This is a genomic window from Burkholderia sp. Bp8998 (assembly GCF_003854235.1).
In the GTDB taxonomy this organism is placed as follows: domain Bacteria; phylum Pseudomonadota; class Gammaproteobacteria; order Burkholderiales; family Burkholderiaceae; genus Burkholderia.
This window is the reverse complement of record NZ_QTQF01000014.1, coordinates 1-57,671: the sequence shown is the minus strand read 5'-3', so window position 1 is coordinate 57,671 and position 57,671 is coordinate 1. Positions and strand designations below refer to the sequence as shown.

The following is a 57,671-nucleotide window of genomic DNA, read 5'->3' as shown; positions in this document are numbered from 1 at the left end:
CGCACGCAGGCGGCGATTCCCGGCGCGCAGCTCGTCGAGTTCCCGGCGCTCGGGCACGCGCCGCAGATCCAGGACCCGGACGCGTTCCACAAGGCGCTGCTCGACGGGATGGAGGCGGTACACCCGCAGTGACGCGCAGGCTGACGCACCCGCCTGCGCGGGCGCGCACGTCGGGTCAGCGGGTTTCGTTCGCGAGTTCGTCGCGGATCCGTGCCGCCAGTTCGAACGAACGCACCCGCGCGGCGTGATCGTAGATCTGCGCGGTGATGATCACTTCGTCCGCGCCCGTTTGCGCGATCCGGTCGCGCAGCTTGTCGCGCACCGTATCGCGTGAGCCGACGGCCGCGAACGACAGCGCATGCGCGACGTTCGCGAGTTCGAATTCGCTCGCCTCGAGCGCGTCGACGGGCGGCGGCAGCTTGCCCGGCGTGCCGCGGCGCAGGTTGATGAACTGCTGCTGCAGCGACGTGAAGAGGCGCCGCGCCTCGTCGTCGGTTTCGGCCGCGAACACGTTGACCCCGACCATCGCATGCGGCTTCGGCCACGCGGCCGACGGCCGGTACTGGGCGCGATAGAGCTCGAGCGCACGCATCAGGTAGTCCGGCGCGAAGTGCGACGCGAACGCGAACGGCAGCCCGAGCATCGCGGCCAGCTGCGCGCTGAAGAGGCTCGAACCCAGCAGCCACACGGGCACGTCCAGCCCCGCGCCGGGCACCGCGCGCACGCGCTGGCCGGGCACCGGTTCCGCGAAGTAGCGCTGCAGTTCGGCGACGTCGTCCGGAAACGCGTCGGCGCTGCCGATCAGGTCGCGGCGCAGCGCGCGCGACGTGGTCTGGTCGGTGCCGGGCGCGCGGCCGAGCCCGAGGTCGATGCGCCCCGGGTACAGCGATGCGAGCGTGCCGAACTGCTCGGCGATGACGAGCGGCGCATGGTTCGGCAGCATGATCCCGCCCGAGCCGACGCGGATCGTCTTCGTCGCGCCCGCCACATGACCGATCACGACGGCGGTTGCCGCGCTCGCGATGCCGGGCATGTTGTGATGTTCGGCGAGCCAGTAGCGCCGGTAACCGAGGCGCTCCGCGTGCTGCGCGAGATCGACGGTGTTGCGGAATGCCTGCGCGGCGTCGGCACCGGTGGGAATGGGGGCAAGATCGAGAACGGAAAACGGGATCATCGGGTGGCCTTCGAAAGGGAGGGGCGCGGTGATGCGCATGCGCAACAGATGCCGACGATTTTGCCAAAGGGTTCCGCAACGCGCTGGCGACGCGCGGATACCCATGCGCCTTTCAGGGGCGTAAGGGTGGGCCTGGTGATCGTTGCAAAAATCGATCTAATCACCGAATAATTACCGAACTTTACGGCGATTGGGCGTGTCTCCGCATCGACGTACAAATTTCCACGAAACGTTTGATTTTTCAGACTGCAATACGCCTGCAAAGCGCTTACGCTAACGTGAACGTGGCGGCACCAGAATGGTTCCCCGGTCGCACAGCTTTGCCGAAATCGCATCAGTCCGTTTCGCGAGGTGCCCAAGCGCGGGCTGGCGCAGGCTGCTAAAATCCGGCGCCTGTCCATGTTGTGCCGATGGTTGCCATTGGAATCTTCCCGCATCCCGCCCGGGCATCGCGCGGGGATGTGCCACGCGAAGCCGGGCATGGCCGCTTTCGGGGAATGGGCCGTGCCTCCCCATTACACAGACACTGCTGGAACAAGGAGTCGGGTCGTGCCCGCGTTCGTTGCTGTCGGAATACCCAATCACGTTCAATCCGGTTCGATCGGCTGGCAGGGCGCCCGCGTCGCCGGAGGGCGTCGCGCATGACGCCGACCGTCACGCTGCTCGACTGGCTCCTGACCGTGTTCACGCTGGCCGCGGCCGGCTATGCGCTCGTCGCGGCGTTCGCGCCGCGCCCGCGCACGCCGCGCACCGCCGCGCGCGACGGCTTCGAGCCCGTCAGCGTGCTCAAGCCGCTGTGCGGCGCGGAGCCGCACCTGTACGAGAACCTCGCGACGTTCTGCGAGCAGCGCCACCCGTGCCATGAAGTGCTGTTCGGGGTTGCGTCGGCGGCCGATCCGGCCATCGCCGTCGTCGAGCGGCTGCGCGCCGACTATCCGGAATGCGACATCACGCTCGTGATCGACGCGCGTGTGCACGGCAAGAACCTGAAGGTCAGCAACCTGATCAATCTCGCCGAACGCGCGAAGTACGGCCGCATCGTGATCGCGGACAGCGACATCGCGGTGAAGCCGGACTATCTGGAGCGTGTGACGGCGCCGCTCGCCGACACGTCGGTCGGGGTCGTCACGTGCCTGTATCATGCGCGCAGCGTCGGCGGGTTCTGGACGCGGATCGGCGCGCAGTTCGTCGATGCCTGGTTCGCGCCGTCGGTACGGATCACGCACCTCGGCCGCTCGAGCCGCTTCGGCTTCGGCGCGACGCTGGCGCTGACGCGCGACTCGCTCGACCGGATCGGCGGGTTTCCCGCGTTGAAGGACGAACTGGCCGACGACTTCTGGCTGGCCGAGCTGCCGCGCCGCCTCGGGCGGCGCACCGTGCTGTCCGAGGTCGAGGTCGCGACCGACGTGATCGAACCGTCGTTCGGGCCGCTCTGGCACCGCGAGACGCGCTGGCTGCGCACGATCCGCTCGCTGAACCCGAGCGGCTTCGCGTTCCTGTTCATCACGTTTACCGCGCCGTGGCTCGCGATCGGCGCGGCGCTCGCGCTGCGTCTCGACGGCACCGTCGCCGGCACGCTGGCGGGTGGCGCGGCCGTCGTGGGTGCGTTCGGGCGGCTCGTGCTGCACGCGCGCGGCGAGGACGGCTGGCGCGCGTTCTGGCGTGACCTGCCGCTCGTCGCGGTGCGCGACACGCTGCTCGCGCTCGAATGGCTCGCGGCCGCATTCGGCACGCACGTCGTGTGGCGCGGCGCGAGGATGACGGTCGTCGGCGGCGAACGCGCGGCGGCAATGGTGGAAGGCGGCGACGGCCGCTGACGTACTCGAGGTACGTTCTCCGGGGAACCGGCCTCGAGCCCGTCCCCGATCGAATCCGGCCAGAGGGCCGAGACGCGCCGCGCGGCAACGCCGCGCGACGCGACATGACAGAGACGCGGGCGCCGGCAGGGCGGCCCGCGGTTGATTGACTGAATCGTTGAAACGAATCGAACTATGCAGGCTACCGGAGCATTCATGAAAACGCTGTTCTTGCAGGCCCCTTCGTATGACGGCTTCGACGGCGGAGCCGGCTCGCGCTATCAGGCGAAGCGCGAAATCCGTTCCTTCTGGTATCCGACGTGGCTCGCGCAGCCGGCCGCGCTCGTGCCGGGCAGCCGCGTGGTCGACGCGCCGGCCGACGGCCTGTCGGTCGAAGAGACGCTGAAGATCGCCAACGACTACGACCTCGTGATCATCCACACGAGCACGCCGTCGTTCCCGACCGACGCGATGTTCGCGCAGGACCTGAAGAAGATGAAGCCGTCGATGCTGGTGGGCATGGTGGGCGCGAAGGTGATGGTCGATCCGCACAACTCGCTCACGGCGAGCGAGGCAATCGACTTCGTGTGCCGCGAGGAATTCGACTACACCTGCAAGGAAATCGCCGAAGGCAAGCCGTTCCCCGAGATCAAGGGCTTGAGCTGGCGCGCGAAGGATGGCTCGATCGAGCACAACGAAGCGCGTCCGATCCTCGAGAACATGGACGAACTGCCGTTCGTCGCGCCCGTCTACAAGCGCGACCTGAAGATCGACAACTACTTCATCGGCTACCTGAACTATCCGTACGTATCGATCTACACGGGCCGCGGCTGCAAGTCGCGCTGCACGTTCTGCCTGTGGCCGCAGACGGTCAGCGGCCATCGGTATCGCACGCGCTCGGTCGAGAACGTGCTCGCGGAAGCGAAGTGGATCCGCGACAACATGCCGGAAGTGAAGGAACTGATGTTCGACGACGACACCTTCACCGACGACCTGCCGCGCGCCGAAGCGATCGCCATCGGCCTGGGCAAGCTCGGCATGACGTGGTCGTGCAACGCGAAGGCGAACGTGCCGTACAAGACGCTGAAGGTCATGAAGGAAAACGGCCTGCGCCTGCTGCTGGTCGGCTTCGAATCCGGCGACGACCAGATCCTCGTGAACATCAAGAAGGGTGTGCGCACCGATTTCGCGCGCCGCTTCAGCGCGGACTGCAAGAAGCTCGGCATCAAGATCCATGGCACCTTCATCCTCGGCCTGCCGGGCGAGACGCAGGAAACCATCAAGAAGACGATCGAGTACGCGAAGGAAATCAATCCGCACACGATCCAGGTGTCGCTCGCCGCGCCGTACCCGGGCACGACGCTCTACAAGCAGGCCGTCGAGAACGGCTGGATGGAAGAGAACAAGACCATCAACCTGGTGAGCAAGGAAGGCGTGCAGCTCGCGGCGATCGGCTATGCGCACCTGTCGCGCGACGAGATCTATCACCATCTCGAGCAGTTCTATCGCCAGTTCTACTTCCGTCCGTCGAAGATCTGGGAGATCGTTCGCGAAATGCTGACGAGCTGGGACATGATGAAGCGCCGGCTGCGCGAAGGCGTCGAGTTCTTCCGCTTCCTGCGCGCGCACGAGGCCTGATTCGTGACGACGCAGCGGGCGGCGCGGGCGCTGATCTTCACCGCGGACGACTTCGGGCTGCACCCGCGCGTCAACGCGGCGGTCGAGCGCGCGCACCGCGACGGCGTGCTGAACGCCGCGAGCCTGATGGTCGGTGCGCCCGCGGCGCAGGACGCGATCGAACGCGCACGGCGCCTGCCGTCGCTCGCGGTCGGCCTGCATCTGGTCCTCGCGGACGGGCCGGCCACGCTGCCCGCGCATGAGATCCCGGCGCTCGTCGGCCCCGACGGGCGGTTCGGCGATGCGATGGCGAAGGACGGCTGTCGCTTCTTCTTCCTGCCGCACGTACGTGCGCAGCTGCGCCGCGAGATTCGCGCGCAGTTCGACGCGTTCGCGGCGAGCGGTCTGCCGCTCGACCACGTGAACGCGCACAAGCATTTCCATCTGCATCCGACCGTGCTGTCGATGATCATCGAGATCGGCCGCGACTACGGGCTGCGCGCGGTGCGGCTGCCATACGAAACGAGCGCGCCCGCGCTGCTCAAGCCGTGGATCGCGCTGGTCCGCGCCCGGCTCGACCGCGCGGGGCTCGCGCATAACGACTACGTGGTCGGGATCGAGCATACGGGCGCGATGGACGAGGCGGTGCTGCTCGACGCGCTCGCGGCGCTGCCGCCCGGTGTCGGCGAGATCTACTGCCATCCTGCGGAAGCCGGCGACGGCCCGATCACGCCGACGATGGCCGCTTACCGGCCGGTCGACGAACTGGATGCGCTGCTGTCGCCGCGCGTCGCGGCCGCGCTGAAGGCGGCCGGCGTCACGACCGGCGGTTTTGCCGACGTGTTCGGCCAGCCCGCGGGACGGCACGGCACGCGCCCGTCGCGCGAGGCGGGGGCGCAGCCGTCATGACCAAGTGGATCAAATGGCTCGGCTGGCCGGTCGGCATCGGGATCCTGCTTGCGCTCGGGTTGCACGAAGGCATCGGCGACGTGTCGCGGATGCTCGAGCGCGCCGGCTTCGCGTTGCTGTGGCTCGTGCCGTTCCACGCGCTGCCGCTGCTGCTCGACGCGTATGCGTGGCACCAACTGCTCGACCGGCGCGCGTCGCTGTCGTTCCTGTGGTGGGTGGCGACCGTGCGCGAAGCGGTGAACCGGCTGCTGCCGGTGGTCGGGATCGGCGGCGAGCTGGTCGGGATCCGGATGGCGCGCTGGCAGGTGCCCGACGCGAGCCGCGTGACCGCGTCGGTGATCGTCGAGGTGCTGGTGACGATCGTCGTCCAGTATGCGTTCGCGGCGCTCGGCCTCGTGCTGCTGCTCGCGACGACACACGACATGGGCGGCGGCACGATCGGCCTCGCGCTGCTGCTGACGCTGCCGTTGCCGGTGCTCGGCGTCGTGCTGATGCGGCGCGGCGGGATCTTTCATGCGATCGAGCGGTTCGCGGGGCGTCTGCTCGGCGATTCGCACCGGTTGCTGCAGGGTGTCGACGGCCGCCGCCTCGATGGCGACATCGACGCGCTGATGTCGCGCACGGCGCTGTTGTTCAGCGCGTTCTTCTGGCAGCTGTCCGGCTATGTGCTCGGCGCGCTCGAAATTTACTGGGCGCTCGCGCTGCTCGGCCATCCGGTATCGATCGGCGGCGCGATCGCGATCGAGGCGATGACGCAGGCCGTGCGGCATGCGGCGTTCATGGTGCCGGGCGGTCTCGGCGTGCAGGAGGCGACCGTCGTGCTGCTCGCGCAGATGTTCGGCGTCGATCGCGAGACGGCGCTGTCGCTCGCGCTGGTCAAGCGCGGCCGCGAGGTGCTGTTCGGCTGCCTGGCGCTCGGTTCGTGGCAGCTTGCCGAACTGGTGCGCACGCGCCGCCGGATCAAGGCCGTGCCGGCCGGGGCGCGCGCCCCGCAGGCGAGCCGCGAGGCCGAGGTGCAAACCGAAACGATGCATTGAACATGAGACGGGCCGCGCGCCCGTCTCGCGCTTTTGGCGTTGCGCGGGTATCCTTGCCGCGTGTTTTCTCGACGCGCATTTCTTCCGATGATTTTCCGTTTCCGGCACCTTCCCGTGACGATGCTGGCCGCCGCGCTGGCGCTGACCGGCTGCGACGACAAGCAAGGCAATCTCGACGTGCAACGCATCAGGGACTTTTTCAACGCGATCAAGCCGGCGCCGCTGCTGCTCAAGGGGCTGAAGGCCGGCGTATCGACCGAAGCCGACGTACGCGCCACGATGGGCAAGCCCGAGACCGAGCGCGCCTTCACCGACGGCTCGAAGCGCCTCGAATATCCGCGCGGCCCGATGGGCAACCAGACCTGGTTCGTCGACCTCGACCCGAACGGGTACTACATGGGCGCGACGCAGGTGCTGACCGCGGAGAACTTCGCGAAGGTGCGTCCCGGGATGACCGAGGACGAGGTGCGGCGCCTGCTCGGCAAGCCGGGCGACATCGCGCAGTACCCGCTGAAGCCCGAGACGGTGTGGAGCTGGCGCTGGCTCGAGGACGGCGTGAACACCGACGCGTTCTTCAACGTCCATTTCGGCCCGGACGGGCTTGTCTATACGACTTCGCGTTCCGACATCCTGAAAGGGCGGTGAGACCGCCTGCGGCGCTATATCGAAAAAGCGACCGGAAAATTGCAAAAAACCCGCTTCCCTGCCTGTTATCCGACTGTCAGGGAGCGGGTTTTTTCCTTTTGAAACAGCGGTATAGGCCGTGCCGGCAAATGGTGGGATGAATTGCTGCGACGCAGCAATCGCGCCTGCGGGGATTTGAGGCAATCAATTTCGCTTGCGACTATCCGCGTCAGTTCGGCGCGGGACAGCGTTTCGCGCCGGTGTTCATGTCAACACTGGAGACGCGCGTGTTCCTTTACGGCTTTGGTCCTGTCCTCTGGGCCGGCACCATGCAGACCATCGAGCTGTCGGTGCTGTCGCTCGCCGCTGCGGTGGCGCTGGGGCTGATCGGCGCGGTGGCGAAGCTGTCGCATAACCGGGTGGTGCGAGCGATCGCGACCGGTTATACGACGCTGATTCGCTCGGTGCCCGATCTCGTCCTGATGCTGCTGTTGTTCTACAGCATCCAGATCTGGCTGAACCAGTTCACCGACCTCGTCGGCTGGGACCAGATCGACATCGACCCGTTCGTCGCCGGCGTGCTGACGCTCGGCTTCATCTACGGCGCGTACTTCACCGAGACGTTCCGCGGTGCGTTCCTGTCGGTGCCGCGCGGTCAGCTCGAGGCCGGCGCGGCGTACGGGATGAGCGGGATGCGCGTGTTCGTGCGGATCATGTTTCCGCAGATGATGCGCTTCGCGCTGCCGGGCATCGGCAACAACTGGCAGGTGCTCGTGAAGGCGACCGCGCTGGTGTCGATCATCGGCCTCGCGGACGTCGTGAAGGCCGCGCAGGACGCCGGCAAGAGCACGTTCAACATGTTCTTCTTCATCCTCATTGCGGCGCTGATCTACCTCGCGATCACGACCGTTTCCAACCTCGTGCTGATCCAGCTCGAGAAGCGTTATTCCATGGGCGTGCGGCACGCAGAACTATGATCGAGATCCTCCAGGAATTCGGCCAGGCGTTCCTTTACTGGGACGGCCAGCGCCTCTCCGGCCTTGCGGTGACGCTGTGGCTGCTCGTCGCGTCGATATCGCTCGGTTTCGTGTGCGCGGTGCCGCTCGCGGTCGCGCGCGTGTCGAAGAAGAAGTGGCTGTCGATGCCGGTGCGGTTCTACACGTACGTGTTCCGCGGCACGCCGCTCTACGTGCAGCTGCTGTTGCTGTACACGGGCATGTACAGCCTCGAGTTCGTGCGATCGCACTCGCTGCTCGACGCGTTCTTCAGGAGCGGCTTCAACTGCGCGATTCTCGCGTTCGCGCTGAACACCTGCGCGTACACGACCGAGATCTTCGCGGGCGCGATTCGCGCGATCCCGCACGGCGAGGTCGAGGCGGCGCGTGCCTACGGGATGTCGCCGTTCACGATGTACCGCCGGGTGATCCTGCCGTCGGCGCTGCGCCGTGCGCTGCCGCTGTACAGCAACGAGGTGATCCTGATGCTGCACGCGACCACCGTTGCGTTCACCGCGACCGTGCCCGACATCCTGAAGGTCGCGCGCGACGCCAATTCCGCGACCTACATGGCGTTCCAGTCGTTCGGAATCGCCGCGCTGATCTATCTTGCGGTATCTTTCGCACTCGTCGCGGCATTTCGCCGGGCGGAGCGCCACTGGCTCGCGTATCTCGCGGCCGGCCGTCATTGATTTCACTTCGAGGAGAGCCAGTTGGCCGAGATCACTCAAACGAGCGCGTCCGCTTCCGTCAAGCTTGCCGCGGTCGACATTCACAAGCGCTATGGCGATAACGAGGTGCTCAAGGGCGTATCGCTGAACGCGAAGGCCGGCGACGTCATCAGCATCATCGGCGCCAGCGGTTCGGGCAAGAGCACGTTCCTGCGCTGCATCAATTTTCTCGAGCGGCCGAATGCGGGGCAGATCGTCGTCGACGGCGAGGCCGTGCGCACGAAGACCGACCGCGCCGGTGCGCTCGAGGTCGCCGATCACAAGCAGTTGCAGCGCATCCGCACCAAGCTCGCGATGGTGTTCCAGCACTTCAATCTGTGGTCGCACATGAACGTGCTCGAGAACGTGATGGAAGCGCCGGTGCACGTGCTCGGCATTTCGAAGAAGGAGGCCGAGGAGCGCGCGCGCGAATATCTCGAGAAGGTCGGCCTCGCGCCGCGCGTCGAGAAGCAGTATCCGTCGCATCTGTCGGGCGGCCAGCAGCAGCGTGTCGCGATCGCGCGGGCGCTGGCGATGCATCCGGACGTGATGCTGTTCGACGAGCCGACGTCGGCGCTCGACCCGGAACTGGTCGGCGAAGTGCTGAAGGTGATGCAGAAGCTGGCCGAGGAAGGCCGCACGATGATCGTCGTCACGCACGAGATGGGTTTTGCGCGCAACGTGTCGAACCACGTGATGTTCCTGCATCAGGGGCGGACCGAGGAAGAGGGCGATCCGAAGGAGGTGCTGGTGCGTCCGCAGAGCGAGCGTCTGAAGCAGTTCCTGTCTGGCAGTCTCAAGTAACGCGAAGGGCGGGTTTCATACGTGGTACCGGTGTCTCGTCCCGCAGGCGCCACCCGCACGACGCAGGTGGTGATCGTTGCATTGCCGCCCGTGTCGATGTCGGGCGTGGGTCCGATCGTCGATGCGTTGCATCTCGCGAACGAGATCGACGGGCGCTTGCTCTATCGCTGGCAGGTGTGTTCGTGGGACGGGCGGCCGGTGCCGCTCGTCGGCGGGGCGCAGTGGCATGCCGATGCGGCGTTCAACGATGCGATCGCGTGCGACTGGCTGATCGTCGTGTCGGAGCGGTTTCAGCAGTTTGCCGACTATCGGTTGTTTCTCGCGAGTCTCGCGCGGGTCGGGCAGCGGACGCCGGTCGTGACCGGCATTCATCACGGCGTGTGGTGGCTCGCGATGGCCGGGCAGCTTTCCGGATATCGCGTGAGCGTGAACTGGGAGACGTATCAGCAGTTCGCCGAGCAGTTCGAGCGGTCGATCGTCACGCAGCAGATCTTCGAGATCGATCGCGATCGGGCGACCTGTGCCGGTGGGCAGGCCACCGTGGACTTCATGCTGGCCATGATTGGCCGGGAACATGGGGCGGATCTCTCGGAGCGGATTGCCGATGCGCTCGGGGCAGGGACGCTGCGGAGTGGTGAGGAACGCCAACGGATTCCTTTTGTTACCGCGCCCGGTGAGCGACATCCTCGGTTGAATGATGCCTTGCTTTTGATGGAAGCCAATATCGAGGATCCGCTTACTACCGATGAGATCGCCGGGCTGGTCGGCGTGTCGCGGCGGCAGTTGGAGCGGCTCTTTCGGCAGTATCTCGGGGCGATGCCCTCCAAGTATTACCTCAATCTTCGGTTGCTCAAGGCACGGACGCAGTTGCAGCGGACCAGCAAGTCGGTGGTTCAGGTCAGTCTTGCTTGCGGGTTTTCTTCTGCTGCGCATTTTTCCAATGCCTACCGCGAGCGGTTTGGCGTTACGCCTCGGGAAGATCGACGGGCATGGCTCGAGAAACAGACAGGCGGCGGGAGCGAGCCTCGCGGGGGCGCGCTTGTCGAGCGCGGGAAGGATTAAGTGGTTTGTTGCGGGGCGCCTGCGTTTGACGTGAAGCACCTGTGATCGTGTCGGTCTATTAGCGTCGCCCCTGCGCGGGGCGGCGGTTACTTTTCTTTGTCTTGCCAAAGAAAAGTAACCAAAAGAAAGGCGCCCGGATAACGCATGACTTCCCGGTGCCATGGTCCACGGAGTGGCCCTCGCCTAAGTGTCGGCGCCAGGAAAGAACACGGAGTGGTTCGAGCAATGGTTCTGACACCTCTCACCACCCCACGGAGCGGTATACCGCTTGCCAGCTCCGTCCTCGCTTCGCTCGGCCGACAGGTGCTTCAGCTCGCGAGGTGAGTTTGCGGCTTCTTGCCCGAAGGCGAGGGATAAATGAACGATGATGACGCCCCCTCGATACGCACGAGTAGGGGCTGCAGTTAGCCAGCAAGACCTATGTACGGTACGACGTACGGCTTGCTATAGAAGAGCGCGGCGAGCAACGTTACACCGAAAAATACGCTTCCCCAGCGACGGCACGCCCAGCGTTTATACGCCACGGCGTTTAATACCGCACATGCGACAGCCGGCCATAGCAGCGTGATGAACATGCCCGCCAGGAACTTCGCGTGAGATGTGCAGTGCTCCATGTCGTTGCAGCCCGCCGCATGCGATTTCGCTTCGGGCCAATCGATGTGATCGAGGATGCAGATGGTCGCCCATGTGACGAGCAGGCCCCAGCCGAACCCTAGTACTGCGAGCGCCATACGTTTCATTTCACTTCCCAGAAGAGGGTTTCTTTGGAATTGGCAGGTCGGAGAACCAGTTGGATGCTGACCACGCCAGTGAAAATCCGGGTAACGTTGTTGTATTGCCCATGAATGTCGCTTGGTTAGAACCCGGCCTTGCGCCGGGTTTCTTTTTCTATCCAAGTGGCTATCTGGCAAGCCATCGGTCGACGAGCCATAGGTAGGGAGCGACGTGAAGCAGTAAATAGATCAGCATGACGAACAATGTAGACGCTGCAAACTTGATGCTCCATCTGCGCAGCGACCAACGCTTATAAGCAAAGACGTTGAGCGTGGCAAAAACGACCGATGGCCATATGACCGTAATGAGCAATGTCGCGATATAAACTGCGTGAGGCGCGCAGTGCTCCATGTCACTACAGCCGGCCGATCGTGATTGCAGAGCGTCAGGCCAAGGAATATGGCCGAATACATAGAGGCACGCTGCTGCAACAAGCAAGCCCCACACGACGCCTAGCATAGCGAATGCTATACGTCTCAATTCACCTCCCAGAATAGGATTTCTTTAGATTTCGCGAGGTCCGAAATCACATTCCCGTTTCCCCCGCGAAGCCGCGACGATAGGTCTGGGAACGTTCGCTGACCAAGGCGAAATCGCCAGAACGACGCAAAGGATGGTGTCAGTGTGTCTTGGTTCCACAGGTCGATGTGGCCGCCACTCAGTGCATCGGCTGAGTCGCCATCCTGACGCCAGTAGCCGAAAAAGTAGATGATACCGGTTCGGTTTTTTACCTTGTCCTGCCAATCTGGACCGGTGATGTTTTCAGGTTTGCCAAGCCCAAGGAATGGGCGAAGCTTCAACCATTCTGCCAGCTCGTAAGCGCGCGTCGCCGTCGCTTTGCAGCCGAGTATCAGGCGGCCTAGTGTTTTCTTGCCAGGCATCGGCTTCAACACGTTTTGAGAAAACGACTTCATGTCGCTGCCGATGCCGTGAAACGTAACGCTCATGCGTATCGCGCATTGATTCTCATACTCGCCAGTGGGGTCATCGTAGGGGTCCTTGTTCGGATATGCGTTCCAAAGTTCTTGAAAGGACAGCGCCTGGAGTTGTACGGATTTCTTCGATTTTGGCGTGTCGTTCGTGCGGACCTTCGTGGAGGGATTAGGCATGGCTTACCCCGCTGTGTTTTTTTGCAATGGCTTCATCGCCCCAATAGACGGTGTAGTTTCCTGATCCGTCGCCGGTGTGGACGCGGGGTAGCTCGCCGCTTGCATCGAGGACTCCAGAATGGATGCGGCCGTCTGTCGTCTCGATGTAATAGGGATAGCCGTTTGGGCCGCCGGAATGACTGCCGCCGCCAGTCTTCACCTCGACCTGTTCATCGAATGCGCCTTTCTTGACCGACGCGACACCGCCCGTGGTCGTGCGGCTCGAAATGACTTCCCCGAGACCCTTTAGCCGATCCTCACATCAAGCTTCGCCTGCCAGTAACGCGACGATGCTCGGTGGAGTCGAGCAGCCGCACAGAACAATATCGCGGTCGAGCGCGACCTCTCCCTGGAACTTGAGTCGATATGGCCCGCCAGCCTTTGCGATGATGCCGGTGCTTTGACATGCAGCACAGAATGCACGACCGCCGATCAAGGCTGCTTGATGGCCGCGGATCAGGAACGGCGGTCCACTGTACGAGTTGATTTTCCCGCCGCTTGAGAGACTATCGCCGACGACCGCAATTCTTCTATTCATTGTTTTGACCCTCTCGGAAAGTCACAATCGTAGTCGCGCCGGGAAAAAGGCCATCTCGATATTGTTTGCGGTGCTCGAGACGGCGCGCGCGGGGTACGTTGTTTGCACATGGGGTGTCGCGCCATTGCGTGCGGTGACTTCCAGAACTGATCGATTGATTCCGTCGTACCAGGGGGCATCCTGGTCGGCCGAGCGAAGCGAGGACGGAGCTAGCGGGCGGTATACCGCTCCGCGGGGTGGTGTGGCGGGTCAGAACCATTGCTCGAACCACTCCGGGTTCCCGACTGGCGCCGACACTTAGGCGAGGGCCACTCCGATGGCTATGGCACCGGGAGGTCATGCGTTATCCGGGCGCCTTTCTTTTGGTTACTTTTCTTTGGCAAGACAAAGAAAAGTAACCGCCGCCCCGCGCAGGGGCGACGCTCATGGACCGACACGATCACAGGTGCTTCACGTCAAACGAAAGCGCACCACCAAAACGCCCCCAAATAAACCACACCGGCAGAACCACACCGGCAGAACCACACCCCCCCGCCGGGAGGGCAAAATAAAGCGAACTATCCGCTTCCGATAGAACCCGTCGCAATTCCGCAAGACGCTTGCGTCACCCTTACCTAAACTTGATCCTGTTGAACCCTCTTACGAAACCGAAAGGAACGACCATGACGACCTCGACCGTGACCCGCCAGACATTCGACGAAGTGATGGTGCCGGTATTCTCCCCGGCGCCGTTCGTGCCGGACCGTGCAGAGGGCTCACGCGTGTGGGACACGGCCGGCCGCGAATACGTGGATTTCGCCTGCGGCATCGCCGTGACGTCGCTGGGCCACGGCCACCCGGAACTGTTGAAGGTCCTGGACGAACAAGGCCGCAAGCTCTGGCACATCGGCAACGGCTACACGAACGAGCCGGTGCTGCGCCTCGCCAAGCGCCTCGAATCGCTGACCTTCGCCGACCGCGCATTCTTCGCGAACTCCGGCGCGGAAGCGAACGAAGCCGCACTGAAACTCGCACGCCGCGTCGCATTCGACCGCCACGGCGCCGACAAATATGAAATCGTGTCGTTCGTCCAGTCGTTCCACGGCCGCACGTTCTTCACGGTCAGCGTCGGCGGCCAGCCGAAATACTCGGAAGGCTTCGGCCCGGTGCCGGCCGGCATCAAGCACCTGCCGTTCAACGATGTCGAAGCCGCGAAGGCCGCGATCGGCCCGCAAACCTGCGCGGTGATCGTCGAGCCGGTGCAGGGCGAAGGCGGCGTGATCCCGGCCGATCCGGCCTTCCTGAAGGCACTGCGCGAAGCATGCGACGCGAACGACGCACTGCTGATCTTCGACGAAGTGCAAACGGGCGTCGGCCGCACGGGCCAGTTTTATGCATACATGGACACGGGCGTCACGCCGGACATCCTCACGACCGCGAAGGCGCTCGGCAACGGCTTCCCGATCGGCGCGATGCTGACGACGAACGAACTGGCCGCACACTTCAAGGTCGGCGTGCACGGCACGACGTACGGCGGCAACCCGCTCGCGTCGGCGATCGCGGACAAGGTCGTCGAACTGATCGGCGACCCGGCACTGCTCGAAGGCGTGCGCGAACGCAGCGTGCGGCTGAAGGGCGCGCTGGAACGCATCAACGCACGCTTCGGCATCTTCAAGGACATCCGCGGCAAGGGCCTGCTGGTCGGCGCGGAACTCACCGCCGCATTCGACGGCCGCGCGAAGGACTTCGTCACCGCCGCCGCCGAGAACGGCCTGATCATGCTGATCGCGGGCCCGAACGTGCTGCGCTTCGTCCCGTCGCTCGTGATCCCGTTCGACCTGCTCGACGAAGGCGTGAAGCGCTTCGAGAAGGCAGTCGAGCAGGTGCTCGCGGCCCAGGAAGCCACCGCGCGCTGATCGGCGCACCCATCGCAGACAGGAACGACGATGCTATTTGTTCGCCCCGGCAAACTCACGGATCTCGATGCGCTCGCGCACATGGCGCGCACCGCGCAGCCGGTCCTGCACTCGCTGCCGCACGACCGCGCGGCGCTCGAAGCGCGCGTGGCGCTCTCCGAGGATTCGTTTCGCGCGGACGTCGATTTCGCCGGCGAAGAGTTCTATCTCTTCGTGCTCGAGGATTCGTCGACGGGCAAGCTGCTCGGCACGGCGAGCATCGTGGCCGCGGCCGGCTACTCGGAGCCGTTCTACGCGTTCCGCAACGACGCACTGATCCACGCGTCGCGCGAGCTGCACGTGAACCGCAAGATCCACGCGCTCACGATGTCGCACGAGCTGACCGGCAAGAGCCGGCTCGCGGGCTTCTACGTCGATCCGTCGCTGCGCGGCGACGCGGCCGCGCACCTGATCTCGCGTGCGCGGATGATGTACATCGCCGCGAATCGCCGCCGCTTCACGCCGGAAGTGTTCACGCTGCTGCTCGGCGTGAGCGACAACACGGGCGCATCGCCGTTCTGGGAAGCGGTGGGCCGCAAGTTCTTCGGCCGCAATTTCACCGACGTCGACATCGCGTCGGGCGGCCGCAGCCGCACGTTCATCGCGGAAGTGATGCCGGCGTATCCGCTCTACGTGCCGCTGCTGCCGGAAGCGGCGCAGCGCGTGCTCGGCGAGCCGAACGAAACGGCGCTGCTCGCGTACGACATCCATCTCGAGGAAGGTTTCGAGCCGGACCGCTTCGTCGACATCTTCGACGCGGGCCCCGTGCTGACCGCGCAGGTCGACCGCACCGCATGCGTGAAGCACGGCGCGGAGCGCACCGTGCGCGAAGCCGCGCGTCAGCAGGGCGATGTCGCGTACATGGTGTCGACGGGCAGCGGCGAATCGTTCCGCTGCGTGTTGGCCGACCTGCCGGCCGAAACGGCCGACGCGCCGCTGGCCGGCGACGTGCGCGCGGCGCTCGATGTGAAGGATGGCGATGTTGTGCGCTGCGTGCCGCTGCATCGCCGCGACGATGAAGAGATGAAGGGAGACGCAGCATGATCGTCGTTCGGGTCGTACAAACGGGCGACGTCGACGCGCTCGTGTCGCTCGCGAAGGAAACCGGGCCGGGCCTGACCACGTTCAAGCCCGACCGCGACGCGCTCGCCGCGCGCATCGAACGCACGCGCCGCACGCTCGAGGGCGAGGCCGCACCGGGCGAGGCCGGCTACTTCTTCGTGATGGAAGAATCGAAGACGGGCGACATCGCGGGCGTGTGCGGGATCGAGACGCAGGTCGGCCTCGAGCAGCCGTTCTACAACTATCGCGTGAGCACGGTCGTGCACGCGAGCCAGGAGCTCGGCGTGTGGACGCGGATGTCCGCGCTGAACATCTCGCATGACCTGACGGGCTACGCGGAAGTGTGCTCGCTGTTCCTGAGCCCGCGCTATCGCACCGGCGGCGTCGGCGGCCTGCTGTCGCGCTCGCGCTTCATGTTCATCGCGCAGTTCCGCGACCGTTTCCCGGAGCGCATCTGCGCGGAGCTGCGCGGCCACTTCGACGAGGACGGCACGTCGCCGTTCTGGCGCGCGGTCGGTTCGCACTTCTACCAGATCGATTTCAATGCAGCCGATTACCTCAGCTCGCACGGCCGCAAGTCGTTCCTCGCGGAACTGATGCCGCGCTATCCGGTGTACGTCGACCTGCTGCCGCAGGACGCGCAGGACGCGGTCGGCCTCACGCACCGCGACACGCTGCCGGCGCGCAAGATGCTCGAAGCGGAAGGGCTGCGCTACCAGAACCACGTCGACATCTTCGACGCGGGCCCGGTGCTCGAATGCCACATCAACGACCTGCGCACGGTGCGCGAGAGCGTCGTCGTGCCGGTCGCGATCGGCGTGCCGGACGCAAGTGACGATGCGCGGGACGGCCATCCGTCGAGGTCGCTCGTGTCGAACACGTCGCTGAACGATTTCCGCGTCGGCGTCGCGCCGGGCGTGGTCGCGAACGGTTCGTTCGTGCTGTCGGCCGACGATGCCGCCGCGCTCGACGTGAAGGCCGGCGATCCGGTCCGCGTGCTGCCGCTCAAAGTCAAACAGGGATAAACGAATCATGACGGAACTCTTCATCGACGGCGCCTGGGTCGCAGGCTCGGGCCCCGTCTTCGCTTCGCGCAACCCGGGCACCGACGCGATCGCATGGCAGGGCGACAGCGCATCGGCGGCCGACGTCGACCGTGCGGTCGCGAGTGCGCGCCGTGCGTTCGCCGGCTGGTCGGCGCTCGACTTCGATGCGCGCTGCGCGATCGCCAAGCGCTTCGCGGTGCTGCTCACCGAGCGCAAGGAAGCGATCGCGACCGCAATCGGCCGCGAGACGGGCAAGCCGCTGTGGGAAGCGCGCACCGAAGTCGCGGCGATGGCCGCGAAGGTCGGCATCTCGATCCAGGCGTACCAGGAACGCACCGGCGAGAAGCGCCAGGACATGGCCGACGGCGTCGCGGTGCTGCGCCATCGCCCGCACGGCGTCGTCGCGGTGTTCGGCCCGTACAACTTCCCCGGCCACTTGCCGAACGGCCATATCGTGCCGGCGCTGATCGCGGGCAACACGGTCGTGTTCAAGCCGTCGGAGCTCGCACCGGGCGTCGCGCGTGCGACGGTCGAGGTGTGGCAGGAGGCCGGGCTGCCGGCCGGCGTGCTGAACCTCGTGCAGGGCGAGAAGGACACGGGCATCGCGCTCGCGAATCACCGCCAGATCGACGGGCTGTTCTTCACCGGCAGCTCGGATACCGGCACGCTGCTGCACAAGCAGTTCGGCGGCCGTCCGGAAATCGTGCTCGCGCTCGAGATGGGCGGCAACAACCCGCTCGTGATCGGCGAAGTCGAGGACATCGACGCGGCCGTGCATCACACGATCCAGTCGGCGTTCCTGTCGGCCGGCCAGCGCTGCACGTGCGCACGCCGCATCTTCGTGCCGCAGGGCGCGTTCGGCGACCGCTTCCTCGCACGCTTCGCCGACGTCACGTCGAAGATCACGGCCGACGTGTTCGACGCCGATCCGCAGCCGTTCATGGGTGCGGTGATCTCGGCGCGCGCGGCCGCGAAGCTCGTCGACGCGCAGTCGCGCCTGGTCGAGCAGGGCGCGAAGCCGATCATCGCGATGACGCAGCGCGATCCGCGCCTGGGCTTCGTGAATGCGTCGATCATCGACGTGACCGGCGTGGCGAGCCTGCCCGACGAGGAGCACTTCGGCCCGCTCGCGCAGATCGTGCGCTACGCGACCTTCGACGAAGCGATCGAGCGCGCGAACGACACGGCGTTCGGCCTGTCCGCCGGCCTGCTGGCCGACGACGCGCACGCATGGGACCACTTCCGCCGCACGATCCGTGCGGGGATCGTCAACTGGAACCGTCCGACCAACGGCGCATCGTCCGCCGCGCCGTTCGGCGGCACGGGCCGCTCGGGCAACCATCGGCCGAGCGCGTACTACGCGGCCGACTATTGCGCGTATCCGATGGCGTCGGTGGAAAGCACCGAACTGACCTTGCCCGCGAGCCTGTCGCCGGGCCTGCATTTCTGATCGAGGGAACGACGATGAACGCACAAGAAGCCAATTTCGACGGACTCGTCGGCCCGACCCACAACTATGCCGGGCTGTCGTTCGGCAACGTGGCGTCGCTCAACAACGAGAAGTCGGCCGCGAACCCGAAGGCCGCCGCGAAGCAGGGGCTGCGCAAGATGAAGCAGCTCGCGGATCTCGGCTTCGCGCAAGGCGTGCTGCCGCCGCAGGAGCGCCCGTCGCTGCGCCTGTTGCGCGAGCTCGGCTTCTCCGGCAAGGACGCGGACGTGATCGCGAAGGCCGCGAAGCAGGCGCCCGAGCTGCTCGCCGCGGCGAGCTCGGCGTCGGCGATGTGGACCGCGAACGCGGCGACCGTCAGCCCGTCGGCCGACACGAGCGACGGCCGCGTGCACTTCACGCCGGCCAACCTGTGCAGCAAGCTGCATCGCGCGATCGAGCACGAAGCGACGCGCCGTACGCTGTCGACGCTGTTCGCCGATCCCGCGCACTTCGCGGTGCACGAGGCGCTGACGGGCACGCCGGCACTCGGCGACGAAGGCGCGGCGAACCATACGCGCTTTTGCGCGCAATACGGCCAGCCGGGCGTCGAGTTCTTCGTGTACGGCCGCGCGGAATACCGCCGCGGCCCGGAGCCGAAGCGCTTCCCGGCGCGCCAGACCTTCGAGGCGAGCCGCGCGGTCGCGCATCGCCACGGTCTCGCCGAAACGGCGACGGTCTATGCGCAGCAGGATCCGGACGTGATCGACGCGGGCGTGTTCCACAACGACGTGATCTCGGTCGGCAACCGCGACACGCTGTTCACGCACGAGCGCGCGTTCGTCAACAAGCAGGCGATCTACGACACGCTGACGGCGACGCTCGACGCGCGCGGCGCGCGGCTGAACGTGATCGAGGTGCCCGATGCGGCCGTGAGCGTGAACGATGCGGTGACGTCGTACCTGTTCAACAGCCAGCTGCTGTCGCGCGCGGACGGCTCGCAGGTGCTCGTCGTGCCGCAGGAGTGCCGCGAGAACGCGAACGTCGCCGCCTATCTCGACCAGCTCGCGGCCGGCAACGGTCCGATCCGCGACGTGCTCGTGTTCGACCTGCGCGAAAGCATGAAGAACGGCGGCGGCCCCGCGTGCCTGCGCCTGCGCGTCGTGCTGAGCGACGCCGAGCGCGCGGCCGTCACGTCGAACGTGTGGATCAACGACACGCTGTTCGCGTCGCTCGATGCATGGATCGAAAAGCACTACCGCGACCGTCTCGCACCGGAAGACCTCGCCGATCCGACGCTGCTCGACGAATCGCGCACGGCGCTCGACGAACTCACGCAGATCCTGCGCGTCGGGTCGCTGTATGACTTCCAGCGCTGAGCCCCGCATGTCGGCTGCCACGCTGCTCGACGACTTCCTCGCGTTCACGCTCGCGGGTGACACGCCGGCCGTGAAGGACGGCGCGTGCGCGGACGGTGCGGTGCGCTGGCAATGGCTCGGCGACGGGCTGCTCGAACTCGAGCCGGCGGGTGACGATGCAGGGCGCGCGAGCGTGCTCGTGTCGGCCGGCGTGCATGGCGACGAGACCGCGCCGATCGAGCTGCTGTCGATGCTCGTGCGCGATCTCGCGGCGGGCACGCTGCCGCTCGCGTGCCGAGTGCTCGTCGTGCTCGGCAACGTGCCGGCGATGCGCGCGGGCGAACGCTATCTCGACGACGACCTGAACCGCCTGTTCAGCGGTCGTCACGCGCAAGTGCCGACGAGCCGCGAAGCGCCGCGTGCGGCGCAGCTCGAAGCGGCGGCCGCCGCGTTCTTCGCGGCCGCGCCGGCGGGCGGCGCGCGCTGGCACATCGACATGCACACGGCGATCCGCGCATCGGTGTTCGAGCAGTTCGCGCTGCTGCCGCACACGGGCACGCCGCCGACCCGCGCGATGATCGAGTGGCTCGGCGACGCGCGCATCGCGGCCGTGCTGCTGCATACCGCGAAGGGCAACACGTATTCGCATTACACGGCCGCGCAGTGCGGCGCGCTCGCATGCACGCTCGAACTCGGCAAGGTGCGGCCGTTCGGCCAGAACGACCTGGCGCGCTTCGCGCCGGCGGATCGTGCGGTGCGCAAGCTCGTCTCGGGCGCATCGCGCGATGTCAATGCTCGGGGCGGCCATCCGCCATTACCGCGCGTGTTCACCGTGATCGACCAGATCACGAAGCAGAGTGACGCGCTCGAATTGTTCGTCGCGGCCGACGTCGCGAACTTCACCGCGTTCGCGCGCGGCACCGTGCTCGCGCAGGACGGCGACTACCGCTATACGGTGCAGCACGACGAGGAGCGCATCGTGTTTCCGAATCCGGGCGTGAAGCCGGGTCTGCGCGCGGGCCTGCTCGTGATCGACACGACGCGCGACACGCTCGCCTCGCTCGTCTGAACGGTGACCGGTTGCGCGTGGCTACGGTGATCCGGAGCCCGCGCATCGTCCCACGGCATCCCCCTGTTGCGTAGACGCCCGCATGCCGCGCAGACGGCCCGCGCGTCGCGCTTGCGTATTTGCGACATCGTCTTGCAAGTTCGACGGCGCATCCGGCCGTCGTCGCGCACGCAGCGCAGCATCGTGCGTTGGCGGCCGCCTTACCGTATCGGGCCGCCCGGATTGGTACAATCGCGGCCTTGCGGCTGTTGCGCCGCATCAAGGCGCGGCATCGGGATTGTCGTTGTCATCCGACCCTGCAATGATGCATGCGCCCGTAGTTCCGGAACATTCGAGTATCGAGGAGAACACCTGATGAAGTTGGATTGGCGTAAAGTGGCCGCGCACGCGGTAGTGGCGGCCTCGGCCGTGGCGGCAGGCAGCGCGATGGCGGCGGATCTGAAGGAGATCCGGTTCGGCGTCGAGGCCTCGTACGCGCCGTTCGAATACAAGACGCCCGACGGCAAGCTGACCGGCTTCGATATCGACGTTGGCAACGCGGTGTGCGCGAAGCTGAAGACGAAGTGCGTGTGGGTCGAGAACGACTTCGACGGCCTGATCCCCGCGCTGCAGGCGCGCAAGTTCGATGCGATCAACTCGGACATGACGATCACCGACCAGCGCAAGCACGCGATCGCGTTCACCGATCCGATCTACACGATCCCGAACCAGCTGATCGCGAAGCAGGGCAGCGGCCTCCAGCCGACCCCGCAAGCGCTGAAGGGCAAGCGCGTCGGCGTGCTGCAGGGCACGATCCAGGAAGCGTATGCGAAGAAGAAGTGGGCGCCGGCCGGCGTCGAAGTCGTGCCGTACCAGACGCAGGACCTGGCCTACGCCGACCTGAAGTCGGGCCGTCTCGACGCGACGTTCCAGGATTCGGAAGCGGGCTCGAAGGGCTTTCTGTCGAAGCCGCAAGGCCAGGGCTTCGGCTTCGCCGGCGGCACGGTCAGCGATGCCGAGATCCTCGGCTCGGGCGTCGGCTTCGGCCTGCGCAAGAACGACGCGGCGCTGAAGACCGCGCTCGATCAGGCGCTGAAGGACCTGAAGGCCGACGGCACGATCGACAACCTCGCGAAGAAGTACTTCAGCGTGCCGGTCACGCTCAAGTAAGCGTTGCGATCCGTCGTACATGCAGCCGGCCGCTTTCGCGGCCGGTTTGCATTTGCGGCGCCGCAACGCGCACGCAGGCCGGCGGGTGGCCGCCGGTCGCATGCGGCTTGCGTCACGCGGGGAAGAACCGCCCCAGTTCGCGCGCGAGCTCGTTGAGCACGCTCATCTCCTGCTGCGTGATCTTGCGCGCCGGCTGCGCGCCGGCCCAGTCGCCGTACAGCAGGCCGACGGTCGTCGTGCGGACGCGCACCGGCAGCAGCACGAACGCGCGCGTGTCGGGAAGCGCATCGAGGTACCACGCGGGCAGGCGCTTCACCATCTTCGGGTCCTGCGCCTGCTCGATGAAGATGCCGACCGAGTTCGTGATCGCGAGATGGAACACGTCCGGCTCGAAGCGCTCGTCGAAGCACAGCCGGTCGAGCGCCGCATCGACGTCCGGGCCGAAGCCGAGGCGCGCGGCGAACGCGCCGTCTTCCCGGCGCACGAACATCACGGTGCGCGTGAACGCGAGACCCGCGAGCAGGCTTTCCGACGCGAGTGCGAGCACCGGCGTCAGCACGTGTTCGGACGGCAGCGCGCGCAGGTCGGCGAGGCCGGCCTCGAGGCAGGCCTCGGGATCGGGCTGCGCCCGCGCGATCGCATCGGCGTTCGCGCGCAGCTCGACGATCTCGCGCATCACGGTGTCGCTCGCTTCCTCGCGTGCGAGCCGGTCGGCGATTTCCACCAGCGCGTCGGCGTCGATTTCCAGCTCCTGCCCGTAGTGCTGCGCGAGCACCGCGATGCGCGCGTCGCGCTGCGGGCCCGCGGGCATCGCGAGCGCACCGGCAACATCGGTCGAGCAGCGGCTCACCGCGCGCAGCCAGCGTACGCGGTCGGGGCTCTCGTCGGCGCACGCGTCGCGGGACTGCTGGCGGTTGTCGTCGGCGTCGTCCTCGTCCTCGTCGAGGCTGGCGGCGTGCGCGGGATGGCCGTCGCCGTCGGCCATCCCGGCGCGGATCACGTCCGGCAGCCGCCAGCTCGCGGCGGCCTCGAGACCGATCTCGTCGAAGCCGACGCCGAGCACGTCGATGCACGCGGCCGCATCGTCGCCGTCCAGCTCGGCGGCGCGACGGCGGATCCGGTCCCATTCGGTGTCGAGATAGCAGACCACCAGCAGCTTGCCGACCTGGCGCATCAGCGTGCAGACGACGGCTTCCTCGCCGCCGCGCAGCTCCGCATGCTCGGTGAGCTTGCGGGCGACGCAGCCGGACAGCAGCGCGCGGTTCAGCTCGAGCTTCGCGTCGATGCGGCGCGGCGTACTGTGGTGGAAATGGTCGACGAGCTTCAGCCCGACGACGAGATGGCCGACCGTGTCCATGCCGAGGACCATCAGCGCCCGCGTGACGGTCGTGATGTTGCCGCCGAACGCCATGTACATCGCGGAATTGGCCAGCCGCAGGACTTTCTGCGTGAGCGCGAAATCCGACAGCACGACGCGCACGAGCGCGGTGAAGTCGAGGTCGTCGTTCTTCATCGCGGCCATCGTCGCGCGCAGCGATTCCGACAGCAGCGGGAAGTCGCCCCGTTCGTTCATCCGGGCCCACAGCTTGTCGAGCAGCGCCGTGCGGGGCAGGTGTGCGGTGATTGACATACGGATCTATCCGGTTCGCCGCGCGCGTCAGGCGGCGTGCAGGCGCAGCTGTTGCGCCTCGAAGCGTCGTGCGAGTTCCTCGGACGGCAGCGCCTGACACACGAGCCAGCCCTGGATGTGGTTGCAGCCCATCTCGGTCAGCAGCTTGCGCTGCGCCTCGGTCTCGACGCCTTCCGCGACGAGCTCGAGATCGAGCGTCTGCGCGAGGCCGACCACCGCCGACACGATCGCGCGGTCGTTGCGCGACGTCAGCAGGTTCTCGACGAAGCTGCGGTCGATCTTCAGCTTCGCGAGCGGGAAGCGCTGCAGGTACGCGAGGCTCGAATAGCCGGTGCCGAAATCGTCGATCGCGAAGCGGATGCCGAGCTCGGTCAGCTCCTCGAGCAGCCCCTTCGCCTGTATGGGGTCGTGCATCAGCAGGCTTTCGGTGATTTCCAGCACGATGCGGCGCGGGTCGATGCCCGTCAGCGCGATCGCCTCGCGCACGCTCTGCGTGAAGCGCGGGTCGCGGAACTGCTGCGGCGACACGTTGACCGCCACATACTGCAGCGCGAGCCCCTGGCGATCCCAGGCGACGAGCTGCATGCATGCGGCCTTGAGCACCCAGTTGCCGAGGTAGTTGATCAGGCCGATCGATTCGGCGAGCGGGATGAAGGTCGCCGGCGGCACGAGGCCGTGCACCGGATGACGCCAGCGGATCAGCGCCTCGACGCCGTCCACCGCCCCCGACTGGCTGCGCGTGATCGGCTGGAAGTGGAGCGAGAACTCGCCGTTGCGCACGCCGTCGTACAGGTCGGCTTCGAGCTTGAGCCGCTCGGCGTCGGCCGGATCGTCGACCGGCGCGTGAAACGCGAGTGCGTTGCCGCCCGATGCCTTCGCCTGCGCGAGTGCGTGGTCGGCGCGGCGCAGCAGCGGGCTGTGGTGCTGTGCGCGATGGGGCGCGGCCCGTTCGTCCGGGTACAGCGCGATGCCGATGCTCGCGGACAGGTGGACGGTCTGCCCCTGGTATCCGTAAGGTTCGCGCACCGCGGCCTGCAGCCGGCGCGCGAGCGCGTCCGCGGCTTCGCTCGCGCGCGTGCGGTCCGGGGCGTTGAACACGATCGCGAACTTGTCGCTCGCGACGCGCGCGAGCTGCTCGTCGGGCGCCACGAGCGCCTGCAGCCGCCGCGCGGTGTCGCGCAGCAACGTGTCGCCGGCGTCGTAGCCGAGCGCGCGGTTGATGCGCTGGTAGTCGTCGAGGTCGAGCAGCAGCAGCGCCGCGCAGGTGCCGCTCTCGTCGGCGGCCTGCTGCGCGCGCATCAGCGCCGGCACGAGCGCGGACAGGTTGTCGAGCCCCGTCATCGGGTCGTGGTGCATCTCGTACGTCAGGCGGGCCTCGAGCGCACGCCAGGCCGACACGTCGAACGCCGCGATCGCGAAGCCGTCGACGCCATGATGGCGGCTCTTGAACGCACGAATCTCGACGTCGAGCGGGTAGGTGAGCGACTTGACGATGCACATCGTCGCCTTCTCGACCTGGCCGGAACGCGTGGCGCGCGCAAGCAGGCCTTCGAGCGTCGCGGTATCCTGTTCCGCGATCAGGTCGCGCAGCGTCAGCGTGTGCAGGTAGTCGCGGTGATAACCGATGAAGCGCAGGCTCGCGTCGGACACATACAGAAAGCGCAGCTCGCGGTCGACATGAGCGAGGAAATCCACCGTGCCGACCGTCTGCTCCAGCCAGTTGCGCACGGTGTCGTCGCGGCGCGGCGCGCCGGCGCGCGCAGGCATCAGCGCGCCGCCTGACCAGGCGAAGCGGCGCAGCGTATGCAAGGCATTGCGCCAGGAGCCCTTGCGTGGCGTCTGTTTCCTGTTGGCTTCCATGTGTCTCGCTGACGTGAAGGGCTGGAACCGGTTGTCCGGAAGGAATAACGGCAGGCTGCGCGAAATCTTTAACCGGCCGGCCGCGGCTGGCGCTGCCGCTGGACCGGGTTGTGCCCACCGGTGTTCGGCAGGCGAACGCTGGTGTGGCCTACATCGAGGCTGACTTTATAAGAAATGAGGACGCAGATGAAGCGAAAACTATTGGTGGGCGCCGTGGCGGCGCTGCTGGTGGCCGGCCACGCGCTGGTCGCGCAGGCGGAACTGAAGCCGGGCGACACGGCGCCCGGCTTTACGACGCCGGCGTCGCTGGGCGGCAAGACTTACACGTACTCGCTGGCCGATGCGCTGAAGCACGGGCCGGTCGTGCTGTACTTCTACCCGGCCGCGTTCACGAAGGGGTGCACCATCGAGGCGCATGCGTTCGCGGATGCGGTCGATCGTTACAAGGCTTACGGCGCGACGGTGATCGGGGTCTCCGCCGACAACATCGACACGCTGACGAAGTTCTCCGTGAGCGAGTGCCGCAGCAAGTTCCCGGTCGCGGCCGATCCGGACGCGAAGATCATCCGCGAATACGACGCGAAGCTGCCCGCGCTCGATCGCGCGAACCGCGTGTCCTACGTGATTTCGCCGGAAGGGAAGGTGTTGTACGAATATACGAGCCTGTCGCCTGACAAGCATGTCGAGAACACGCTCGGCGCGGTGAAGGCGTGGGCCGACGCGCATCCGAAGCCGTAAGCCCGCAGGCAGTCTGCGCGCGGTAAAGCGGCCCGCATCGCGGGCCGGGTGCGCGACGCAACGCGCCGCCCCGCGGCGGCGCGGGCGTGTGTTACGCGCGCAATGCCTGCTCGATCGGCACGCTGCCGCCGACGAAGCCGATGACCTTGCGCGAAATGCCGAGCTTGATCGCCTCGATCGCGGCCCACGCGACATCCTGCCGCGACACCGGCGGCGCCGCGGCGAGCGGCTCCTCGGTCAGCGCGATCTTGCCGACGCCCGGGCCGTCCCCGAGCGGGCCGGGGCGCAGGATCACGTAGTCGATGCCCGACGCGATCACGCGCTCGTCGCCTTCGCGCTTCATCTGCGAATAGTGGCGCAGCGCGTCGCCGCTGCGCTCCGGCCAGTACGCGGTCAGCGAACTGATCACGACCAGCTTCTGCACGTTGTACGCGAGCGCGTGTTCGGCCGCGCGCGCGACCGCGTCGCGGTCGATCTGCTCCTCTTCGGCGGCGCCTTCCGATTCCGCCGAGCCCGCCGCGTAGATCACGTGTGTGATGCCCTGGAACGCGTGCGAGAAATCGCCCGTCAGATCGGCTTCCACGACCTTCGCGCCCGGCAGCGCGTAGCCGTGCCGGCGCACCAGCGCAGTCACCTCGAATTCCGGCTGCTCGAGCAGCAGATCCGCGCAGGCCCGGCCCGTGCGGCCGCTCGCGCCAATCAGCAATACCTTCGTCGTCATGAAACCGCTCCTTGCTCGATGCGTCATCCTTCCAGATAGGGACGGACGACCGATACTCAAGTGTATGTCGAATTGGGGCGGCGGCGCGCGGGCAATTGGGGCTATACCGCACCGACATGGCCGGCACGGCGCCCCGTCGTCCGCGCGGTCGCGCGCATGGAACACGGAATCGGCCCGCCGACCGGCTATCATGTGCGCGATGCATTTTTCGCCGCGACGCAATGCAACGCGGCGACCAACCGGTTGGAGTACACATGGCATTACCCCTGGACAACGTCAGCATGGCCGTGTTCTGCGACTTCGAGAACGTCGCGCTCGGCGTGCGCGACGCGAAGTACGAGAAATTCGACATCAAGCCCGTGCTGGAGCGGCTGCTGCTGAAGGGCAGCATCGTCGTGAAGAAGGCGTATTGCGACTGGGAGCGCTACAAGGGCTTCAAGGCATCGATGCACGAGGCGAGCTTCGAGCTGATCGAGATTCCGCACGTGCGCCAGTCGGGCAAGAATTCGGCCGACATCCGGCTCGTCGTGGACGCGCTCGATCTCTGCTACACGAAGTCGCACGTCGATACGTTCGTGATCATCAGCGGCGACTCGGATTTCTCGCCGCTCGTGTCGAAGCTGCGCGAGAACGCGAAGAAGGTGATCGGGGTCGGCGTGAAGAAGTCGACGTCGGACCTGCTGGTCGCGAACTGCGACGAATTCATTTTCTACGACGATCTGGTGCGCGAGCAGCAGCGCGCGCTGGCGAAGCGCGAACAGCAGCGCACCGGCAACGGCGGTGCGAAGCGCGCCGACGAGCCGTCGCGCAAGCCGGAGCTGGAAGTGCGCCGCAGCGAGGCGATCGCGCTCGCGGTCGAGACGTTCGATGCGCTGGCATCGGAGCGCGACGATGTCGGCAAGATCTGGGCGTCGGTGCTCAAGAGCGCGATCAAGCGCCGCAAGCCGGACTTCAACGAGTCGTATTACGGCTTCCGTGCGTTCGGCAACCTGCTCGACGAAGCGCAGGCCCGCGGCCTGCTCGAGGTGGGGCGCGACGACAAGTCGGGCGCGTTCGTGTCGCGGCCGCGCCAGTCCGCGGCGACGGAGCCGGTGGTGCCGGCACGTGATGCCGGTGGCGCGCAGCACGGGCATGGCGGGCGTCACGCGGAAGCTGCAACGGCCGAGCGCGAGCCGCGGCGTCGCGGGCAGCGGGCGGAAGCGGCCGTGCCGGAAAGCGTGCAGGCCGATGTTGAAGAGGCGGCCGTCGACGTCACGAACGAAGCAGCGAGCGTGCAGGCGGTCTCGGCCGAAGCGGCCGATGCGGCCGGGACGCACGGTGACGCAAAGGACGGCCGCAAGCGCGCGCGCAAGAGCCCGGCGAAGAAGGCCGGCGCGAAGAAGGGCGGTGAGGCGAAGGGCGCCGGCCGTCACGCGGCGGCGAAGCCGGACGAGGCTGCGCACGGCGGTGCGAAGCACGATGGCGACAAGCACGCGGACGGCAAGCATGCCGAAGGCAAGCACGCAGCAGGAAGGCATGCCGAAGCGACGCATCGCGACGCGGAGCACGGTGAGGACCGGCATGTCGCGGCGCAGCACGCGGCGCCGACGGCCGGCGAATACGGTGTCTCGGCGGCTGCCGCGCAGCCGTCGCACGAAGGAGCATCGGCCGCACCGGCTGCCGAATCGACCGGTGAAGCGGCTATCGAAGTTGCTGTTGAAGCGGCAACCGGCGCCAAGCCGAAGAAGCCGGCCCGCAAGACGGCGACCCGCGCGCGTCGTCCGCGCAAGACGGCCGCCGCCGAGTAACGGCGTCTGGGCGGGGTGGCGTCCGACCGAGGGCGCCGCCCGTGACGCCGCGTCGGCCGGTGCAACGCCGGCCGGCGCGCTCCGCTATCCGTTCAGCACGTACGGCCGCGTCATCACTTCGAGGAAGTGACCGTCCGGATCGTCGAAATAGACGCCGCGCCCGCCGTCGTGGCGGTAGATGTCGCCGGGGTGCCGCTTCGCGGGATCGGCCCAGTGCGGCAGTCCGCGCTCGCGAATGCGCGCGAACACGCGATCGAAGCCGGCCTCGTCGGTCAGGAACGCGTAGTGCTGGGCCGTGATCTCTCCCTGCTTTTCGTAGAAATCGAGCGACACGCCGTTGTCGAGCGGGACGACCAGCATCGCGCCGAACGGCGTCGGCGCCGGCAGTTCCAGAAGCTCGGTGAGGAAGCGGCTCGACGCGTGCTTGTCGCGGCACCAGACGATCGTATGGTTCAGCTGGACGTTCATGGCGAATCCCCGGAAAGGGGCGCGAGGGTGGGCATGGACACACGATAGCCGATCGCCGCCGGCGTGCAAGCAGGTCGAGCGGCCGCCCGATGCGGCCGCTTGCCCCGTGATCCGCCTACTCGCCGGCCACCGCCGGTCCGCCCGAATCGCCGTGGCGGTTGCGGCGCTTCTCGCCCCACACGCGGAACCGGTCCATGTACAGATAGACGACCGGCGTCGTATAGAGCGTCAGCACCTGCGACATGACCAGCCCGCCGGCGATCGCGATCCCGAGCGGCGCGCGCAGCTCGGCGCCGTCGCCGTGGCCGAACGCGAGCGGCAGCGCGCCAAGGAGCGCCGCCATCGTGGTCATCATGATCGGCCGGAAGCGCAGCAGGCACGCCTCGTGGATCGCGTCGAACGACGACTTGCGGCCGCTGCGCGTCTGGTCGATCGCGAAGTCGATCATCATGATCGCGTTCTTCTTGACGATACCGATCAGCAGGATCACGCCGATCAGCGCGATGATGCTGAACTCGGTCTTGAACAGCAGCAGCGCGAGCAGGGCGCCGACGCCGGCCGACGGCAGCGTCGACAGGATCGTGATCGGGTGGATGTAGCTCTCGTACAGGATCCCGAGCACGATGTAGACGGCCAGCAGCGCCGCGAGGATCAGGATCGGCTGGTTGTTCAGCGATTGCTGGAACGCCTGCGCGGTGCCCTGGAAGCTGCCGACGATCGTCGGCGGCACGCCGATCTGCGCCATCGTCTGGTAGATCACCTGGGTCGCCTGCGACAGCGACACGCCCGGCGGCAGGTTGAACGAGATCGTCGTCGCGACGAACAGCCCCTGGTGGTTGACCGACAGCGGCGTCGTGCTCGGGCCGAAGGTCGCGATCGCGGACAGCGGGATCATCGTCGACTTCGACGTCGACACGGCCGCGCCCGACGACGCGCTCGACTTGCCGCTCGACGCGATCGAGTTCAGCGCCTGGTTGCGCGCGGAATCGGACGCGATCGCCGCGGCGCTGGTGGCGGCCGTGCCGGCGCTCGACGTGCCGGCCGAGGTCGCGACGAAGGTGCCGGCCGCCGCGTTGGTCGTCTGCGAGCCGTTCGCGCTGCCGCCCGACTTGCTGATCCACACCTGGTTCAGCATCTCCGGGCTCTGCCAGTATTTCGGCGCGACTTCCATCACGACGTGGTACTGGTTCAGCGGGTTGTAGATCGTCGAGACCTGGCGCTGGCCGAACGCGTCGTACAGCGTGTTGTCGATCTGCGCGGGCTTGATGCCGAGCCGCGCGGCGGTCGCGCGGTCGATCGTCACCATCGCCTCGAGGCCGCCTTGCTGCTGGTCGGAGTTCACGTCGGTCAGCTCGGTGCGCTTCTGCAGCGCCTCGGTCAGCAGCGGCCCCCACTTGTACAGTTCGGCGCTTGAATCGCCGAGCAGCGTGAACTGGTACTGCGCGTTGCTCTGCCGGCCGCCGACGCGGATGTCCTGCGCGGCCTGCAGGAAGGTGCGCGCGCCTGAAACGTCGGCCAGCGGCCTGCGCAGCTGCTGGATCACCTGGTCGGCCGACAGCTTGCGCTCGGTGCGGTCCTTCAGCGTGACGAACATGAAGCCCGAGTTGGTCTGCGTGCCGCCGGTGAAGCCCGCGACGCTCTTCACGTTCGGGTTGGCCTGCACGATCCGCATCATCTCGGAGAACTTCAGCTTCATCGCCTGGAACGAGGTCGACTGGTCGGCCTGGATGCCGCCGATCATCAGCCCCGTGTCCTGCTGCGGGAAGAAGCCCTTCGGCACGACGATGTACAGGTAGATGTTCAGCCCGATCGTCGCGAACAGGATCAGCAGGACCAGCAGCGGGCGGCGCAGCGCCCACGACAGCGAGCGCTCGTAGCCGCGCTGCATCCGCGTGAAGAAGCGCTCGAGGAACCGGCCGAGGCGGCCTTCCTCCTGCACGTCGTGCGATTCGCGCAGCAGCCGCGCGCACATCATCGGCGTGACGGTGAGCGACACCGCGAGCGACACGCCGATCGCGAGCGACAGCGTCAGCGCGAATTCGCGGAACAGGCGCCCGACGATCCCGCCCATCAGCAGGATCGGCAGGAACACCGCGACGAGCGAGATGCTCATCGACAGCACGGTGAAGCCGACCTCGCGCGCGCCGTCGAACGCGGCCTGCAGCCGGGGCTTGCCGTTCTCGATGTGGCGCGTGATGTTCTCGAGCACGACGATCGCATCGTCGACGACGAAGCCGGTCGCGACGATCAGCGCCATCAGCGACAGGTTGTCGATCGAGAAGCCGAGCAGGTACATCGCGCCGAACGTGCCGATGATCGAGATCGGCACCGCGACGCTCGGAATCAGCGTCGCGCGCCAGTTGCGCAGGAACAGGAACACGACCATCACGACCAGGCTGATCGCGATCAGCAGCGTGTGCTCGGTGTCCTTCAGCGACGCGCGGATCGTCGTCGAACGATCGAGCACGGGTGTCACCGTGATGTCGGCCGGTAGCGACGCGGTGAGCTGCGGCAGCGCCGCGCGCACGCGGTCGATCGTCTCGATGATGTTCGCGCCGGGCGAGCGGTAGAGGATCACGAGCACCGCGCGCTTGCCGTTCGACAAACCGAGGTTGCGCAGGTCCTCGACACCGTCCACGACCTCGGACAGGTCGGACAGCCGCACGGCCGCGCCGTTGCGGTAGGCGACGACCAGGTCGCTGTATTGCGACGCCTGCGAGGCCTGGTCGTTCGTATAGAGCTGGTAGTGCTTCGGGCCGAACTCGATCGCGCCCTTCGGGCTGTTCGCGTTCGCGGACGCGAGCGCGGCCCGCACGTCCTCGAGGCCGATCCCGTAGTGGAACAGCGCATGCGGTTCGAGCTCGACGCGCACGGCCGGGTTCGCGGAACCGCTCACCGACACCTGGCCGATCCCGTCGATCTGCGACAGCGACTGCTGCAGCACCGTCGACGCGGCGTCGTACAGCTTCGCGGGCGACGACGTTTCCGACGTGAGCGACACGATCATGATCGGCGAATCGGCCGGGTTGACCTTGCGGTACGTCGGGTTGCTCTTCAGCGACGCCGGCAGGTCGGCGCGCGCCGCGTTGATCGCGGCCTGCACGTCGCGCGCGGCGCCGTCGATGTCGCGGTTCAGCCCGAACTGCAGGATGATCCGCGCGTTGCCGACCGTGCTGGTCGACGTCATTTCGCTGACGTCGGCGATCGAGCCGAGGTGCCGCTCGAGCGGGCTCGTCACGCTGGTCGCGACCGTCTCGGGGCTCGCGCCGGGCAGCGACGCCTGCACCGAGATGGTCGGGAAGTCGACCTGCGGCAGCGGCGACACCGGCAGCCTGATGAACGCGAACAGGCCCGCGAGCGCGACGCCGAGCGCGAGCAGCGTCGTCGCGACGGGGCGGGTGATGAAGGGGCGCGACAGGTTCATTGCTTACGCGCCCGGGTGCGTGCCGGCATCGGCGCCGGGGCCGTGCCGCTCGAACCAGCCGCGCACGCGGCGCGCGAGGCTGTCGAAGCCGAGGTAGATCACCGGCGTCGTGAACAGCGTCAGCACCTGCGACACGATCAGGCCGCCCGCGATCGCGATCCCGAGCGGCTGGCGCAGCTCGGAGCCCGCGCCGGCGCCGACGATCAGCGGCACCGCGCCGAGCAGCGCGGCGAGCGTCGTCATCAGGATCGGCCTGAAGCGCAGCAGGCACGCCTGGTAGATCGCCTCGCGCGGCGGCTTGCCCTCGACCCGCTCGGCCTCGAGCGCGAAGTCGATCATCATGATCGCGTTCTTCTTCACGATGCCGATCAGCAGCACGATCCCGATGATCCCGATGATGTCGAGGTCGTGGCCGGTGATCATCAGCGCGAGCAGCGCGCCGACGCCGGCCGACGGCAGCGTCGACAGGATCGTGATCGGGTGGATGTAGCTCTCGTACAGCACGCCGAGCACGATGTACATCGTGACGACCGCCGCGAGGATCAGGAACAGCTGGTTCGACAGCGACGCCTGGAACGCGAGCGCCGCACCCTGGAAGCGCGTCTGGAACGAGCCGGGCAGGCCGATGTCCTGCTCGGCGGCGCCGATCGCCTTCACGGCCTCGCCGAGCGATGCGCCCGGTGCGAGGTTGAACGAGATCGTCGTCGACGGGAACTGCGACAGGTGCGCGACGAGCAGCGGCGACGGCCGCTCGTGGAACGACGCGATCGACGACAGCGGCACCTGGCCGCCGCCCGCGGACGGCAGGTAGATGTCGTTCAGCGATTCGGCGTAATGCTGCTCCTTCGGCGCCGACTCGAGGATCACGCGGTACTGGTTCGACTGCGTGAAGATGGTCGACACGATGCGCTGGCCGAACGCGTCGTACAGCGCGTTGTCGACGGTCGCCGGCGTGATGCCGAAGCGCGCGGCGCTCGCGCGGTCGATCTGGATGTAGACCGACTGGCCGTTGCTCTGCAGGTCGGTCGCGACGTCGGCGAGCGACGGCTCCTTCTGCAGCCGCGTGACGAGCTTCGGCACCCAGGTCGCGAACTCGTCCGGGTTCGGGCTCGTCAGAATGAACTGGTACTGCGTCGGGCTCACGGTCGAGTCGATCGTCAGGTCCTGCACCGACTGCATGAACAGCGAGATGCCGGTCACGTTCGCGACGCGCTGCTGCAGGTCGCGGATGATCTGCGCGGCGGTCTCGGTGCGTGCGTCGCGCGCCTTCAGGTTGATCAGCATCCGGCCGCTGTTCAGCGTGATGTTGCTGCCGTCGACGCCGATGAACGACGTGAGGCTCACGACGTTCGGGTCCTTCAGGATCTCGGCGGCGAGCGCCTGCTGGCGTTCGGCCATCGCGCCGTACGAGATCGACTGCGGCGCCTGCGTGATCGCCTGGATCACGCCGGTATCCTGCGCGGGGAAGAAGCCCTTCGGCACGTACACGTAGAGCAGGGCGGTCAGCGCGAGCGTCAGCAGCGCGACGACGAGCGTCGAGCGCTGGCGGTCCAGCACCCATTCGAGCGCGACCGCGTAGCGCGCGATCACCCAGTCGATCGCGCGGTGCACGCGCGCCTCGAAGCGGTGGCTTTCGGGCGGCGGCGAATGGCGCAGCAGCTTCGCGCACATCATCGGCACGAGCGTGAGCGACACGATCGCCGAGATCACGATCGTCACCGCGAGCGTGATCGCGAACTCGTGGAACAGGCGCCCGACCACGTCGCCCATGAACAGCAGCGGGATCAGCACCGCGATCAGCGACACCGTCAGCGAGATGATCGTGAAGCCGATCTGCTTCGAACCCTTCAGCGCGGCCTCGAGCCCGGAATCGCCTTCCTCGACGTAGCGCGCGATGTTCTCGATCATCACGATCGCGTCGTCGACGACGAAGCCGGTCGCGATGGTGAGCGCCATCAGCGACAGGTTGTTCAGCGAGAAGCCGGCCATGTACATCACCGCGAGCGTGCCGATCAGCGACAGCGGCACCGACAGGCTCGGGATGATGGTCGCGTAGATGTTCGCGAGGAACAGGTACATCACCAGCACGACCAGCGCGACCGCGAGCAGCAGTTCGAACTGCACGTCGTGCACGGCGGCGCGGATCATCGTCGTGCGGTCGGTGACGATCTGCACGTCGAGCGCGGCGGGCAGCGTCTCCTGCAGCTTCGGCAGCTGCGCCTTGATCGCGTCGACGGTCGCGATCACGTTCGCGCCCGGCTGGCGCTGCACGTTCAGGATGATCGCGGGCTCCGCATTCACCCACGCGCCGAGCTTGGTGTTCTCCGAGCCGGCGACGACCTTCGCGACGTCGGTCAGCATCACCGGGCGGCCGCTCTTGTACGCGACGACCGCGTCGTTGTACTGGTCGGCGCTCGTCAGCTGGTCGTTCGCGTTGATCGTGTACGCGCGCGTGGGGCCGTCGAAGTTGCCTTTCGGCGTGTTCACGTTCAGGTTCGAGATCGTCGTGCGCAGGTCGTCGAGGTTCATCCCGTACTGCGCGAGCGCGGTGGGGTTCGCCTGGATCCGCACGGCCGGCCGGTTGCCGCCCGACAGGCTGACGAGGCCGACGCCCGCGATCTGCGAGATCTTCATCGCGAGGCGCGTGTCGGTCAGGTCCTGCACCTGCGTGAGCGGTAACGTCTTCGACGTGATGGCGAGCGTCAGCACCGGCGCGTCGGCCGGGTTGACCTTCGCGTAGATCGGCGGGGCGGGGAGGTCGGACGGCAGCAGGTTGCCGGCCGCGTTGATCGCGGCCTGCACTTCCTGTTCGGCGATGTCGAGCGGCAGGTCGAGCGAGAATTGCAGCGTGATCACCGACGCGCCGGCCGAGCTTTGCGACGACATCTGGTTCAGCGACGGCATCTGGCCGAACTGCCGCTCCAGCGGCGCGGTGACCGACGACGTCATCACCTCCGGGCTCGCGCCCGGATAGAAGGTCTGGACCTGGATCGTCGGGTAGTCGACTTCGGGCAGCGCGGCGAGCGGCAGGAAGCGCAGCGCGACGAGACCGGCCAGCATGATCGCCGCCATCAGGAGGGCGGTGCCGACCGGCCGGAGAATGAAGAGGCGGGAGGGATTCATCGAGCGGCCCGCGCGTTACCGGGCCGCGGGGGCCGCTGCCTGCGACGCGCCGTGCTTGTGTCCGCCGCCGTGGGCGGCCGCACCCGACGCGCCGGACGCCGCGCCGGCGCCGTGCACGCCCGACGCGCCTTTCGGCTTGTCGGCCGGGATCGTGATCTTCGCGCCTTCGCGCAGCCGGTCGGAGCCGTCGGTGACCACACGCTCGCCGAGCGCGACGCCGCTGACGATACTGGTGCGCTCGCCGTCGACCGGGCCGATCGTGACCTTGCGCACCGTCACCGTGTTGTCGGGCTTCACGATGTACACGAACTGGCCGATCGAGCCCGTCAGCACGGCGGCCGTCGGCACGATCGTCGCATTGCGCATCACGTCGACGAGCAGCCGCGTGTTCACGAACTGATTCGGGAACAGCAGGCCTTCCTTGTTATCGAAGGTCGCGCGCAGCTTGACCGTGCCGGTGCTCGTGTCGATCTGGTTGTCGAGCGTTGCGAGCGAACCCGTCTCGAGCGGCACGGTGTTGTTGCGGTTGTACGCGGTGACCGACAGCTTCTGGCCCGCGTTCACCTGCTTGACGATCTGCGGCAGGTTGTCTTCCGAGGTCGTGAAGATCACGCTCATCGGCTGCAACTGCGTGATCACGACGATCCCGTTCGTGTCGCCCGCCGTCACGTAGTTGCCGGGGTCGACCTGGCGCAGGCCGACGCGGCCCGACACCGGCGCCGTGATGCGCGCGTAGGTGAGGTTCAGCTTCGCGGAATCGATCGCCGCCTGGTCGGTCTTCACCGTTCCTTCGTATTGCTTGACGAGCGACGCCTGCGTGTCGACCGTCTGCGACGCGATCGAGTCCTGCGACAGCAGCGTCTGGTAGCGCTTAAGGTCGATGCGGGCCGTCGCGAGCAGCGCCGAGTCGCGCGCGTGCGTGCCTTCGGCGTTCTCGAGCGCGACCTGGTACGGGCGCGGGTCGATCTGCGCGAGCAGGTCGCCCTTCTTGACGATCTGGCCTTCCTGGAACGCGACCGACTGCAGGTAGCCCGACAACTGCGTCTTGACCGTCACGCTCGCGAGCGGCGTCACGGTGCCGAGCGCGGACAGCACGATCGGCATCTCGCCCTGCGTCGCGGTCGCGACCGATACCGGTTGCGGAACGTTCGCCATGGCGGCGGGGCCGCCACGGCCGCGATGGCCGCCGCCGGCGCTCGCGCCGGAGGCCGCGCTGCCCGCCGCCGCCGCATCGGCCTGCGAACGGCTCCACGGGTGCCACCACAGCAGGCCGCCGATGACGATGACCGCGAGCGTCCCGATCATCAGCGTGCGGCGCGGGCGGCGCGCGGCGGGGGAGGCGGGGTCCTTCGAAGGGGGCGTGGGCTTGTGTTGGTTGTGCATCGTGTTTTGTCAGGAAGACGGTGCGGCGGGCCGGGCAACGGAAGTGGAGCGGCGCGTGGGCATGCGGTGCCGGGAGGGCCGGCTCGGTCCGGGCCCTTCCGGTCCGCGCGGGAAAAGAGCGGTGCGCACCGCGAATGCGGCGCGACGATGGGCATGATCCTACGTCCCGTCCCCGTTACAGTCCAGTGGACTATCTTTCAACGGGTTACGGTCGTTACAGACCGCGACGGGACGATGACGGTTCGATTACACGGCGCTGCGCCGGGCCGGCGCGCCGCCGATCTCGCGGGTGATTTTCGCGATGCATTCGTGCAGCGCGGGCACCACGTGTTCCTGCAGCCATTCGGGCGGGCACTGACTGGATGCGCCGCCGCAGTTCACCGAGTAGCGCTGGCCCGACGGGCCGACGAAACCGGCCGCGACCGCGTTCAGCCCTTCGCGCCATTCGCCGATCGCGATCGCATGGCCTGCGCGCATTGCATCGTCGAGGCCGGGGTTCAGGCGCGCCGACACGTGCGGCCAGTCGTCGCCGGCCGTCGCGCGCAGCGCGTCGAGCAGCGTGCGGCGCTCGTCGTCCTCCAGCGCCGCGAGATACGCGCGGCCGACCGCGGTGCGCGCGATGTCCATCCGCGAGCCGATCTCGAGGCGCGTGACGAGCACGGCCGAGCGCGGCCGTATCACGTCGATCGCGACCATGTCGAGCCGATCGCGCACCGCGAGGTGCACCGACAGTGACGTGCGCTCGGCGAGTTCGATCATGAACGGCCGCGAGCGCGCGCGGATGTCGAAGTTGCGCAGGAAGCCGTGGCTCAGCTCCAGCACCGACGCGGTCAGCACGAAGCGCTCGCTGTCGGGCAACTGGAACAGGAAGCCGGCGCTGACGAGCGTCGCCGTGATGCGCGACACGGTCGGCTTCGGGATGCCCGTCAATTCGGTCAGCTCGCGGTTGCTGACCGGGGCGTCGGCGGCCGCGATGCGGCGCAGCACGGCGAGGCCGCGCGCGAGCGCGGTGATCTCGTCCGGCGACGATTCGCGGTCTCGGGGCGCGGGAGGCGTTATAGGTGTCGACACGAGGGATTCTCTCTATTTCCGAAACTCGATTTCAATTTTGTTGGTATTGTAGGATGATTGTCAAAATATGCATGTTTCATGGGTGAATCGTGCATTTGATGAGATTTTGCGGGTTCACCCTTGGTTTATTAGGAAAGTGCTCAAATGAGCGTTGCCGGAAAGTGCAGGAACCGGTGCAAATACCGCTTGACTTGTCGGGCGGAAACAGAAAGAATGTCTCACGTTTTCGAAACATCGTTTCAGGAGTTTAACCGGCAACGGTGTTTCGCGCAGTCTCTCAGGTTCTAGCACGGCCCTCGGAATGGCTAGAACTTTTTTAGCGCCACGGTCTCCGTGGCGCTTTTTTTTGCCCGCTATCCGGCGAAGGCACCGTCTGCTGCGATCGAAAGACCACCGTTTCGAGGCAGCCAGGTCCGCGGGTGGGGCGCCGCCCATGTGCCCGGCCCACGATTCTAATGAATTTCGGCGCCCGGGATGATTTCCGGGATGTGCCGTCGACCGGCCGTCCATCCACCTGCGATTCGATGACTCGCCGCGCAGCCGGCGAACCGGTCGCCCGGCAGCCCCGGCACGCACGAATCCGTGCGACTCGCCGATTTCCCGCTTTCCCGACGCTTTGATGCCGCGCGAGCCCGGCCGGCTGCCGCGCGCACGCGCCGTCGTACTGAGCATGACGCACCCACTCGCCGGGCCCCCCCTACGCAAAAGTAGGGAGGTGACCCATCCCGGCGCACAGCGCTCTTGTCCAGAATTCAGCTACGGGCAGCGGTCATGCTTCAGCCGGCCCGCGTTCGCATCAGCGCATGACTTCCAGCGCGAATCGCGCTGACTGGCCCCAGGGACGGAGGTCGTATGTCCAGTACCCGCGCGTATGTCGGCAGTGTTGCAGCACTGCTGATGCTGTTGTTCGCCATTCCTTCATTCGCCCAGTCGTTCCGCGTCCAGTGCCCGCCCACCACGACGCTGCACCCGACGGCGCTGCAGCCCGGGGCCGGAGAGCCCGCCTACACCGGGCCTTCCAACACCGGACAGAATTCCGCGCCGACCGGCGTCGTGAACGGTGCCATCAAATGCCAGCAGATCTCCGGCGGCGACGGCTACGCGACGATGGGCGACGGCACGCAGACGTACCTGTTCGCGTTCGGCCCGTTGTCGGGGATTTCCGACATCCTGCGGGGGCTGCCCGGCACGGAGTTCGCGGCGACGTTCAACACCGTCGGCGATCCGCGCACGGATCCGGCTTACAACGGCGCGGTCGGCCTCGTGCCCGATCCGGAATCCTCGCCGCCCGGCCAGCTGGACGGCCATGTCGACCCGCGGCCGATCATGGACGTCGGCGTGATGAACGGCAACATTCCGGCGCCGACGATGGGCATCGACGAAGACGACGAGTTCTTCCTCACGCTCACCAACGTCGGGATGATCATGCGGCCGGATCTGTTCGAGCAGCACACGGTGCACTTCCACGGCTATCCGAATGCGTCGTCGTTCTACGACGGCGTGCCGGACGCGTCGGTCGCGATCAACATCGGCGGCAGCTTCACCTACTACTACCTCGCGCCGGACGCGGGCACCTATTTCTGGCACTGCCATATCACGCCGCCGGAACACCTGCAGATGGGCATGGTCGGCCAGATCTTCGTGCGGCCGCGCCAGAACCGCGTGCCTTACGGCGCATCGCTGTACAACGCGCTGATGCGGCAGCAGAACGACCTGCGCACGAAGTGCGGCAACGACATCCTGTGCTCGACGCCGCTGCCGAAGTCGAACGGCGTGCTGCATGCGAGGAACAAGAGCGGCACGCCCACGCTTTACGCGTACAACGACGGCGACGGATCGACTGCCTACGACGTCGAGTATCCGCTCCAGATCCACGGCTTCGATCCGAACTTCCACTTCGTCGGCATGACGTTCAACCCGGAACCGTTCACCGACATGAAGGACAAGTACTTCCTGCTGAACGGGCGCAGCTATCCGGACACGCTGAACACGTTGCCTCCCGGCGCAGACGGCTCGATGCAGACGCCGGTCGCGGACGGCACGACGCACTTCTCGCAACCGTTGCCGGCGCTGATCAACATTCCTGCGGGCGGCAAGGCGCTGCTGAGGATCTCGGATCTCGACGTGAGCGAGTACCAGACGCTGGCATCGCTGGGCATTCCGATGCACGTGATCGCGATCAACGCGCGCCTGCTTCGCGACATGGCCGGCAACGACATGACCTACTACACGAACTCGATCACGCTGGGCGGCGGCGAGTCCCTCGACTTGATCCTCGACGCGAGCGACATCACGAAGTACGCGCCGGGCCAGATTTTTTACCTGTATACGCCGAATCTCGATCACCTGTCGAACGACGCCGAGAACTTCGGTGGCCTGATGACCGAGATCCACATCTGCCGTGCCGTGGACCCTGCCACGAAGGCGTGCTCCTAGGAGATCAACCGTGGGCCACATCATTCACCTCCTGCGGAGCGCCACGCTCGCCGGTCTCGCTCGCGCCGGGCGGTTCGGCGCAGCGGCGCTCGCCGCGCTCGTCTGCCTGCATGCGCAGGCCGCTGCGCCGGGCATCACCGGCACGCACTTTGACCTGAGCGCCGAGGCGGCGCGCATCAGCCAGCCCGACGGGGCGAGCGTCTACTCGTGGGGCTACGGCTGCCGCACCGCGCCGGCCGGATTCTCGCCGTCGAACATCGCGGGCGCGAACTGTCCGAGCATGCAGATTCCCGGTCCGACGCTGATCGTCAAGCAGGGCGACGTCGTCACGATCACGCTCACCAACAACCTGCCGGCGGCCGCCGGCAACACGTCGATCCTGTTTCCGGGATTCCAGGTTTGTGCGGCCGTGATGAATCCGGACGGCACGTGCCCCACGACGTTGACCGGCACGCCGGGCCTGCTGACGCGCGAGGCCGCGCACGGCGGCACCGTCACCTACAGCTTCGTTGCCTCGACCCCCGGCACGCACAGCTACTTCAGCGGCACGCAGGGCGACCTGCAGATCGAGATGGGCCTGTTCGGCGCGATCATCGTCCTGCCGACCTCCGCGCCGGGCACGCTCGCGGTGCCGACGGGCTGCCGTGCGGTGGCGGGCACGCTGCCTGACGGGCAGCCCGACTACCGCAATGCGGCGGCGGCGTACAACCTCGGCGCGGCATGCTACGACCGCGAGTACCTGTTCCAGTTCTCCGAGATGGACCCGCGGATTCATACGCAGGCCGAGGCGCAGGCCGCCAACCCGTGCACGCAGCCCAACGGCTGCATGACCGTCGCGACGGAGCCGTATCACCCGGCCTATTTCATGGTCAACGGCCGCTCGATGCCCGACGACATGGACCCGAACTACGCGGTGCAGTATCTGCACCAACCGTACAACGGCAATCCGCACATGCACCCGGGCGAGCTCGTGCTGTTGCGGATCATCGGCACCGGCCGCTGGCAGCACCCGTTCCACGAGCACGGCAACCACGTGCGCGTGCTGGCGCGCGACGGCAACCTGCTGCTGAGCCAGTCGGATCCGACCAAGCTCGCGGGCCCGCTGCTGTTCACGACGACGACGACGCCCGGCCAGACGCTGGACGGCATCTTCTACTGGACGGGCAAGGGGCTGAACTGGGACGTATACGGGCACAAGCCCGGCGACGGCAGCGTCTGCATTCCCGATGCGAACGGCTACTACACGCAGGATCCGACCGCGCCGAACTACTACGAGTGGTGCGCCGATCACAACAAGGCGCTCGAAGCTCATCCGTTCGGCAACGTCGGCAGCGGCGGCCCGGTCACGTTGCCGGACTCGCACATCCTGACGAACGGCGCGTGGTATGGCGGCAGTCCCTATCTCGGCCCCGACGCCACGGTCCGGGCGACGTCGCCTACCGGCACGACGCCGCCGAGCGGAACGATCGCGAATCCGCCGGGCAGCGAAGCGGGCTTTGCATTCATGTGGCACTCGCACAATGAGCGCGAGATCACCACGAACAACATCTTCCCCGGCGGAATGATGATGATGATGCTCGTCGATCCACAAGTCTTCGTGATCAACGAAGGCAACTAGAGGCGGGGAGAGTTGCGATGAGAGCCAACCAGTTCAAGGCGATGCTCGTCGACCTGCTCAAGGCAGGGGCGGTGGCATCCATTCTGCTCGCGACCGGCGAGGCCGCTTTCGCGCAAAGCGTCGCGCTGACGGCGAAGGCCACGACAGCCGCATTGCCCGACGGACAGTCCGTGCCGATGTGGGGCTACACCTGCTCGGCGGCCGCGACGGCGCCGGCGACCTGCGCGGCGGCGAATCCCGGCGCCGGCGGGAACTGGTCGCCGGTCGTGATCACGGTACCGCCGGGACCGCTGACGATCAGTCTGACCAACAGCCTGCCGGCGTCGGTGCCGACGTCGCTGGTGATCGTCGGCCAGTTCGGCGGCGGCCTGGGCACGACGGCAACCAGCACGGCGAGCCCGGCGCACCCGACGCAGACCGCGACGACCTGGCCGATCGCGGGGACCGGCAGCGGCGCGACGTTTACGCCGCCGCCGCAGGGCCCGCGCGTGCAGTCGTTCTCCACCGAGGTGGCGAAGGGCGCGACGACGACGCTCACGTGGCGCAACTTGCGGCCCGGCACCTATCTGATCGAATCGGGCACGCACCCGTCGATCCAGGGGCCGATGGGGCTGTACGGCGTGCTCGTGGTCCGGACGCCGCCCACGGCGGTGGATACGCACTCGCTCGCGTATCCGGGCATCCATTACGACGCCGACGTGCCGCTCGTGCTCAGCGAAATCGATCCGGTGCAGAACGCCGCCGTCGCGGCCGCCGTGGCGACCGCCGGCTTCAGCGAGACGAAGGTCTGGTCGGGCCTGTCGGGCGGGTGCGGCGATTCGAAGTCCGCGTCGTTCGGCACCTGCTATCCGCCGGCGGTGAACTACGATCCGCGCTATTACCTGATCAACGGCGTCGCGTTCGACCGCACGCATCCCGATGCGTCCGCCTTTCCCGCCGCCGCGCCCGGTGCCAACAACCAGGTGCTGCTGCGCTTCGTGAACGCGGGGCTGCGGATGCACGTGCCGTCGGTGGTCGGCGCGCAGACCGGCGCTGCCGGCAACTCCGGCTTCTCGCTCGTCGCCGAGGACGGCAATCCGCTGCCGGGTGCGCCGCGCGTGCAGTCGACCGTGTTCATGCCGGCCGGCAAGACCTATGACGTGATGATCAACGCGCCGGCCCAGGGCGCGCCCGCGCTGCCGGTGTACGACCGGCAATTGAGCCTGTCGACCGACAACCATCGCGACGGCGGCATGCAGGCCTATGTCAGCGTCAACAACGGCGCGCTGCCGACGGCGGGCGGCCAGAACGTGGTCGCCAATCCCGACAAGTACTTCCTCGTGGCCGGCAATCCGCTGACCGTCGCGGATCCGGCAAAAGGCGTCATCGCCAACGACGTCGGCGTGTACGGCGTGCAGATCAAGACGCCGCCGTCCGGCGGCACGGTATCGCTGAACCCGGATGGCACGTTTACCTACGTGCCGAACAGCGGCACCGCGTCCGACGCGTTCGAGTATCAGGTCAACGGCAATCCGAACATCCATACGACGGTGACGCTGGCTGCCTGCACCGCGGCCGCCAACTGCATGTCGGGCCCGCCGGTGGCGAGCGATGCCAGCTATACGAGCAACATCGCGTCGCGGCTGCAGGTCGGCGCCCCCGGCCTGACCGCGTACGGCAAGGATCCCGCCGGGCTGGCGCTGACCGCCACGCTGGCGGGCAGCGTGACGGGCGGCACCGTCACGGTGAATCCGGACGGATCGTTTTCCGCGGTGCCGACGACGCCGCCGGTTGTCGCGGCGAATGCCACCGTGACGTTCAAGTACACGGTGGTGAACTCGCAGAACACGGCGAGCGCGCCCGCGACCGCAACGGTGACGTTCCGCGGCGGCAGCGGACTCGCCGTCAAGGTGCTGGATGCGCCGAGCACCGCACCGGGCAAGACCCCGGTTCAGCTCAGCGACTACCGCTGGATCATCGAGGAGGACCGCACGTTCCAGATCGATCCGCGCTGCCAGGTGAACGTGACGCCGCGTCCCGCCGGCTGCCCGGCGCTGCCGGTGCCGAGTCTCGGCACGAACTTCCACAGCAGCTACATGCCGGTGGTGGCCGCGGGCTGCGTCGGCACGGTGGCCTGCGAGTCGAAGCAGACGGTGTACGACCCGACGACCAAGAATCACATCCCCGCGGTGTGCGACGTCGGCGACGGCGTGTGCCGGACGAACGCCTCGCAGCAAGTGCCGGTCGATCCGAGCCAGGTGGCGCTCGATCCGACGAAGCACTATTACATCTCGATCCTGCCGGGCGACGCCGGCAACAGCTTCTCGGCCGGCGCGGGCGCGCCGCAACCGATCGATCCGAACTCGACCGACCCCAACGCACCGAAGCGCCAGTTCAGCATCGCGCAGGACTGCCCGTCGGGCCCCGGCGGCGCGGACTTCGCGCCCGGCACGGGCACCTGCGGGCACACGATGGGCGGTGCGCCGATCGCGCCCGCGCAGAGGACCGTCAACGTGCTGTTGCAGGAAACGCCGTTGCAGACCGCGAAGATCTCGGTGTTCGTCTTCGAGGACGATGCGCCGGTCAACGGGGAAGTGGACGTGGGCGGCGGCACCGACGCGTTCGGCACGGCCCACGAGCCGGGCCTCGGCGGCTTCGAAATCAAGCTCTTCGACGACGCGGGCGGCACGGGCGACGCAACCGGGCAGATGACCTACGACATGTTCAACATGCCGCTGTCGAACTCGCTGCAGGGCACGCTCGATCCGCTCACCGGGCTGGATGCGTGCCCGATATCCCGCCAGGCCGGCGCGTTCGATCCGGTCACCGGCCAGTTCACCGGCCCCGACGGCCTGGTCGGCATGATCCCGACCTGCCCGAAATTCGAGTCGGACGGCAAGACGATGTCGCCGCTCGTGGGCCAGGCGGTCATCGCGAACCTGATGCCCGGCCGCTACGGCGTCGTCGCGACGCCGTCCGCCGACCGGATCGGACGCGGCGAGGAGTGGCTGCAGACGAACACGCTCGACGGGCAGAAGGCGCACGACGCGTTCATCAAGGTCGGCGGCCCGTCCTACTTCCAGGAATTCGGGCCGGCGGGCTTCCACGTGTCGATCGGCTTCGCAAACCCGAAGATCATCAATGACCGGCTGCCGGTCGCCTGCGCAGGCCGGACGTGCAACAACGCGGTGTCGGGCCAGATCACGAACCTTCACTACAGCCGCCCGCCGAACGAGAACCTCTATAGCTCGGGCTCGCGCGATTCGCTGGGCTTTACGCAGTGCTACGTGAGTCTCGGCGACACGGACGGCGAGGACATCTCGTTCACCAAGTGCGACACCGACGGCAAGTTCTCGTTCACGGGGCTGCCCGACGGCACGTTCCGGATCACGGTCTTCGATCAATGGAACGACCAGATCGTCGACGGACTGGCGACGGCGGTCCAGGTGGCGGGTGGCCAGAGCAAGGACCTCGGCCAGATCGCGGTGCTGCAGTGGCACACGAACCTGTACACGCGGACCTTCATGGACCTGAACGGCGACGGCGTCTCGCAGGACAGCGAGCCCGGGCTGACGCTCGTGCCGACCAACATCCGGTTCCGCGACGGCAGCTACTCGAACTTCAACAACACGGACCTGAACGGCTTTGCCGGGTTCAACGAAGTGTTCCCGCTGTTCAACTGGTATGTGGTCGAGGCCGATACGACGCGCTTCAAGCAGACGGGCGTGCACGTGGTCTATGACGCGGGCGGGCCGGTCGACGGCACGACCGGCGGAGGCAGCTCGACCATCGCGGCGAACTTCGCGAACACGACGGAAACCTCGACAGGGCAGTTGCCGACGAACCTGCGCGTGCCGGGGGCAGTGTATTGCGACAACGCCGATTGCGGTTCCGGTCAACGCACGGGTACGACGCCATCGACCGGGCGGGTCGATCCGCCGTGGGTGACGACCGAGGGCTGGCAGGGCTTCTCGGGCCAGAATTCGTTCATCGAGTTCGGCAAGAAGGCATTCGGCCCGACGGAGAACGGCGGCATCAAGGGTGAAGTGATCTACGCGTCGACGCGGCCGTTCGACGATCCGGCGCTGCTCATCCACACGAGCTGGACGCCGAATATCCCGAACGTGACGGTCAACCTGTATCAGGAGGGCACGGCCGCGGACGGTACGCAGAGCCTCACGCTGGTCGACACGACCAAGACCTCGAGCTGGGACGACTGGGCGCAAGGCTTCCGTTCCGACGGCGCCACGCCGAACATGAACTGCCCGGGACAGGAGACGAGCGACCCGTTCTACGCGGTCACGCTGAAGAACAGCGCCCAGTGGCTCGATCCGCAGCATCGTGCGCTGCCGTACAACTCGCAGTACAAGTGCTACGACGGCATGCATGCGTTCAACCAGGTGCAGCCGGCGCCGTACGACGGGATGTACCAGTTCCCGAGCGTGACGGCGAGGGACCTGCACAGCGGCCTGCCGACCGGCACGAACTGCAAGATCTGCGTGGCGAACCCGTCGGGCGACGGCACGCAGATGCTGCCGGCGGGCAAGTACGTGGTCGAAGTGATCGTGCCGCCCGGGTACGAGCTGGTGAAGGAGGAGGACAAGAACATCCTGATCGGCGACAACTACATCGCGCCGGTCACGCAGCAGTTCGGCGGGCTGGGCAACATCTTCATCCTGCCCGACCAGGCGGCGATGAACTCGACCTTCAACCCGAACAATGCTCAGAACCCGACGTCGGATCTCGGTTCGACGCCGCGGCACGAAGGCGACACGGGCAGCGTCGAGACGTTCTGGCCGTGCGTCGGCGAACTGCGCATCGTGCCGGACTACATCAGCCTGTTCCCGGGCTCGCAGGAAGTCGCACCGTTCGCGGGCGCCTCGCGGCACCTCTGCGATCGCAAGGAAGTGACGCTGACCAACGAGATGTCGGTGCTGGCGAAGTTCTGGCTGTTCAGCTCGACGCACGTCTCGGCGCACTATACCGGCTTCATGCTGGACGACTTCTCGTCGGAATTCGACCCGTATTCGCCGCAGTTCGGCGAGAAGTTCGCGGTGCCGAACGTGCCGATCTCGATCAAGGATTTCGGCGGCAACGAAGTCGCGCGCACCTACTCGGATTCGTGGGGCATCTTCAACGGGCTCAACTATTCGACCTGGCAAGTCAACCCGCCGAATCCGACGGGTTACGCGCCGACGATGATGGTGGCCTGCATGAACGATCCGGACATGCCCGACCCGGCGCATCCGGGCCGGACGATTCGCGACCCGCTGTTCAACCCCGCATACAGTCAGTTCTGCTACGAGATTCCATTCATGCCGGGGCAGACGCAGTACATGGATACGCCGGTCGTGCCGGTGCAGGCGTTCGCGGACGGCTACAACCAGCCCGACTGCGCGTATCCGGACGCCACGCCGGCGATCGCCAGCGTGACCGGCGATGCGAGCGGCGGGGGGGCAGGGCCGTGGGTCAGCGCGCCCGGCCACCGGCTGACGATCAACGCGCTCGGTGACCAGCCCGTGCCCAACAACGCGTACAACGGGCCGGCGGCGAGCACGACGCCGTTCAACCAGAAGTTCGTCACGCGCCACTACGGCTTCGGCAACCTGCCGGTGTCGTGTACGTTGAACACACCGTGCCAGAACGTCACGATCGGCGGCCTGCCGGCGGTGGTGACGTCGTGGAGCGATGCGCAGATCCAGGTCAACGCCCCGGCATTGCTCGGGCCGCAGGGCGCCTGCACGATCCAGCAGCGCAACGTCTCGACGCCGACCGGCTGCGGCGAGCTCGTCATCACGGCCGCCAACGGGAAGCGTTCCGTCGATACGGTCACCGTCACGGTGGGCGGCAAGCCGCCGACCTACGTCGGGGGCGAGAATGCAACGGGCGACGCGCTGCAGCAGGCGATCAACAACGCGACACCGGGCGACATGATCGTCGTCGGCCCAGGCACCTACAACGAAATGCTGGTGATGTGGAAGCCGGTCCGGCTGCAGGGCGTCGGCGCGCCGTCGGTGGTCGTCAACGCGAACACCCACCCGTCGGGCAAGATGGACACCTGGCGCAAGCTGGTCGACTGCCTGTTCGGCGTCGCGATGAATGGCGCGATGATTTCGAGCACGAATCCGTTCGATCCGAACGATCCGTCCAACGCCTTCTGTACCGCGAAGATGCAACGGCAGGTCGATCCGATCCCGTTCGAGCCGATCGTCGGCTGGGACAGCACCCTCAACGGCAATCTCGGCGAAATGCTGCTCGAGCCGTCGCTGATGGGCGCCTATGAAGGCGCGGGCATCACGGTGCTGGCCAAGGGCGTGCGGGACGTGCGGGTGCGAGGCGTGCTGCAGCCTGATCCGAACTGCACCGCGAACGGCATCTGCACGCCGCTCTCGGGGCCGGGGAACCCGCGCATCCCGACCTCGAACCCGCCGGACTGCACCAACTACCCGAGCAACTTCAAGTGCAATCCGTCGCGCATCGACGGCATCAGCTTCACGAACAGCTCGCAAGGCGGCGGCGGGATTTTCCTGCACGGCTGGGACCATCTGATGGAGGTGTCGAACAACCGCGTGTTCTCCAACGCCGGGACGCTGACGGGCGGCATCGCGATCGGCCAGGTCGAGGTGCCCGACGGCACCATCGCGGGCAACGGCGTGACCGAGCTGCCGTACCTGTTCAACAGCAACGTGAACGTGCACCACAACTACGTCACGTCGAACGCGTCGTATGGCGATGAAATCAACTCGAGCACGCCATCGTCGGCCGGCGGCGTCGTCTTCTGCACGGGCGCCGATTTCTACCACTTCAACTACAACTGGGTGTGCGGCAACCTGAGCAGCGGCGACGGCGGAGGTGTCGCGCACTTCGGGTTCAGCTACGACGGCGACATCTCGCACAACTGGGTGCTGTTCAACCAGAGCAACAACCCGACGTTGCCCACCTACGGCGGCGGCATCATCGCCCAGGGCGTACCGCCGGACGGGACCTTCTGCGAGAACTCGACGATCGACGTGGACTGCGCGCCCGAGCTGTCGGACGGCACCGGCCCGGGCCTGACGATCGACGGCAACCTGATCATGGGCAACACGGCGGAAAGCGGCAAGGGCGGCGGGCTGCGGTTGCAGCAGGTGAACGGCACCGAGGTGCAGCGCAGCCCGAACAACGCGGCAAACTGGTACACGGTGCGCGTGATCAACAACATCATCGGGAACAACGTGGCGGGCTGGGGCGGCGGCGGCGTCTCGCTGCAGGACGCGGTGGCCGTGAGCTTCGTGAACAACACGGTCGTCTCCAACGACGCGACCGCGACGGCCGGCGTGCTGTTCAATACGCAAGGGGCCACGCAGGCGAACGTCGGGCCGCCGAACTGCACGACGGTCGGCGCGGAAACGACCTGCAACCCGATCACGACGTCGACCTATCAGCCGGCCGGGCTGGAGACCGCGCGGCACACGACGAACTTCATCTCGGCGTTCACCCGCGCGGGCGTGAAGTGCCCGGCGGGGTTGCCGAACTGCACGACGTTCTCGAATCCGCTGCTGACCAACAACGTGTTCTGGCATAACCGGACGTTCTACATCACGGTGAGCGGACAGAATCCGAACATCCCGGGACTGCAGAACACGGTCACGCTGAACCCGACGTTGAACCAGGCCACGCATTCGACGGGTTACTGCGATCCGAATGCGGTCTACTGGGATATCGGCGGATACGGCGACACCGGGCCGGGCAACCATCAGTCGGGACTGACCATGAGCCCGCGTTACTCGATCCTGACCGACGCGGGCGACTACCCGAACGCGAACAACGTCGGGACCGACCCGGCGCTGGCAAGCCTGTACTGCAACGGCTCGCGGGTGCCGCCGGAAGGAGGCGGAAACGGCTTCGCGGTGCCGCCGGGCATCTCGGACACGGTGCTGCCGAACCCGTTGTTCAGCCTGCTGCCGTCGGCGGTGCCCGACGAAGGCAACCAGTGGATCAACATGTCGTACGGCCCGCTGTCGCTGTTCAACATGTCGGTCGTGCCGGGCGCCACGGGCTACGGCGTGCTGCTGGGCAACTACTCGATCACGACGGCTTCGCCGGCGCGCGATACCGGCACGGCGACGGGCGCGCCGAACCACGACATCTTCGGCACGCACCGGCCGCAAGGCGCCGGCTATGACCGCGGGGCGGTGGAGTTGTCGGCTGGCGGCACGCCGGTCGATCCGCTCGCGCTGAACGCGCAGCCTTCCGGCCTGCTCGGGTTGTTGCCGGCGTTGGCCACGGTGCCGGCGCTGCCCACATTGCCGGGGGGCGCAGTGCCCCTGCTGGGTACAGTGCCGGGGGGGAACACACTGCCGGCACTGACCAAATTGCCGGCACTGACCAAATTGCCGGGGGTGGCGCCATGAAACCTGCACGTTCCCTGTTCAGCCATGCGGCGCGCTGCGCCGGCGCCGCATGTGTCGCCGCCGCGCTGGCCCAGCCAGCCGCGGCCGGGCAGCAGGCGCAGCCGGCGTTCGCCCGGCACTCGCCGTATCGGCCGACGGGCCTGCCGCAACGCGCGAAGATCTACTACCAGATGACGCGCGGCATCGACAACATGCGGGTGCGTCACACCGCATCGGACAACCTGATCCGCTTCAGCTACCGCGTGACCGACCCGGTGGCGGCAAAGCGGCTCGGCGACAAGAGTGCGACGCCGCACCTGTACGGGCAAACGAGCCACGCGCTGCTCGACATCCCGGTGATGGACAAGATCGGCCAGTTGCGGCAGAGCGGTCCGCTGCAGGCCGGGCACGAATACTGGATGGTGTTCTCGAACAAGGGCAGCGCGATCAAGCCGGGCGAGCGCGTCAACGTGCTGGTCGGCTCGTTTCATATCGACGGGCTGGTGGTCGAATGACGCGCGGCAGTAAGCCGCGGCATAACGCAGGGAGACAACTCATGAATCGCTTTCTTTTGACGGGGATTTCGGTGGCGGCGGCAGTGGGCCTGCTGGCATCGACGCCCGATGCGCGCGCCGCATCGGCTGCGGGAACGGCCCAGGCGAGGGCCAAGGCCGTGCCGGTGGCGCGCATGAGCGCGCCGCAGATCGTCGAGCGCAACGTCGCGGCGCGCGGCGGGCTGCAGGCATGGCGCGCGGTCGGCTCGCTGACGATGACGGGGCTGATCGAGGCCGGCGGCAAGAAGAACACCGCGCTGCCGTTCGTGATGACGATGAAGCGGCCGCACAAGAGCCGCTTCGAAGTGCGCTTCAACGAACAGACGGCGTTCCAGGTCTACGACGGTGCGCAGGGGTGGAAGGTCAGGCCGTTCCTCGGACGCGACGAGGTCGAGCCCTATACGCCGGCGGAAGCGAAATCGGCTGCCGCCGCGGCCGAGCTGGACGGGCCGCTCGTCGATTACGCGAGCAAGGGCACCACCGTGCAGCTGGTCGGCACCGAGCAGGTGGAAGGGCATGGCGCCTACGTGCTGAAGCTGACGACGAAGGAGCATGCGGAACGCCGGGTCTGGATCGATGCATCGAGCTTTCTCGAACTGAAGATCGACGGCGAGCCGCGCATGCTCGACGGCAGGATGCACAACGTCTCGATCTACTACCGCGATTACCGGAAAGAGAACGGTCTCGACATCCCGCATGTGCTGGAGACCGTGGTCGCGGGCGTCAGCCCGACGCGCAAGCTGACGATCCAGAGCGTGAAGGTGAATGCGCCGACGGACGACGCATTGTTCGCCAGGCCGCAACTGGCGATGGCGAAGACGCCGGCCCATTAGGCCGGCACCGGGCATCCGGACGGGGGCAACGAACATGAAGCGTAACGCGTTATGGATGCTGGCCGGTTGCGTCGCGGCGGCCATGTTCCTGGTCGAGCAGATACCGGCCCAGAGCCTGAGTGCGGACCAGATCGTCGAGAAGAACGTCGCCGCGCGCGGTGGGCTCGACGCGTGGCGAAAAATCCAGACAATGGTCTGGATCGGGCACGTGGACAGTGCCAATGCCGTGGCAGCGAACCTGCCGTTCGTGCTGGCGATGAAGCGGCCGAACAAGACGCGCTTCGAGGTGACCGTGCTGAACCAGCGGGCCGTGCGCGTGTTCGACGGCAAGGACGGCTGGAAACTGCGACCGGGCGCGACCGGCAGGACCGATTTGCGGCCGTATACGAGCGACGAATTGAACTTCGCGCGCGACGAGCAGGTGATCGACGGGATGCTGATCGATCACGATGCGAAAGGCATCGGCGTCACGCTCGACGGTGTCGAGCAGATCGGCGGGCGCGAAGCGTACCGGCTCGCGGTGAAGCTGCCGTCCGGCCTGAGCCGTCATGTATGGATCGATGCGCGGACGTTCCTCGAGGTGAAGTACGACCGCGTGGTGCGGGATCTCCGTGGCCAACCGGTGAGCGTGGAGGTGGCCTACCTCGACTACCGGAACGTCGACGGCTTGCAGATGCCGTTCACGATCGAATCCGGCGGGGCCGCGTCCGCCAGGAAGGACCGGCTGATGATCGACAAGATCGCGCTCAATCCGTCGCTCGGAGACGCGATCTTCGCGAAGCCGGCTGCGCCGGGGCGCCGCGGTTCCGTTTCGATCGATGTCGACGCGACGCCGGCGATGCACGGCAAGTCGATGCCTTGATCATGAACGGTGCCCGCATCCTGCGACACGCGATCGTGCGCGGCACGCTGCCGCGCATACGGCGCCGGCTCGCTGCGTGGATCGGCGTTGCGCTGATCGCGATGCAGTGGATGCCGTCGCCCGATGCGCGAGGCGCGTCGGGCGAGCCGCCGCCCGCACCGGCGAGCGCGGGCGCGGCGATCTTCCGGCAGGGCCTGCTGGGTTCGGGCGAACCGCTCGAAGCGGTGCACGACGACGGCGTGCGGCTGCACGGCGCCGCGGCGGCCTGCATGAATTGCCATCGGTACAGCGGCCTCGGCGCGCGCGAGGGCACGAGCAACATTCCGCCGATCACCGGCCGTTATCTGTTTCAGCCGCGCGTCGAGAATCCCGACGACGCCAAGGTTCCCTTCGTGCCGGGCATGCGCTTCAATCGCGAACCGTATACCGATGCGACGATCGCGCGGGCGATCCGCGAGGGCCTCGATTCGGAAGGCAAACCGCTCAGCGGGCTGATGCCGCGGTATGCGCTGAACGATGCGGACATGAAGGCACTGATCGACTACCTGAAACGCCTCGACCGGCACGGGCCGGCAGGTGTCGACGACACGGTGCTGCACTTCGCGACGATCATCACGCCGGACGCGGACCCGGTGAAAAAACGCGGCATGCTCGACGTGCTCGTGAACTACTTCCACGACAAGAACGTCTTTCCGCTCGGTGCGACGCCGGCCCTGCGCTCGACGCGCAAGATGAAGTTCATGGTCAACCGCCGCTGGGCGCTGCACGTGTGGGAACTCGAGGGGCCGCCCGACACGTGGCACGAGCAGTTGCGACAGTATCTCGCGCGGCAACCGGTGCTGGCCGTGGTGTCGGGACTGGGCGGCCGGAACTGGGCGCCGGTTCATGATTTCTGCGAGCAGGAGGCGGTGCCCTGTCTGTTTCCGAACGTCGAGGTGCCGATCGAAACGGATCACGATTTCTATTCCGTGTATTTCTCGAAGGGGGTGCTGCTCGAGGCCGGGCTGATGGCCAAGCGCATGCTCGACGAGGCGGGCGCGGGGCCGGCCGCCAACACGGCGCGAACGGTCCGGCAGGTCTATCGCACGGGCGACAACGGCGAGCGCGGCGCGCAAGCGCTTGCCGCCGCGCTGAAGGCCCACGGCATCGCGGTGTCGAACCGGGCGCTCGCGCCCGGCGAGCCCGTCGTGCGCGCGCTGCACGGCGTGGCGCGCGACGACGTGCTCGTGCTGTGGCTGCGCCCGCCCGATATCGTCGCGCTCGGCCATGCGCCGCCCGCGTCGGACACGGTCTACATGTCGGGGCTGCTCGGCGGGCTCGACAACGCGCCGCTGCCGACGAACTGGCGCGGCGTGACGCGCATCGCCTATCCGTTCGACTTGCCGGAAGGGCGGCGCGTGCGCGTCGACTATGCGTATGGCTGGTTCTCGATCCGGCAGATTCCGGTGGTCGCGCCGCAGGTGCAGGCGGATACCTATCTCGCGTGCGGCCTGCTCGCCGAAACCCTGAGCCACCTGGTCGATGCGTTCGTGCGCGAGTACCTCGTCGAACGCATCCAGGACATGCTCGAACGCCGCATCCTGACCGGCTACTACCCGCGCCTGACGCTCGCACCCGGGCAGCACGTGGCGTCGAAGGGCGGCTATATCGTCCGGTTCGCCGGGCCGGACCGACTGAAGCTCGTCGCCGACGGCGGCTGGATCGTTCCGTGAGCGATGGTGCGGGGCGGCTGGATCGGGTAGAGACCAGACCGCGTTAAGAGGGAGTTGCCCCATGCCGGTTCCGGCCGGCGGTTCGCACAATGAAGACATCGCGCGACGGTCGAAGGTCGCGCACGCGAGTGGCGGCATACGGCTTGGGGGGAGAAGCAGCCATGACAACGTTTCTGGTCGACCTTGGCGCAGGTCATCGCTGGATGCGGCGCGGCGGGATGATCGTGCTCGCGGCGCTCGCATTGCTGCAGGCGTCCATCGTGCAGGCGCTGCCGATCTTCGCGCGCCAGACCGGGCAGAGCTGCGTCGCGTGCCATGCCGGCGGGCAGTTTCCCGAACTCACGCCGTACGGGCGCATGTTCAAGCTGAACGGCTATACGTTGGGCGAGCGCACGATTCCGCTCGCGGCGATGGCCGTCGGCGACCTGAGCAAGACGAGAGCCAACAGCGACGCCAGCGGCAATCCGGTCACGCCGAAGAACGGCCTGCCGATCTTCGACTTCGCGAGCGTGTTCCTCGCCGGGAAGATCACCGACCATCTCGGCGGGTTCGCGCAGTTCACCTATGCGAACTACGATCATCAGGATGCCAACGGAAAATGGAAGGGCTGGTGGGCGTCGGACAACACCGACTTCCGCTTCGTCGACCGGATCATCTCTCCCGCCAACGATCTGATCCTCGGCCTGACGCTGCACAACAACCCGACCGTGCAGGACGTCTTCAATACCGCGCCGGCCTGGAGCTATCCGTATGTCGGCTCGGCGATCAGTCCGGTGGCCGGCGTGCCGGTCACGCCGATCATCGAGGGCGGTCTCTCGATGCAGGTCGTCGGCATGGGCGGTTACCTGTACTGGAACAAGCTGGTCTATGCGGAGCTGACCGCCTACAGCACGGCCGACGGCATCTGGTCGTTCCTGAGCAAGGGCAACCACGCGGGCAACCCGGACCACCCGCAGGTCTATCTGCGCGGCTACAACCCGTATGCGCGGATCGCGCTGACGCGCGAATGGGGCCCGCATAACATCATGGTCGGTGCGTTCGGGTTGAGCGTCGACATCTATCCGAACGACCCGAACAGCTTCCCGATCTTCGGCACGGGCGTGACGCGCTATCGCGACTACGGTTTCGACACGCAGTACCAGTACCTGCTGGAGCCGCACACGATCACCGCACAGGCGCGCTACATACGCGAGAACATCCATGATCCGAACAATTTCGTCGTGAGCGACAATACGGCGGCGAACCTGAATTCGTTGCGGCTCAAGGCGTCGTATATCTACCAGGCCAAGTATGGCGTCAGCCTGTCGTTCTTCAACACGACGGGCACCGCGGACAGCACGCTGTATGCCGGGAGCGCGAACTTCCATCCGAACACGCAGGGCTGGACGCCGGAAATATTCTGGATTCCAGATCAGCACATTCGCATCGGCCTGCAGTACACGCACTTCACCAAGTTCCTCGGCGCGAAGACCAACTACGACGGCATGGGGCGCAACGCGAGGGACAACGATACGTTGTTTCTCTATCTATGGCTCGCTTCCTTCTGACTTCCCGTCCGGCCTTTCCCGCGCATCCGGCCGACTGGACCACGCGCAACGGGAGAGGGGCGCGCATCTCGCATCGCGTGTCGATGCGCATGCGCGGCGGCGCCAAACGGGATCGCATGGCAAGGCGGCAGAAAATGTGGCAGGGAGGTCGGTGACATGAACAAGGTGGCCCATCTCGTCTCGCTCGCGATGATGCTGGCCGGGGCCGGCTGCCACGACCTGGAGCGGTCGCGGCAAGTCGACAACCCGGCCGTGGCGGGCAAGACCATCGCGTTGCAGGTGTGCTCGAACTGCCATGGCGCGACCGGCGTCTCGGTGTCGCCGCAGTTTCCGAAGCTCGCCGGGCAGCGCAAGGAATACCTCGTCGATCAGTTGACGGACTTCAAGAGTCACGCGCGCGCCGATCCGAATGCGAAGCGGTACATGTGGGGCTTCACGCATCTGACCGACGCGCAGATCGACGACCTCGCCACCTATTTCTCGAGCCAGCATGCGCAGCTCGGCGAAGCCGGCGATCGCGCGCTGATGGACGCGGGCAGGGCGATTTTCGTATCGGGCCTGCCGGACAAGGGCGTCGCGGCGTGTATCGGATGTCATGGCCAGCATGGGGAAGGCGTCGACCGGTTTCCGCGTCTCGCCGGTCAGCATGCGGATTACGTGCTCAAGCAGCTCAATGTCTTCCGTGAAACCGACGCACGGCCACGCGGCGCGGTCATGAGGAGCGTGTGCGCGAACATGACGGAGCAGGAAATGCGCGCCGTCGCGGTATTCGTCGAGGCATTCCCGGCGGAACCCGAGACAGCGACGAGCCCGCCGGCCGAGCAATGAGCCGGCGGCGGTGAATCCGGCGTGCGGGGCGCGCACGCACGCCGGTGCCGACGGCGATCATTTCGGTGTCTCGTCTCCCCCGGGGCGGGGCACTGCTTTTTATTTCAGCCGTGCGCGGCGACATCGTGGGGAAGGCGATGAAGGTAATGCGATTCACTCGCGGCGGTGCGGCGTCCGTTGCCGTGCCGCCGTATCGGCAAACAGATGCGTTGCGCGAGGTTCGGGCAGTCGATCCGCACGACGACCGTCCGTTCCTCGCGCGCCTGTCGATCATCGACTGGCTGTTCGCGCTGGCACTCGTGGTCGGCGCGGGCCATGCGTTCGTGCACTACAACGCGCACATGGATGACTACGACAAGGCGGTGATGATCGGCACGGTGCCGGCCCTTGTCGTGCTCGGCTGGCGCTGGAAGCCGGCGCGGCTGATGATGGCGTCGATCGCGGTGCTGTCGCTGCTGTCGATCCAGATCTACCAGGGCGATCTCGCGCGCGC

General features: G+C 66.8%; 39 protein-coding genes and 2 pseudogenes (1 of these 41 running past the window's edge). 29 read left to right on the top strand and 12 right to left on the bottom strand.

Features of this window, described 5'->3' with window-relative positions:
* Window positions 1–132, top strand: the end of a protein-coding gene (locus DIE06_RS15920; protein WP_124662243.1) for an alpha/beta fold hydrolase. The gene continues 930 nt to the left of window position 1, outside the view; the window shows 132 of its 1,062 coding nt (coding positions 931–1,062); its start codon lies beyond the left edge, outside the window; its stop codon occupies window positions 130–132.
* Between the two features lie 43 nt (window positions 133–175).
* On the opposite strand, the gene DIE06_RS15915 is transcribed toward DIE06_RS15920, so the two are convergent.
* Window positions 176–1,174, bottom strand: coding sequence for an LLM class flavin-dependent oxidoreductase (locus DIE06_RS15915; RefSeq protein ID WP_124662242.1), 999 nt, complete (start codon window positions 1,172–1,174; stop codon window positions 176–178).
* A gap of 641 nt (window positions 1,175–1,815) precedes the next feature.
* Here DIE06_RS15915 and hpnI point away from each other — a divergent pair.
* From hpnI to DIE06_RS15870, 9 genes are all read left to right on the top strand, one after another.
* Window positions 1,816–2,991, top strand: coding sequence for a bacteriohopanetetrol glucosamine biosynthesis glycosyltransferase HpnI (hpnI, locus tag DIE06_RS15910; protein WP_124662241.1), 1,176 nt, complete (start codon window positions 1,816–1,818; stop codon window positions 2,989–2,991).
* 174 nt (window positions 2,992–3,165) lie between these two features.
* Window positions 3,166–4,608 carry a hopanoid biosynthesis associated radical SAM protein HpnJ gene (gene hpnJ / locus DIE06_RS15905; RefSeq protein ID WP_306426965.1) on the top strand — a complete coding sequence of 481 codons (1,443 nt, stop codon included), beginning with the start codon at window positions 3,166–3,168 and terminating at the stop codon, window positions 4,606–4,608.
* A gap of 3 nt (window positions 4,609–4,611) precedes the next feature.
* Entirely contained in the window at window positions 4,612–5,496 is an 885-nt protein-coding gene (hpnK, locus tag DIE06_RS15900; RefSeq protein WP_124662240.1) for a hopanoid biosynthesis-associated protein HpnK, read from the top strand.
* A complete protein-coding gene (locus DIE06_RS15895; RefSeq protein ID WP_124662239.1) occupies window positions 5,493–6,533 on the top strand; it encodes a lysylphosphatidylglycerol synthase domain-containing protein in 1,041 nt (346 codons plus the stop codon). Before hpnK ends, DIE06_RS15895 begins: the two co-directional genes overlap by 4 nt.
* Before the next feature lie 87 nt (window positions 6,534–6,620).
* Window positions 6,621–7,178, top strand: coding sequence for a hypothetical protein (locus DIE06_RS15890; RefSeq protein WP_124662238.1), 558 nt, complete (start codon window positions 6,621–6,623; stop codon window positions 7,176–7,178).
* Window positions 7,179–7,444: 266 nt separating this feature from the next.
* A complete protein-coding gene (locus DIE06_RS15885; protein WP_124662330.1) occupies window positions 7,445–8,134 on the top strand; it encodes an ABC transporter permease in 690 nt (229 codons plus the stop codon).
* Window positions 8,131–8,844 carry an ABC transporter permease gene (locus DIE06_RS15880; protein WP_044849122.1) on the top strand — a complete coding sequence of 238 codons (714 nt, stop codon included), beginning with the start codon at window positions 8,131–8,133 and terminating at the stop codon, window positions 8,842–8,844. Before DIE06_RS15885 ends, DIE06_RS15880 begins: the two co-directional genes overlap by 4 nt.
* A gap of 21 nt (window positions 8,845–8,865) precedes the next feature.
* Window positions 8,866–9,666 (top strand): ABC transporter ATP-binding protein, encoded by an 801-nt coding sequence (locus DIE06_RS15875; RefSeq protein WP_124662237.1) that lies wholly within the window; start codon window positions 8,866–8,868, stop codon window positions 9,664–9,666.
* A gap of 21 nt (window positions 9,667–9,687) precedes the next feature.
* Window positions 9,688–10,728 (top strand): GlxA family transcriptional regulator, encoded by a 1,041-nt coding sequence (locus tag DIE06_RS15870; RefSeq protein WP_124662236.1) that lies wholly within the window; start codon window positions 9,688–9,690, stop codon window positions 10,726–10,728.
* A 404-nt stretch (window positions 10,729–11,132) separates the two neighbouring features.
* On the opposite strand, the gene DIE06_RS15860 is transcribed toward DIE06_RS15870, so the two are convergent.
* The 3 genes and pseudogenes from DIE06_RS15860 to DIE06_RS15845 all read right to left on the bottom strand — a co-directional run bounded on the left by DIE06_RS15860 (window position 11,133) and on the right by DIE06_RS15845 (window position 13,188).
* Complete coding sequence (locus DIE06_RS15860; RefSeq protein ID WP_124662235.1) at window positions 11,133–11,468, bottom strand: hypothetical protein; 336 nt, start codon at window positions 11,466–11,468, stop codon at window positions 11,133–11,135.
* A 510-nt stretch (window positions 11,469–11,978) separates the two neighbouring features.
* On the bottom strand, window positions 11,979–12,611 hold the full coding sequence (locus DIE06_RS15850; RefSeq protein ID WP_124662234.1) for a type VI secretion system amidase effector protein Tae4: 633 nt from the start codon (window positions 12,609–12,611) through the stop codon (window positions 11,979–11,981).
* Window positions 12,604–13,188: pseudogene (locus tag DIE06_RS15845) on the bottom strand (PAAR domain-containing protein). Before DIE06_RS15845 ends, DIE06_RS15850 begins: the two are co-directional and overlap by 8 nt.
* Window positions 13,189–13,850: 662 nt before the next feature.
* Between DIE06_RS15845 and DIE06_RS15835 the strand changes: the two are divergent.
* From DIE06_RS15835 to DIE06_RS15800, 7 genes are all read left to right on the top strand, one after another.
* Entirely contained in the window at window positions 13,851–15,083 is a 1,233-nt protein-coding gene (locus DIE06_RS15835; RefSeq protein WP_124662233.1) for an aspartate aminotransferase family protein, read from the top strand.
* Between the two features lie 30 nt (window positions 15,084–15,113).
* Entirely contained in the window at window positions 15,114–16,166 is a 1,053-nt protein-coding gene (aruF, locus tag DIE06_RS15830) for an arginine/ornithine succinyltransferase subunit alpha (protein ID WP_124662232.1), read from the top strand.
* On the top strand, window positions 16,163–17,209 hold the full coding sequence (gene astA, locus DIE06_RS15825; RefSeq protein WP_124662231.1) for an arginine N-succinyltransferase: 1,047 nt from the start codon (window positions 16,163–16,165) through the stop codon (window positions 17,207–17,209). The genes aruF and astA overlap by 4 nt, the downstream gene beginning before the upstream one ends.
* 7 nt (window positions 17,210–17,216) lie before the next feature.
* Window positions 17,217–18,680 carry a succinylglutamate-semialdehyde dehydrogenase gene (gene astD, locus DIE06_RS15820; RefSeq protein ID WP_124662230.1) on the top strand — a complete coding sequence of 488 codons (1,464 nt, stop codon included), beginning with the start codon at window positions 17,217–17,219 and terminating at the stop codon, window positions 18,678–18,680.
* A gap of 14 nt (window positions 18,681–18,694) precedes the next feature.
* Window positions 18,695–20,035: an N-succinylarginine dihydrolase gene (astB, locus tag DIE06_RS15815; RefSeq protein ID WP_124662229.1), complete on the top strand. Its 1,341-nt coding sequence runs from the start codon at window positions 18,695–18,697 to the stop codon at window positions 20,033–20,035.
* A gap of 7 nt (window positions 20,036–20,042) precedes the next feature.
* Complete coding sequence (gene astE, locus DIE06_RS15810) at window positions 20,043–21,083, top strand: succinylglutamate desuccinylase (RefSeq protein ID WP_185733413.1); 1,041 nt, start codon at window positions 20,043–20,045, stop codon at window positions 21,081–21,083.
* Window positions 21,084–21,437: 354 nt separating this feature from the next.
* The gene (locus DIE06_RS15800; protein WP_124662227.1) at window positions 21,438–22,232 is read left to right on the top strand and encodes an ABC transporter substrate-binding protein; all 795 of its coding nucleotides are present in this window, start codon (window positions 21,438–21,440) and stop codon (window positions 22,230–22,232) included.
* Between the two features lie 112 nt (window positions 22,233–22,344).
* On the opposite strand, the gene DIE06_RS15795 is transcribed toward DIE06_RS15800, so the two are convergent.
* Window positions 22,345–23,862: an HDOD domain-containing protein gene (locus DIE06_RS15795; protein ID WP_124662226.1), complete on the bottom strand. Its 1,518-nt coding sequence runs from the start codon at window positions 23,860–23,862 to the stop codon at window positions 22,345–22,347.
* Window positions 23,863–23,889: 27 nt separating this feature from the next.
* Window positions 23,890–25,629 (bottom strand): cyclic di-GMP phosphodiesterase CdpA, encoded by a 1,740-nt coding sequence (cdpA, locus tag DIE06_RS15790; protein ID WP_221624056.1) that lies wholly within the window; start codon window positions 25,627–25,629, stop codon window positions 23,890–23,892.
* 279 nt (window positions 25,630–25,908) lie between these two features.
* On the opposite strand from cdpA, the gene DIE06_RS15785 reads away from it, so the two are divergent.
* Window positions 25,909–26,460, top strand: coding sequence for a peroxiredoxin (locus DIE06_RS15785; protein ID WP_124662224.1), 552 nt, complete (start codon window positions 25,909–25,911; stop codon window positions 26,458–26,460).
* A 91-nt stretch (window positions 26,461–26,551) separates the two neighbouring features.
* On the opposite strand, the gene DIE06_RS15780 is transcribed toward DIE06_RS15785, so the two are convergent.
* Window positions 26,552–27,181 (bottom strand): NAD(P)H-binding protein, encoded by a 630-nt coding sequence (locus tag DIE06_RS15780; RefSeq protein ID WP_124662223.1) that lies wholly within the window; start codon window positions 27,179–27,181, stop codon window positions 26,552–26,554.
* 254 nt (window positions 27,182–27,435) lie between these two features.
* Here DIE06_RS15780 and DIE06_RS15775 point away from each other — a divergent pair, with 254 nt between their 5' ends.
* On the top strand, window positions 27,436–28,968 hold the full coding sequence (locus tag DIE06_RS15775; protein ID WP_124662222.1) for an NYN domain-containing protein: 1,533 nt from the start codon (window positions 27,436–27,438) through the stop codon (window positions 28,966–28,968).
* An 84-nt stretch (window positions 28,969–29,052) separates the two neighbouring features.
* Here the strand turns inward: DIE06_RS15775 and DIE06_RS15770 are convergent, their stop codons facing one another.
* The 5 genes from DIE06_RS15770 to DIE06_RS15750 form a co-directional block, all read right to left on the bottom strand.
* Window positions 29,053–29,436, bottom strand: a complete 384-nt coding sequence (locus tag DIE06_RS15770; protein ID WP_409364506.1) for a VOC family protein — start codon at window positions 29,434–29,436, stop codon at window positions 29,053–29,055.
* A gap of 115 nt (window positions 29,437–29,551) precedes the next feature.
* A complete protein-coding gene (locus DIE06_RS15765; RefSeq protein WP_124662220.1) occupies window positions 29,552–32,860 on the bottom strand; it encodes an efflux RND transporter permease subunit in 3,309 nt (1,102 codons plus the stop codon).
* A 3-nt stretch (window positions 32,861–32,863) separates the two neighbouring features.
* Entirely contained in the window at window positions 32,864–35,983 is a 3,120-nt protein-coding gene (locus DIE06_RS15760; protein WP_124662219.1) for an MdtB/MuxB family multidrug efflux RND transporter permease subunit, read from the bottom strand.
* 15 nt (window positions 35,984–35,998) lie between these two features.
* On the bottom strand, window positions 35,999–37,366 hold the full coding sequence (locus DIE06_RS15755) for an MdtA/MuxA family multidrug efflux RND transporter periplasmic adaptor subunit (protein ID WP_124662218.1): 1,368 nt from the start codon (window positions 37,364–37,366) through the stop codon (window positions 35,999–36,001).
* Between the two features lie 246 nt (window positions 37,367–37,612).
* Window positions 37,613–38,437: an IclR family transcriptional regulator gene (locus DIE06_RS15750; RefSeq protein ID WP_124662217.1), complete on the bottom strand. Its 825-nt coding sequence runs from the start codon at window positions 38,435–38,437 to the stop codon at window positions 37,613–37,615.
* A gap of 852 nt (window positions 38,438–39,289) precedes the next feature.
* On the opposite strand from DIE06_RS15750, the gene DIE06_RS15745 reads away from it, so the two are divergent.
* The 10 genes and pseudogenes from DIE06_RS15745 to DIE06_RS15700 form a co-directional block, all read left to right on the top strand.
* Window positions 39,290–40,873 carry a multicopper oxidase family protein gene (locus tag DIE06_RS15745; protein WP_124662216.1) on the top strand — a complete coding sequence of 528 codons (1,584 nt, stop codon included), beginning with the start codon at window positions 39,290–39,292 and terminating at the stop codon, window positions 40,871–40,873.
* Between the two features lie 10 nt (window positions 40,874–40,883).
* Complete coding sequence (locus DIE06_RS15740) at window positions 40,884–42,491, top strand: multicopper oxidase domain-containing protein (RefSeq protein WP_124662215.1); 1,608 nt, start codon at window positions 40,884–40,886, stop codon at window positions 42,489–42,491.
* Window positions 42,492–42,508: 17 nt separating this feature from the next.
* Entirely contained in the window at window positions 42,509–50,863 is an 8,355-nt protein-coding gene (locus DIE06_RS15735) for a choice-of-anchor Q domain-containing protein (RefSeq protein WP_185733412.1), read from the top strand.
* Window positions 50,860–51,357, top strand: a complete 498-nt coding sequence (locus tag DIE06_RS15730; protein ID WP_124662214.1) for a hypothetical protein — start codon at window positions 50,860–50,862, stop codon at window positions 51,355–51,357. Before DIE06_RS15735 ends, DIE06_RS15730 begins: the two co-directional genes overlap by 4 nt.
* Before the next feature lie 41 nt (window positions 51,358–51,398).
* Window positions 51,399–52,229, top strand: coding sequence for an outer membrane lipoprotein-sorting protein (locus tag DIE06_RS15725; RefSeq protein ID WP_124662213.1), 831 nt, complete (start codon window positions 51,399–51,401; stop codon window positions 52,227–52,229).
* 34 nt (window positions 52,230–52,263) lie between these two features.
* Complete coding sequence (locus DIE06_RS15720; protein WP_124662212.1) at window positions 52,264–53,091, top strand: hypothetical protein; 828 nt, start codon at window positions 52,264–52,266, stop codon at window positions 53,089–53,091.
* A 110-nt stretch (window positions 53,092–53,201) separates the two neighbouring features.
* On the top strand, window positions 53,202–54,803 hold the full coding sequence (locus DIE06_RS15715; RefSeq protein ID WP_260433628.1) for a cytochrome c: 1,602 nt from the start codon (window positions 53,202–53,204) through the stop codon (window positions 54,801–54,803).
* Window positions 54,804–54,964: 161 nt separating this feature from the next.
* The gene (locus tag DIE06_RS15710; RefSeq protein ID WP_221624055.1) at window positions 54,965–56,350 is read left to right on the top strand and encodes a cytochrome C; all 1,386 of its coding nucleotides are present in this window, start codon (window positions 54,965–54,967) and stop codon (window positions 56,348–56,350) included.
* 156 nt (window positions 56,351–56,506) lie between these two features.
* Window positions 56,507–57,178, top strand: coding sequence for a cytochrome c (locus DIE06_RS15705; protein WP_124662211.1), 672 nt, complete (start codon window positions 56,507–56,509; stop codon window positions 57,176–57,178).
* A 146-nt stretch (window positions 57,179–57,324) separates the two neighbouring features.
* Window positions 57,325–57,671 (top strand): annotated as a pseudogene (locus DIE06_RS15700) (c-type cytochrome biogenesis protein CcsB); the annotation flags it as partial.

Coding starts and splice junctions, on each gene's coding strand:
- DIE06_RS15880 (WP_044849122.1), top strand. CDS start 8,131: ATGATCGAGATCCTCCAGGAATTCGGCCAGGCGTTCCTTTACTGGGAC.
- DIE06_RS15780 (WP_124662223.1), bottom strand. CDS start 27,181: ATGACGACGAAGGTATTGCTGATTGGCGCGAGCGGCCGCACGGGCCGG.
- DIE06_RS15730 (WP_124662214.1), top strand. CDS start 50,860: ATGAAACCTGCACGTTCCCTGTTCAGCCATGCGGCGCGCTGCGCCGGC.
- DIE06_RS15890 (WP_124662238.1), top strand. CDS start 6,621: ATGATTTTCCGTTTCCGGCACCTTCCCGTGACGATGCTGGCCGCCGCG.
- DIE06_RS15770 (WP_409364506.1), bottom strand. CDS start 29,436: ATGAACGTCCAGCTGAACCATACGATCGTCTGGTGCCGCGACAAGCAC.
- DIE06_RS15710 (WP_221624055.1), top strand. CDS start 54,965: ATGACAACGTTTCTGGTCGACCTTGGCGCAGGTCATCGCTGGATGCGG.
- DIE06_RS15850 (WP_124662234.1), bottom strand. CDS start 12,611: ATGCCTAATCCCTCCACGAAGGTCCGCACGAACGACACGCCAAAATCG.
- DIE06_RS15745 (WP_124662216.1), top strand. CDS start 39,290: ATGTCCAGTACCCGCGCGTATGTCGGCAGTGTTGCAGCACTGCTGATG.
- DIE06_RS15835 (WP_124662233.1), top strand. CDS start 13,851: ATGACGACCTCGACCGTGACCCGCCAGACATTCGACGAAGTGATGGTG.
- DIE06_RS15765 (WP_124662220.1), bottom strand. CDS start 32,860: ATGAACCTGTCGCGCCCCTTCATCACCCGCCCCGTCGCGACGACGCTG.
- DIE06_RS15800 (WP_124662227.1), top strand. CDS start 21,438: ATGAAGTTGGATTGGCGTAAAGTGGCCGCGCACGCGGTAGTGGCGGCC.
- DIE06_RS15720 (WP_124662212.1), top strand. CDS start 52,264: ATGAAGCGTAACGCGTTATGGATGCTGGCCGGTTGCGTCGCGGCGGCC.
- aruF (WP_124662232.1), top strand. CDS start 15,114: ATGCTATTTGTTCGCCCCGGCAAACTCACGGATCTCGATGCGCTCGCG.
- astA (WP_124662231.1), top strand. CDS start 16,163: ATGATCGTCGTTCGGGTCGTACAAACGGGCGACGTCGACGCGCTCGTG.
- hpnJ (WP_306426965.1), top strand. CDS start 3,166: ATGCAGGCTACCGGAGCATTCATGAAAACGCTGTTCTTGCAGGCCCCT.
- DIE06_RS15755 (WP_124662218.1), bottom strand. CDS start 37,366: ATGCACAACCAACACAAGCCCACGCCCCCTTCGAAGGACCCCGCCTCC.
- astE (WP_185733413.1), top strand. CDS start 20,043: ATGTCGGCTGCCACGCTGCTCGACGACTTCCTCGCGTTCACGCTCGCG.
- cdpA (WP_221624056.1), bottom strand. CDS start 25,629: ATGCCTGCGCGCGCCGGCGCGCCGCGCCGCGACGACACCGTGCGCAAC.
- DIE06_RS15705 (WP_124662211.1), top strand. CDS start 56,507: ATGAACAAGGTGGCCCATCTCGTCTCGCTCGCGATGATGCTGGCCGGG.
- DIE06_RS15895 (WP_124662239.1), top strand. CDS start 5,493: ATGACCAAGTGGATCAAATGGCTCGGCTGGCCGGTCGGCATCGGGATC.
- DIE06_RS15915 (WP_124662242.1), bottom strand. CDS start 1,174: ATGATCCCGTTTTCCGTTCTCGATCTTGCCCCCATTCCCACCGGTGCC.
- DIE06_RS15760 (WP_124662219.1), bottom strand. CDS start 35,983: ATGAATCCCTCCCGCCTCTTCATTCTCCGGCCGGTCGGCACCGCCCTC.
- hpnI (WP_124662241.1), top strand. CDS start 1,816: ATGACGCCGACCGTCACGCTGCTCGACTGGCTCCTGACCGTGTTCACG.
- astB (WP_124662229.1), top strand. CDS start 18,695: ATGAACGCACAAGAAGCCAATTTCGACGGACTCGTCGGCCCGACCCAC.
- DIE06_RS15735 (WP_185733412.1), top strand. CDS start 42,509: ATGAGAGCCAACCAGTTCAAGGCGATGCTCGTCGACCTGCTCAAGGCA.
- DIE06_RS15775 (WP_124662222.1), top strand. CDS start 27,436: ATGGCATTACCCCTGGACAACGTCAGCATGGCCGTGTTCTGCGACTTC.
- DIE06_RS15795 (WP_124662226.1), bottom strand. CDS start 23,862: ATGTCAATCACCGCACACCTGCCCCGCACGGCGCTGCTCGACAAGCTG.
- DIE06_RS15715 (WP_260433628.1), top strand. CDS start 53,202: ATGCCGTCGCCCGATGCGCGAGGCGCGTCGGGCGAGCCGCCGCCCGCA.
- DIE06_RS15860 (WP_124662235.1), bottom strand. CDS start 11,468: ATGAAACGTATGGCGCTCGCAGTACTAGGGTTCGGCTGGGGCCTGCTC.
- DIE06_RS15725 (WP_124662213.1), top strand. CDS start 51,399: ATGAATCGCTTTCTTTTGACGGGGATTTCGGTGGCGGCGGCAGTGGGC.
- DIE06_RS15785 (WP_124662224.1), top strand. CDS start 25,909: ATGAAGCGAAAACTATTGGTGGGCGCCGTGGCGGCGCTGCTGGTGGCC.
- astD (WP_124662230.1), top strand. CDS start 17,217: ATGACGGAACTCTTCATCGACGGCGCCTGGGTCGCAGGCTCGGGCCCC.